Source organism: Streptomyces hygroscopicus (assembly GCF_026168105.1).
Classification (GTDB): Bacteria; Actinomycetota; Actinomycetes; order Streptomycetales; family Streptomycetaceae; genus Streptomyces; species Streptomyces hygroscopicus_D.
In genome coordinates, this window is sequence record NZ_LBMW01000053.1 from 1 (window position 1) to 51,097 (window position 51,097).

Sequence of the window (51,097 nt, forward strand, 5' to 3'; positions counted from 1 at the left end):
GGCAACCCGATCCGCATCGTCATCCGCCCCGAATCCACCGCATGACCGCAGGCCACCGCCGCGCCCCGCGGCGGTGCCGCACCCCACCCGCACCCACCCCCACCGCACCACCAGAACGGACTTTGCCCCCATGACCATCCGAGGCCAGGTCAGCACCGACGCGCTCGGCTCCGCGCTCCCCCTCAACCGCCCCGCGTACGGCTACGGCCGACCCGCCTGGACACAGACCGACATGCTCGCCTTCCGGTACGTCACCGACGCGCGCGCGGCTGCCGACGTGCTCCCCGAGCACCTGGAGCTGGACGACCACCCGCGCGCCGCGCTGGTCTTCTACAACTACGGCGTCAGCAGCGTCGGCCCCTACCGCGAGGCCATCCAGCAGATCGAGGTGACCCTGGACGGCCGCCGGGCCAACTGGATCCGGCACATCTACGTCACCAACGACAACGCCCTGGTCGGCGGGCGCGAGCTGATCGGCAACCCGAAGCTGCTCGGCGCGATCGACTTCGACCGCTCGCAGGAGACCGCGAACGGACTCTTCCAGGCCCGGCTGGAGCGCCCGTCCGGTGTGCCGCTGGCGTACGGCGTCTTCCAGCCGCAGGTCTTCGACGGCCCGGTCGAGGGTGTACGCGAGACCTGGCTCGGGCTGCGCCGCGTGCCCGCCCTGACGGGCGGCCCGGCTGCGCTGGACGAATACGTCCGCACCGAGGTGGAGGTCCGCGCCGAGGAGATGTGGCGCGGCACCGGGGCTCCGGCCTTCACCGGATACTCCGCGCTCGACCCACTGCACCAGATCCCGGTCGTCGAGCCGGTCGAAGCCGTTCTCGGCATCAACATGACGCTCACCCCGGTGGGCATGGAGTCCGTTTCCGTCACCGCGATAAATGACCACACGCGAGCAGCGACCGCACACAGTGGTGCCGCCAGTGGCGCCAGCAGGCAGATCTCATGACGCACACTCCCGGGGCCGCGCCCCGCCACACCGCCGACCAGGTCGACCGGGCAATGCGCGCGATGGAGGACCACACCGGCACCGTGCCGGGCCACCGTCGGGCACATCCGCGAGGCATCGGTTTCCGCGGCACGTTCACCGCCACCCCCGAGGCCGCCGCGCTCACCACCGCCGAGCACTTCCAGGGCACGCCCGTCGACACGGTCGTACGACTGTCGAACGCGACCGGCAGCCCGTACGCCCCGGACCGCGCCTCCGGCAGTCGCGGCGCCGTCCTCGGCCTCGCGGTCCGCTTCGCGCTGCCGTCCGGATCACACGCGACCTGGGGCGCGCCCAACATCTCCGCGTTCCCGGCGGGCACGGCCGAGGAGTTCATCGGCATCACGACGGCCCAGCGCCGTGGCAGACTCGCACTGCCCAACCCCGGCCGGCTGTTGAAGTACGTGGCGGGCCACCGCCACGCCGTTCCCGGGCTGAAGGCCATCGCCGGGCTGCCCGCCACCGAGAGCTTCGCGACCACGCCGTTCCACGGGCTCCACGCGTACTTCCTCGTCGACGCGGAAGGACGGCGGCGGGCGTTCCGCTACCGCTGGGTCCCGGAAGCCGGTGAGGCGGCGATCCGTCCCGAACACGACCGGCTGCTGCCGCCGCAGTACCTCATCAGCGAGATCAAGCAGCGCGTCGAACAGGCGCCGGCCGCCTGGCGGCTGGTCTTCCAGATGGCGGCCCCCGAAGACCCGACCGACGACGTCACCCGCCAGTGGCCCGACGACCGCGAAACGGTGACCGCGGGCCGCCTCGTCGTCGACCGGCTGCACGAGGACCAGGAACACGTCGAGGGGCTCGTCTTCGACCCCACCAACGTCCCACCGGGCATCGAACCCTCCAACGACCCCGTCCTGCACTTCCGTTCCCAGGTGTACGCGGAGTCCCACCGCCGCCGCAGTCAGGAGGACAAGCCGCGCATCAAGCCGGAGTGACCAGCCGCCGGGCGCGCACCGGCACGCAGGCCTCCATTGCCCCTCCGGGAAATCCCCGGCACTCCAGCAGATGTTCGTGTCCTGAGCCGGTCGTTGTTCCGGCATGGAGGGGATGACTGAAGCAGACTGTTGGCAGGCGGAGTTGGAGTCCGTGTCCGCTCGGGTGGCGGGCCGGCTCGCTCGGGCGGATCTGCGGTGGCGGATGCCGGACTATGCCCGTGGCTTGCTGGGCAGACGGCACGCAAGAACGGCCGGCAGCTCGCGGAATGGGCGGGTCGCCGCACTCCGGACGGCTTCTGCTTGATCAGGCTCGTTGTCCTGAGCCTGGGGCGGGATGGACGTGGTAACCCATCGGACGCCGAGTGGGAGCGGCTGCAGCCGCTTCTACCAGTGAGCAACGGCCGTTGTGGACGGACGGTGTCGCGATCAACGGCAATTGATCGACGGGATCCCGCACAGGGCCCGAACCGGGGTGCACTGACGTGACCTGCCGGAGCGGTTCGGGCCCTGGAAGCCTTCGCCGCAATCCCGGTTGCGCGCACGACATCAACCCGTGCGCGGACGGGCGACAGTTGCGGAAGGCGCGGGTGGTGGTGCGCTGGTCCGGCAGGTCACAGGGGCTGTGCATCGAGGCCGGCGTCGCGGGCCAGCAGAGCCGCCTGTACCCGGTTCTCGCATTCGAGCTTGGCCAGGATCCTGCTGACATAGGTCTTCACCGTCGCCTCGCTCGTGTGGAGGCGCGAGCCAAGGCCCGCGTTGGACAGCCCTTCTGCCAGCAGGGTGAGCACGTCGAGTTCGCGTTCCGTCAGGGTCTTGAGCCTGCGCCGGGCCTCCTCGCGGCGCTGGGAGGCAGGGCTGGTGGCGATGGTGTCCACCACGTGGCGGGCGGCAGCGGGGGAGAGGAACGCGTCGCCGCTGGCTGCGGCGCGCACTGCCTGGATCAGTTCGGTGGGGGCGGTGTCCTTGAGTAGGAAGCCGGCGCCACCTGTGCCGAGCGCGCGCAGAACATTTTCGCGCTCACCGAAGGTGGTCAGGATCAGCGCGTGCGCCGTGGGCACCGAATGCCGTAGCTCGCCCAGCGCCGTCAGGCCGTCCATCTCCGGCATCTGAATATCGAGCAGCACCACGTCGGGCCGGTGGGCACGGGCCAGATCGACGGCCTGTCGGCCGTCGGCCGCCTCGGCCACGACGTCGATGTCGTCCGCGGACGTGAGGATCATTCGGATACCGGCCCGAATGAGGGGCTCGTCGTCCGCGACAAGGACTCGGATCATCGATGGGGCTCCTTGCGGGGCAGGCCGCAGCGCGTTTCAAGGTCCCCTACCTTCCCACGCCGACTCGGCCCGATCCGTAACGGGGTGGCCTCTGCGCGGGTTGTCACAGCACCAGGAACAGCCCCATGGCAGTCAGTGCCGCGGCCGTCGCGCCCACCATGACAGCGAGAGTCCAGCCGTACGCGCGATGACGCGTGTACGAGAGGGGACGTGCGGAACCCGGTGGCCCGAGGTTGGCCGACGAGACGCCGTTGAGCCAGGCGTCGTCGTCGGGTTCCGCGGAACCGGTGGCCTCGTAGGGCAGGACGCCCGCCACCCGGAACCCGCCGTCTTCGGTGGGCCGGGCGCGGACCATCCCACCGACAAGCCGGGCCCGCTCGCGCAACCCTGCCAGGCCCTGGCTCCCGCTGACCGGAACGGCAGCGGCTGACGGCAGCGGCGGTGGCATGTTGACGACCTCGACCACCAGGGCATCGGGCTCATAGTGCAGCGCGACCTCGACCGCAGCGCCCGCCGCGTGCTTGTGGGCGTTCGTGAGCGCTTCCTGGACGACCCGGTAAGCGGCCTGGCCGGTCGCGGCGGACAGCGATCGCTCCTGGCCGGTGCGCCGGAACCCGACCCGGGTGCCGACCTGCCGGGTGGAGTCGACGAGTCGTTCGACGTCGCCGATGCCGCCTGAGCTCTCGGCACCGGAACCGTCGTGCAGGACTCCGACCACCTGGCGCAGTTCGCCCATCGCGGCGACCGCGGCCTGCCGCAGCAACCGGACCGCCGCGCGGTGGGTTTCCGCCAGACCGCGGTCCATCTCCAGGGCACCGGCCTGAACGGCTACCAACGTGAGCTGATGGCCCAGGCTGTCGTGCATGTCCTGGGCGATGCGGTGCCGCTCCCGCAACCGGGCCTGCCGAGCCACCATGATCCGTTCCCGCAGCAACTGGTCGTGGCGCTCTTGGAGGGTGACCAGCAACGTGCGGCGCTGCGCCTGGTACCGCCCGACCAGGGCCGGCAGCAGCACCAGGGTGAAAAAACACGTGACGTCGAGCAGGACCACCGTGTCCACGGCCCGCGGGTCCGGCCGGTTCCACCAGGACACGGCTGGCATGAAGGCGAGCGTCGTCGTGAACGCGACGATCAGGGACCGGGGTCGCTCCAGACGGCGCCCGGCTGACCAACTGGCGCACATCAGCAACGGCGCGCAGCCGGGCCAGACGGCGGTGCTCACCGCTGAGGCGACGAGCACGGCCCCGGGCAATCCGCGCCGCAGGACGTACAGAGCCGCCGCCAGCGCTCCGACGCCCACAGCCGCGGCGGTCCCAGCTGTCCAGGCGGCCTCCGGCCAGGCCGCCACCGCGCCGATGCCGAGCATCGCGGCGATTTCACTCACGTACGCCCGCACGTTCCACGGCCCAGGCAGCGCCTGGCGGACGAGCCTGCGCCATGCCCTTGCTGTCGCCTCCACCCGGTCGAGCATAAAGGGCTGCATCAGGGTCGTCCGGACACCGAAAGTCTCGACGGACAGCGACGAAAGTCGACACCCGCGGGTAAGGAGGCGCCCGGGGACCGACGTGCGGGAGCGGCACGCCCTCAGCGGCACGGCCCTGCCAGGGCCCGGATGCCCGCACGGTCCTATCGCCCCGCGACTTCCGTAGGAGCGGATCGCGACGAACGGCGACTTCGCAAGACCGTGCGCCGTGCCTAACGTCGTGGCTCGGAAGCGGGATGCGAAGGCACATGCGCGTCTCGCGCTCGCTGGCACACACACCTCTCCCGGATAGCCCTTCTTGGGGATCCGGAAGGAATTCACGGAATGATGGGGTAAGCATGTCCGCCACCAAGGTTCTGCTACTTGTTCTCGCCGGTGTGATGGGGGTGGTTGTAGTCTCCTTCCTGGCACTGACGTTGGCCTGGCACTGACGTTGGCCTGGCACCGGGCGTCCCAACTGCCGGTGGCGCCCGGAGGCGTGGCCACGCTGCTCGACCGCCCGCCTTCACCGGTTTCTTCGATACCAGTGGCCCGCCTGCCCGTTTACGGCGCAGGGCCCTCACCCCCTCCGCTGCGTGCCCGGATCGACTTCCCGGCCCGCGCCCCCCACCGAGGCCGCCGACCGGAGTTCCTTACCGCCCTCGCCGGGATCGATGCCTCCGACCGAGCTGATCAGGCAGTCAAGGACATCCGCTCGGCCCCGCACGTGCCTCGCCCCACCCCGTGGAAAGCCAAGAGTGCCGATCAGTAACTGCAGTACGCCGCGGCACAGGTGCAATTCATCAACGACTGGATGCAGACCCGGAAGCTTTGTGAGCAGGTGACCGATGCCGGTCCGAGAAGCGGCCCCAGTCCGGACATGCTGCGCCACCGGCCCGGCCTCTCGCCATCACGTCGACCGTGCCGAAGACGGCAGTCACGGACCTCGACGTCACGTCGTCGATCCCGTCGAACACGAGAGAGTCCCAGAACGATTCGTCGGCCTGCATGACCAGCATCGTCACCGGCCACAGCCGGCCACGGCACAGACAGCCGCAGATCTGACGGAGTGTCACTCCCGCCATCAGACGGCGAGGCGTACGCGGTCTCACGCGAACCCGGACCCTCACAAACGAACACTGCGGTAAAACCCTTCGCGACCGCTCCCCAAGACCTGCGCCAGAACCCGCTTCTCCCGTACGTAGCCACCGCGGCCGATGCGCGCGTTGGGAGCGGCGCGTGCGTCACGGCTGGGATGTACGGCGTGATCTGTGCAGGCCCTGCGTGTTGGAGTGGTTTGAGCTGATATGCGGCTCGGTCTGGATGGTGCTCATGTCTTGAGAGAGGCTAATGGCGTCAGCAAGGCATTAGGCTGCCCCCTTGTCCGCGCTCCTCCTTTTTGATCCCAAGACGCGCCGTCCTGCACCGTTTAGCTTCGCGCGCCTGGTGCATGCACCTGGCCAGACCGGCAGCCGCTCGGTACTTCAGGAGTCATGGCTGAGTATCGTCGTTCTCCGAGCGATCTGTCCGATGCCCGCTGGGAGTTGGTTGAGCCCATTTTGGCCGCGTGGCGGGCAGAACGCCGCGGCCCGGATCTGGACATCGGCCGGCCACCCGACCACGACCTGCACAGCCTCCTGGACGCCATCCTCTATGTGAACCGGACCGGGATCCCCTGCCCTTACCTCCCGGAGGGGTTGGGCCGATGAGCGGGCAGGCGCTCCTCCGACCGGCACGGGCGGTGGCGAGGTTCCTGCAAGGGAACGGCAACGCGCTTCTCCAGGAATCCGGCAACGCGCTTCTCCAGGAATCCGGCAGCCGCCTGCTGTTGGAGGCGGCAGTCGCTGCGGACCGCTCCTCCGGCCTCGGGCTCGGCGGCCTCCCGCCCGGCGAGCAGGGGGGCGGTCTGGATCGGACGGATCACTGCGGCGACGCCGCATGGGGCGGGCACCTGCTCCATCCGGGCGGCGGTGAGGCATTGCGAATACCTTCCAGTTTGCAGAGGGATTGAAATGCCGGATGCGCGTATCTCTGAGCTCGCCGAGTTGACCGCTCTCGCCGCCGACGACGAGTTCGTAGTCGTAGACAAGTCCGACACGCAGATGGCTCCGTCGGGGACCAACAAGCGGGTGAAGAGGTCCACGCTCGACGCGTTGTATCCCCAGAGGGCGCTCGACGAGACGATCACTGGCGACTGGAAGATCGCCGATGGCTCGCGGCTCGAGTTCGGCACCGGCGTGCTGCCGGACGGCTCGAAGGGAAGCCTCTACGGCAGCGGCTCGGGGATCGAGACGAACAACTCGTTCACGTTGCGGATGGACACAAGTCCAACATCGGCCCCGGAGTTGTTCTATCGCGCGGCAAACGGGGGGTGGGGCTCCGGCATCGACGTTTCGGCTGCCCAACCAGGACGTGATTTCGTGGTCGCTTTCAAGATCGACTATCCGGAGCCCGGAAACGTCAATGACCTGATCTATCTCTCGCACAACGGACCCGCTGATCCCACGGTCGGCATCGGTAAGTCACAGCCGGAATCTGCCTACCGGTGCTGGGTCATCGGCGCACATGTCACCGAGGAACCGGACATGGGGACGCTGAACGTGCAGGCCGGGAATGGTGCCGTGGCGCACATCCTCAACCTGATGGACTTCAGCGGTACTGATCAGATCTGGGTGGACCCAGTGGCGACTGGCCGTTGGAAACTGGTCATGCGGAATCCGGCAGGGATGTTCAGTCCAGCGATCCAACTTGTCGACACCGCGGATAACTCTGTGGAGCTTGAGATCTCGTCTGGGACCGGGTCGGGCGGTGGTGGTCAGCTCAGGTTTGGCGCGGACCCCAACGCCTGCCTGTACAGGCAACAACCTGGAGTACTTGCGGTTTCCAATGCCTTCGCAGCGACTGGATACATCAGCGCAGGTCGTGACGCCTTCTTACTGAACTACAACGGTATCCCCCAGTGGAACGCCGCCGCCAATGCTCAGACGACCGTCGGAGCCGCGGGCGGGGCGGCTCCGTTGCCGGCCACGCCAACAGAGTACCTGAAGGTCATGGACTCATCGGGAAACGTGCTTGTCATCCCGGCCTTCGCTGCCGCGTGAGATTGAGGGGTTCGATGTGGGACGTAACTCGGCACATGAATCGGCAATTCCGCGACTCCGTCTGGTGAAGGTGATCGTGCAGCCCGTGGTGGTGCTGGATGACGGGCACAATCTGCGCGAGGTGCAGACGCAGACGATCGAGGTCGTCCCCGCCGAGTGGCCGGACTTCCCCGCCAAGCTGGCTGAGCAGATGGCGAGGGCGGACATACATGAGGATGCTGGGGATGCGTCGGCCGATCCGGGTCTTCGAAGTTGAGCGGGTGCGCCACGAGGCGCTGGTGTCTCGAGTGGAGGCGAGAGACCTCCGCCGCTGTCCTGTCGCAGCAGGGCGGTGAAGCTGAGCAGCCTGATCCCGCTAGTGCCGGGAAGGGCGGGACCAGCCCTGACAGGGCAGGGTCGTGTCAGCACTGCCAGATGGGGCGGGCCTCGTGGAGCGCCGGTCTGACCAGGACGAAAGTCCCGGCACGTCGTGTCGAGGCAGGAAGCCCCGGAAGGGCGCGTCGAAGCAGGAAGCCCCGGAAGGGCCAGACGACCCAGGCCGGAATCCCTGGACTTTTAGGCCAGGGAACATGTCAAAGCAGCTCTCCGAGCGGCAGGATGCGCTCGGAGAGCTGTCCGCGCAGTCTTCCCCGGGCGATGTGGGCTTCGGTGAGCCGGTCAGCTGTGACCGGTGGTCCGGCGCGCTCGGCGACTTGGTCGGGAGACAGGGTGCAGAACGCGGCGGCCTGGTCCAGGGGGAGTCCGCCGTCGTCGGCGGTTCCGAGGCGGCCGTCGGGAGGGGTGCGGGCGGCGGGGTACAGGGCCAGGAGCCGGATTGTGGCGTGACGTTCCCGGTGCCGGCGCGTGCGGCACGCAGGGTGAGCATGAGCACCGCCAGGCGCACCTCGGCCTCCGGGTGCGGGGAGTGGGCGGCGATGTAGTCCAGCACGGCGCGGTGTCCACGGCCTGTTGCCGGGTCAGCAGCCGTTCCACCACCGGCTCGTCGCCGCCCGCCGTGTCGCCGACGTGCTGGCCTAGGCGGTTCGCGTGCATCTCGCGGGTGGTCTGCGCGGCCTTCTCGACGCGGTTCGCCTGCGTGACGCAGAGAGCCGTCGCCAGTGAGGTCGGCCCACAGACGGAAGGCGCGGGCCTTGCGCTCGTGGAGCTTGCCGAGGAGTGCGGGGTCGGGCTCGGTGCGCTGCTGGCAGGCGCGGAACGCGTCCCCGAGCTCGAGGAGCTCCACGCGCAGGACGTCGGGCTCAAGTTCGTGCGGCACCATCCGCTGGGGGATCTTCCCCCACCGCTTCGCCCGCCGGGACGCCCGCCTCACGGAGGCGGTGCGGGCGTGAGGGTGAGGGGCCACCCCGGCATCTGGAGAAGAGGAAACGTCGGTCACGGGGGAGTTGGGGGGAGGGGCTTCGGTCGGAGAGGACCGCCGCCACACCATCCCTGCCCGTGCCGCCTGAGGGCTCCCGCTGTGTGACCGGCTTCCCTGCCGCCTGGCCCGCCCCGGCCGGGGCGGTGCGAGCCGGGTTCCGCAACGCAGCCAACGCCTCGGGCCCGCGCCCGAGATGGACGCCCATGCTCGATGGTCCGGACCAGATCCTTCTGGAAGGTCGGCCCGAAGGCGACCGGTTCACCCTGCACGACCTGTGCCGGGCCGGCGCCGCACACCACTACGAGCGGAGCATGGACCTGCTCACCGTCCAGTAGCTGCCGGGCGACCGGCACATCGCCGCGACCATGGCCTACGTCCGCCCCAGTCTCACCTTCGTCGAGAACGCCTGGCTCGGCGCTACCGTCACCACTCCCACCGGCCTGGTCGGCTGACCTACCGGAGTCTTCATGACTCCGGTAGCTCTCCGCGCCGCTGAACCCACCGTCCCTCCGACCGAGCTGGAATGGAAGCTCCGGATGGCCGCGGCACAGCGCGGCATCTGGACGGGCACCGAACTGCGTCGACTGCTCGCCGAGCCGGCCGGCCTCGACCTGCCTGCGGCATCGGTCTCCGTACTCTTCACCAAGCAGCCTTCCCAGGTGAAGCTGTCCACGCCGGCCGCCCCGTGTGCCGCGCTCGACTGCAGCCCTGGCGACCTTCTGGCCCGGCGCGAGTCCGCTGCTCACTCCACATCCTCGACGCCTGCGCTGGCAGCGAGCTGCCGACTGGGTTCACTCGGATTGCTCGGACTGCGCCTCGTTGTGGGACGGTGTGGCGCTCTGCTCGGCGGCATCAGGGGCGGTGTAGTAGACGGAGGAGCCCTGCTTGACGCGCTGGGCCTGCTTCTTGGCTACGAGTCTTTCGAGGGTGTTGCGTACGACGGTGGTCTTGATGCCGTGCTCGGGGTGGGCGGCGCCGAGCGCGGTGGTGACGTCCGCTGCGGAGCGGGGTTCGCCTTGTTCGGCGAGGTGGCTGCGGACGAGTTCGACCAGTGTGGGCTGGCCTGCCGTGGTGGCTGCGGCCTTGTCTGCGGGCTTCTTGACTGTCGTGCGGCCTGGTGTGCCGGGGGTCTTCTTGGCTCGTGTCCGCTTGCCGGCGCCGAGCTCGCCAGGGGTCTTCCTGCGGGCAGCGGGCACGGTGGCGCCGTCCGGCGTACCCGTGAGCCGAGCCGGGGCGGACGTCATGCCGAGCGCCTGTTGCACGTTGACCAGGACCGAGTGGTCGTGCTGCAGGGCGGTCAGCTGCTCCTGCAGCGCGGTGATCTCCGCACCGATGCGTTCCTGCTCCGTGACGTTGCGCTCAAGGTCGCTGGTGACCTGGGCGGTGTACTGCGACGTCACCTCGCTGGTGGTAGTCGTGCTCTGCGACATGGCGTTGGCCTTTCCTCGGTTTCGTGGCCGGGTATGCAGCATCTTCGGCGCAGGCGGGAGAGCCAAGCGCATGTGTTCTCGGGCTGGTTTCCGAGGGCAGAAGAGGTAACTGCTGCGAGTAGCCCAGTGTAGAGATAGTACGGACGCGCAGAGTCTTATGTTCCTCTTGAGTGATGTCTGTTCCTCAACCTGAGCATCAGAGCTGCGATACGTGACACGGTCCGGGGCGTATTGCTGAGCCGGTGCGTGTAGAGCCGCGCGGGAGTTGCCAGAGGACTTCGCCGGTGTCTCGGTGATGGTGCCAGACGGTCGGAGTGCGCGCGGTTACCAGCCGGTCGAGCAACTCTGCGGTCTGGTCGGGAGAGTGCCCGCCCAGGCGGGCGAGCACGTCCATGTCGGTGCCATGACGGTCATGGGCGCAGTTGTGTGCGGCCGGCACGAGCGCGGTCTGCCGCAGTGGGGTCCCTGCGCTGGTCGTCAACGCTTGCTATCCCGACGCGGTCAACCCGTAGTGAGCTGGATCTGGTCGTTCTGAGGCGATGGACATTCCTTCGCTAACCTTTCCAGCAGGTGCTCCGCCGTGGACTCACCCCACATGCTCCGGCCCTCCCCCCTTGCCCCCTCAGGTGATACTTTCATTATTGCGCAACTGATGACTCTTCCCCGGGTTCCATCCCGCGCTTCGTCAGGTTGCGCCGTCGAAGCCGTCGGCCAAGTCCGGCTCGCTGTATGCCTGTTCGGGCAGTGCGCAATCGACCGTACGGTTCTGGCGCGCCGATGTCCTCCGGGGTGAGGCCGGACGCCTCGTCAGCTGGCCAGCCTGACCGGAGCAGTCAGGACATTGGCGGTGAGGGAGGCCTTCAGGGTGAGCGTGAAGCGTGCGAGGAGGCTTTTACGGGGATCAGCGCGCAGGTTGTTTTTGTGTACGCCGGTCCAGTTTCGACGAGCGACGAGCGACAGCCCAACCGAGGTGAAGAAATCGATGACGTCCTTGTAAGACGTGGACGGAGTGGCTGGTGGCGACGGACAGGACGGCTCTCGCAAGCTGGTTGCGCAGCTCGCCGCGGGTGGTCCGCGCGCGGCATCCGCCCCTCGGGACCCTTCACCGGCTTCTTGACCGTCTCGGGCACCCGTCTTCCCTGGTCGTGCGATCAACGTCAGGCTGCAGCGCCGGACGGCAACTTGCCCTGTGTCACCTGACGCCGCCTGCCAGGCCGACCCGAGTGGGCAGCCCGGCCATGCCCCTGGTGGCCTGAGCCTCGACGCCTGCACCGGATGCGCGTGCATAAGGCGACTGTGAAGCGGGCGTGAGGGGAGAGAACTGTGGCGGCTCACGCCGAGGTCAGTGGTGGCAATCGCCATAGACGCTCGCTCGGTTGCGCGATCTTGCAACTAACGTGGAGCCCAATGCGTCCCACCCGTCATCGACACATCACCGGATGAACCGACCGGACGGACTGGGAACATGCAAGAGCAGCAAGCCGGAGCGACGGGCAGCGGCGGGGTATGGCGACAAGGTCAGCAGCCCGCACGTCCCTCCTGGGGGGTGTCGTCGCCCGCCACAGCGTACCGAGCTTCTCCGGCGGAGATAGAAACCAGGCGCTCCGGCCGTCGAGGGTTTCTGGTGGGCCTGACCCTTGGAGCCATACTCGTAGTCACCGCCGCCCTCGGCGTCGTCTGGTGGCTGACCCGGCCGCCCGCACTGCCCACTATTCCCCATCAGTATCTGGCGACCGTTCAGTCGGCCACCAAGACCTGCCCGGAGCTGAGCGTTCCGATACTGGCCGCGCAACTCGACGCGGAGAGCCACTGGAACCCGCAGGCGGACTCTGGCCAAGCCCAGGGCATCGCGCAGTTCTCCCCGTCGACCTGGGCGCAGTGGGGCAAGGACTACACCGGCGACGGCAAGGCCGACATCTGGAACCCTGACGACGCCATCCCGGCCCAGAGCGCCTACATGTGCCACCTGTTCAAGGAGGTCAAGGGCATCCCCGGCGACCCCACCCAGCTCGCGCTCGCCGCGTACAACGCGGGCCCCGGCGCGGTGCTCAAGGCCCAGGGCATCCCACAGATCCCCGAGACGCAGAACTACGTCAACCGGATCGAGGCGCTGATCCCGAAGTACACCCAGACCTACGCCAAGCAGATCAGCGCGTCGCCCAGCCCTCCGGGCAACTGACGACCACACAGTAGCCTCCCCGTTTCGCTTCGGGTGGCTGAGCTGGTGTGAGGGCCGTGTAGTGGGGGTTCTGGTTGTTGGCTGCCGGGCGGGCACGGTCGAGGCCCGACGCGCAGGTCGGGCTCTCCACCCTTCCTCGGTCGTGGGTGTGCATGGACGGGGCCAAGGTTCAGGTGGCTAGCCGTGGCAGTGCCGCTAGGTGCGAATGTGCTGGTCAGCTCGTTTCGCCAGGGCCGGGTCGCGGCGATCCGCAGGTGCATGCGGCGCCCGCCGCGGGTGATGCGGGCGGCTGCGTGCAGCAGCCGATAGCGGAGCTTCTTCGTGTGCGGATTCCGCGCGAGCGGAGGCTGCGGATGTGGGCCGGGAACGCCTTGGCAGATGCGGCGTTGTCCGCGCGGATGAGGATCCTGGTGCCGTGGCGGTGGATGTCGGGGAACTGGGCGAGCACGGCGTCGAGCACGGTGATGTTCTGCCACGACCACGGAAGCCCGAGGAGCCGGTGTGCCCGCGCACCTTCGTGAACCATCGGGCTGCGTGCCGCGTCCTCCTGATGCGCGGCCCATGCTGGGCGGGCGCTGCGCGAGGGAGAGCAGGGGACGGATGACGGGTGAAACGATCGGTATCGGGCTGGCCGTATTGGCGGGCCTGGTGAGTCTGTGGGCCAGTGCCCGGGAGGCACGGCTGCAGATGCGGCTGAGCCGCTACGGGCTGCACGCCGAGGGGGTGGTGGTGGACCAGGAGCACACGTCGGCGGACGATTATTCGACGCCCGTCATCGAGTTCACCGACCGGCAGGGCCGACCCGTCAGGTTCCGGCCCCCCGCGACGGGGACGGGGCTGGCCCTCGGAACCAGTGTACCGGTCGCCTACCTGCCCGAAAGACCCAAAAGCGCACGGGTATTCACCCGGAAGTACCGCCTACATCGGATCGTCGGCCTGTTCTTCGGAGCCATGATCTTCCTCGGCGTCGCGGCTGGGTGCCTGCTCACGCGCTGAGCTTGCTCTCCCTCCTCGTTCTCACTAACGGATCCACCGCCAGACCCGTCACGGGACCCCTCGGACACGCCTAGGCGGGCAGGGCGTTTGTTCAGTTGGTTCCCGAAGCCGCAGGGAGACGGTGCTGCGCGATGTGTCATCCACGCTCGCCTGCTGTCGTGCCTGCGATCTGACGCCTTCTTACGCCACCCGCTGCTTCGTGGTGGGAGCTAGCGTTCGAATCGTCGTGGTGCGGGTTGCCGCTCGGCGTCGCGGATGGCGCGGGCGGCGTTGATGAGCCCGATGTGGCTGAAGGCTTGCGGAAAGTTGCCGAGGGCCTCTCCCGTGGTGGAGTCGGTCTCCTCGGCCATCAGGCCGACGTCGTTGGCGTGCGCGACGGCGGTTTGGAACACCCGCCGTGCGCGGGTGGTGTGTCCCACCAGGGCGAGGGCCTGGGCGAGCCAGAAGGTGCACAGCAGGAAGGCTCCCTCTCCTCCTTCGATCTCGTCGCCGAGGTAGCGGCGGATCAGACCGTTGCGGTCGGTGAGGTGGGTGGCGATCGCCAGCACGGTGGACTGGATGCGGGGGTCGTGCGGGGGAAGGAAGCCGACGATGGGCAGCATCAGCGCTGAGGCGTCCAGGTCGTCGCTGTCGAACGCCTGGGTGAAGGCGCCCAGGCGGGGGTTCCATCCGCGCTGTTCGACGGCTTGGCGGATCTGCTCCCGCTCGTGCCGCCAGTGGGGTACGCGTTCGTCGGCCTGAAGGGCGGGGGCCATCGCGATGGCCCGGTCCAAGGCAACCCAGCACATCAGTTTCGAGTGCAGGAAGTGTCTGTCCGACCCGCGTGTCTCCCAGATGCCCTGATCGGGTTCGGCCCAGCGACGGGTGGCTGTTTCGGCCGCTTGGAGCAGGAATGCGCGGGTGGGCGGGTCCAGGTGCTCGTTGGGCGGGAAGGTCTGGTAGGCGGCGTCGAGGAGTTCGCCGTAGACGTCGAGCTGGCGTTGGCGCCATGCTTCGTTGCCGCTGCGTACGGGGGTGCTGTCGCGCCAGCCGGCGAGGTGGGGCAGGATCCGCTCACTGAGGTCGCGTTCGCCACCGATGCCGTACATGATCTGCAGGTCCACGCCGCGGTGGAGCTGGGTTGCCGCGGCTCGGGCTAGGAAGCCGAAGAACTTGTCCTTCTCCTTCTCGCAGGCGGCGGTGGCCAGCGCCTGCAGAGTGAAGCTGGCGTCGCGGACCCAGGTGTAGCGGTAGTCCCAGTTGCGCGTGCCGCCCACACACTCGGGCAGAGAGGTGGTGGCCGCGGCGACAATTGCCCCCGTGGGCGCGAAGGTCAGTGCCCGCAGCACGCGTCCGCTGTGGCCCACCTCGTCCTGCCAGGGGCCGACGTAGCCGCGGTGCAGCCGCGACCATGAGCGCCAGCCTTCGACGGTGTCGTTCAAGCGCCGCCGGATACGCCCCGCTCGCCAGGGCATCGGCTCGGTTCCCCATGCCGGCCCGACCTGCAGTGCGAAGCCGAGGCGGTCCGACGCCCGGAGAGTGATCTGACCGTGCGCGGTGGAACCGCTCACCCTCAGGTCGATAGGGGTCGACAGCAACAGGACGTGGGCGCCTCCATACGCGACGAGCCCGCCCCGCACAGGTGCAAGGAGGGGGTGGACGAGTCCGAACTCCGGGCGTGGCGCACAGGTGATCTCGACGGGCACTCGTCCTTCGGTGCAGGTGATCTGCCTCAGAAGCATTCCGGGAGACGCGGTGCCGAGAGCGTGTCCGCGCTCTCGCCGTCCCAGGGCGAGTGCGTCGCGTAGGACCGCCGTTCCACCGGTGGTACGAAAGGTCGTCTCCAGTACGAGGGTCTCCTCGAGGTAGCGGCGGCTGACGTCGGCGGCGCCGGTGGGGCGGATGGACCAGTGGCCGGCGTCCTCGTCGAGGAGTCGGGCGAAGAGCGCCGGGCTGTCGAAGCGGGGAAGGCACAGCCAGTCCACTGAGCCGTCGGAGGTGACCAGGGCGGCCGAGCGGCAGTCGGACAGCAATGCATGGTCACCGATCGGTCGCCCGCTCATCGGCGGCAGTCCATCCGCCTCCGGCCCGCTGACGCGGCCTGGCCCGGACGGACTGAGCGGCCGCCCGCACCGTAGAGCGCTTCAGGCACCGGTGGGTCGTCCATCGCAGCCTCCCTGAGCGGCGGATTCATCTCACTCAAACAGCACCACCGGCGGATCGCACCTCCTGGCCGTCGGCGGTTGCCTTGACGGGGCGGCAGGTTCTGGCGCGTCTGACCCGCTCGACTTGTCGCTCGCACAGCTCCGTATCCTCACCGCGGCTGCACCCGGGGCGCGTGAGATGCGACGGCTGAGGAACGTGCGTCGTGACGACCGAGGGAGACAAAGCACCGTCGGCCACTGACCCACTGGTCGGTGACGCTGAGCCCGAGGCTTTCGGCGACCCGGCGGACGGCCGGCGTCCCAAGGCGCGCCCAGAGGAAGGCTGGGCCGCGGTTGCCATGGGTGTCCTCCACCCAAGCGGTGCAGCCCTCTTCGACATCACGCTGGTCGACTTCGACGAGCAGGAATCCCGTCGGGGCGATGAGTTGGGTACAGCGGCGGAGCAGGGCATGCGGGTCGCCGCCGATGCCGATGTTCCCGTCGACGAGCAGCAGGGTCTGCCAGCTTCCCTCAGCCGGCAGCGGGTCGAACACTGACCGGCACAGTGCGGCCCCGCCGCGGGTCTCCGTTCGGGCGACCGCGTGGGGAGCGACGTCGATACCAAGGGCGCAGACGCCCCGGTCCAGGAGCGCCCTGCACAGGCGGCCCGGTCCGCAGCCGATGTCGAGTACGGGGCCCCTGCAGCGCTCCAGCAGCGTCTCGTCGGCCCCGGTGGGCCGCGCGCCCCAGCGGCGTACCGGCAATCGGGTCCGGCGCCCGTCGGCGAACCTCAGGTACACCGGCCCGCGATCGGTTTGCAGGGCCAGTGCATAGGGGTCCTCGTGTGCGGCGGGCGACCTGTTCTCCTCAGGCGTCACGGCTCGGCATCGCGACCGGGTGGGGGCCGGTGCCCGTCGGCGGGGACGGCTCGCCGGACGCGGCGCAGTTTGAGAGCGAAGGCCAGTGCCGCCGCACCGAACAGCACGCAGGTGATCGCCAGCCACCGGCCGAGGTATACCCCTTCCGGCAAGCGGGTGTCGTCTCGGTAAGGGATCGCCAGATCGAGGATGAGGGGGAACCACACGAGCAGCAGCACACCGGACAGGAAGGTGGGTACGCGCAGGTAGTTGATCCATGCCACGGTCGGTACCCGGCCAGTGCGATGCCGCGGCACGGAGTGAGCCGACAGGTCGGCGAGCGAGTACAGAGGCAGCAGGATCAGGTCGTGAAGGATTGCCGCCCCCACGAACCAGATCGCCACCTCGAGCGGCCGAACGGCGAACAGGCGCACCATGGCGTAGGCCGTGAGGGCGAAGGAGCAGATCAGCACAAGCAGGTGCAGGGGCCCGGAGCCGTACCAGCGAACGAAGCGTGCCATGGTCATGTCCTGAAGGTGAGCCGGTGCACCCACTTGGTGTTGTTCACGCCGGGGTTGGCCGGGACGATGATCCGGGCCGGATAGCCGTGGTCGAGCGAGAGGTCCGCGCCGTTGACACGCAGGGCGAGCAGAGATCGCGGGTCGTGGATCTGGTTGCCGCGCAGCACCACCGAGCGGAAAGCACCGCGCGATTGGACGGATTCCACCAGGACGCTTCCGGCCCCGGGCAGCCCCGCCATGGCGGCCAGGTCGGTGAGCCTGAGGCCGCTCCAGTGCTGGTCCTCGGTGGACCATCCCTCCACGCAGGCGATCGGCAGGAGAGCGTCGTGCCGGCGCATCGCCAGGAGCTGCGCGCGCGTGAAGACCAGCATCGGTGCACGGCCGCGTACCTCCAGCCGCCACGCAGGACCCACATGTGCCGGGTTGATGCCGACGGCCGCGGCCGTCTTGTTGATCTGGAAGTCCATCGGGCCGCCGCCGGGGTTGCGGTTGTGCGGCGCGAACAAGGCGGTGTTCCGCAGCCGGCCCCCGATGCTCTGCCCGGCCGTGACTACCAGCAGGGTCAGCGAGCCCACCCCCACCAACCCCACGGCGCCACGCCGCGTCATCGTCGGCGCCGCCGGTGCGGTCGGCACCAGTCCGTCGGGGTCGGGCGGCTCGGGCACGGTGTGCGCGAGGTCGGTGCGCAGTTCCGTGGCCAGACTGCGTGAGCCCAGTGCGCGTGACATCCGGCCCAGTTTGAGGCACACATGAACGATGAACGCGGCGATGAACACCCACGCGCCGTAGAAGTGCAGGGTGTAGAACGAGCCGGGAAAGACGTAGTACAGCTGAATGTTGAGGATCCCGGTCACGAACTCGAAGATGACGCCGCCCACCAGCATCAGCAGGGACAGCTGCTCCAGACCGTGGGCGACACTCCGCACCGGCAGCCACTCGAACAGCTTCGGGATCACCGACCACAACTTGCCCAGCAGCACGGGCACGAGGACCACGCCCAGCGTGACGTGCACGCCCTGGGTCAGCCGGTACAGCCAGTAGGGGTGTGTAGGCCAGTCGAACAAATAGAAACCCAGCAGGCCCTTGTCGGGAGTCATGTCATTGTGCGGGCCGAGATCGGGGTTGTAGGCGGCGTAGGAGAGCGCGCCAGTGAGGAAGAGCACCGGAATGCCGACCAGCAGCACCAGGCCGAACACCGACGTCAGCCAGGGACCCCGGATCGGACTACGCCAGAACCCGGGCCGAAAAGGCCCCGGCGGCGCAGGCGTCTCCCCGATCCGCCGCGCGATGGCCCGGGCACGCGCGGCAGCCGCAGCGCCACCGGCAGCCACAGCGGCGCCGATCCGCCGGAGACGCCACCGCGCATGCGCGTCCTCCGGCATCGGGCGCTCCGGCCGCCCGGATGAACCGGGCTGTGACGGTCGTCCGCCGTTACCCGTCAGCCGTGTCCTCCATCCCAGAGCCCCGCCCTCAAGGGCGGCCGGTCCACCCGTCAGAACGTCTTCCAGAACACGACCGATGAGACCACTACAGAATGTCACTTCGCCGGTCGACCAACCCTTTGCGTCGTCGTCAAGGCACAGGCTGATACCCGAGTGGCCGGACCCCGTCAGCTGAACGGTGGAGTCCCTGCCTCCTGGCAGCAGCGACAGCGCACATGGTGCGTGAGACTGAGCACGATAGGTGTCGTCAATCGTCCTTCCCGACCTGGTCTTTCTTGAAGGGCTGAGCACGACATCTGTCAGAAGTCGTCCGCCGCACAGGCCTGGCACCCGGCGACCGCCCCGGCCTGCCCACCCGCCTGCCCATGAGTTTCCAGCACCACCTGGACGACGCCCACCTCACCGACTTCGCCCGCGCCCACCCACCTGGCGCCCGCCGAGGTCACCGACATGCTCCTCGCCCCGCTCGGACAGCGGTACGGGCCACTGAACCCCGCCTTCACCCCACGCATCACCCCAGCCCGGATGATCTACGACAACCCGTGGGTCCTGACCCGCTCCACGCGCTACTGCCCACCCTGCCTCACCGGCAACGGCACCCCGATCCAGGACCGCCACGGCGGCCCCTGGCAACGGCTGTGGCGCCTCCCCGTGATCTTCCTCTGCATCCAGCATCGGAGACTCCTCTCCCACCAGTGCTTCGGATGCGGCATGCCCGTGCAGTCCGCCCGCACGGCGAGCGCCCTCGCGCGCCTGTCGGACGACGCACTCAACCCCCGGCAGTGCCGTTCCGCGCAGGCTCGGTCGGCACCGACCGAGCAGCCCGCAACCGCCTGCGGAGCCGACCTGACCCAGCAGGGCCCCCCTGCACGAGGAGCCTGATCCGGTCACCATGAAGGTGCTCTTGCACGTCCAACGGCACCTTGCGAACTTGATCGTCGCAGGAGGCCCCGCGACCACGATGAGCGCAGGGGCGCCCGTCCCTGTCGCGCATTACTTCGCCGCCCTGCGAGCCGTGGTCGCCAGGATCTTCCGGACCTGGCCAGAGGCCCGCCCGTACTCCAGCACTCTCGCCCTGGCCGCCACGCTCGACGCGGAACACGCCTCCCGCACCGCGCAGGCCCAGCCCCTGCTCAAGACCGCCGGCAAGAAGAAGACGTCCAAGCCTTAGACCGCGCCGCCGCAGGACTCCCTGGCCATGGGCGCAGTCCTGGACATCGCGCCCCAGCTCCTCGCAGCAGCGGAGCCGGATGAAGCGCGAGAGCTCCTGGCCCCGCTCGTGCAGCGGTTGCGCGATGACGACCGCGCGCTCAGCATCTACTTGCGTCGCCCCGCCTGGATCTCGACGCCAATGAGGACCGCGGTCAGGGACGGCTGTCCTGCACGCGAGGAGCCCCGCACTCGCCGCGGGGGCGACAGCGGTCCTCAACACTGAGCCGTCCTGAACCCGAGCCCGCCAGAGGCGCTTGCGGGAGCGCGACGTCTCGGCGACGGCCGAGGATTGCTTCGGCCATCGGACCGGCGCTGTTTCCTACCGGTTGGCGCCCGGCTGCCAGAGGACGTCCCCTCGGGCGACGTTGGCCTGCCGGGCGAGGATGAAAAGCAGGTCGGAGAGCCGGTTCAGGTACTTCACCGTGGTGCTGTTCATGGTTTCCCCGTGCTCTTCCAGAGCGGCCCAGGTCGCGCGTTCGGCGCGGCGGACCACGGTTCGGGCCTGATGCAGGAAGGCGGCAGCGGGCGTTCCGCCGGGGAGAACGAAGCTGCGCAGCTTTTCAAGACCCTCGTTGAACCGGTCGCACTGCTCTTCCAGGAACTCTACGTACGAGTCCTCCACACGAAGCGAGGCCGTATCGCGCCCGGATTCCGACAGTGGCGTACAGAGATCCGCGCCTACGTCGAACAAGTCGTTCTGGATCCGCACCAAGAGGGTGGCGATCTCGTCCGGAAGGTCCCCCGCTGCGATAGCCACGCCGATCGTGGAGTTCGCCTCGTCCACGTCGGCGTAGGCCGCAAGCCTCTTGTCCAGCTTGCTCGTTCCGCTCATGTCGCCAAGAGCGGTCGTGCCGTCGTCTCCCGTCTTCGTGTAGATACGGGTGAGGTTCACCATGACGTACTCCAAGAGATTCGCAGCGAAATGAACTGTTACGCGTGACGTGCGCTCATCCTGAGCGCGAGTTCTCGTGCGTGGTCGGCTGCTGCCGGTCCACGGCTCGGGTCGGGCGCCTCGGAAAGGAAGACGAGAGCCAGCATCAGTGCGGCATCCAGGCGGCACACGTACAAGCACGGATCGCTGTCGGGCGGAACCGTTGCCGTCCTCGCGTATCCGCTGCGGATCGCTGCCATGTCGAGCTCGTTCTCTGGATACCGGGCGTACTCGACCAGGCGCCCGAACTCCAGCGAGGGGGATCCGAGCAGGGCGTTCGACCAGTCCAGCAGGGCGACGGCCCGTCCCTGCCGGCGCCGGATGTTGTCGCTACGGACATCGAGGTGGAGGAGCCTGTCCTCAGTGAGGCTGGTGAGCTGTTCGGCGATGAGGGACGCGTCCGGCGGTTTGGGCCAGTCATCGACAAGGTGGCCGATCTCGGCCCAACGGCGCCCGATGCGTGCGGTGATCGCGCTTGCCGTGGGCGCTCCCTCCGACGCGACGGGCCTCAGGCGCGGCTTCGGCACCTGATGAAGTCGTGCGAGGAGCTGCCCGAGCGCGAAGGAGTCGAGCTCCGACCCGTCATCGGGGACGTACGCGGACAGTAGTACGTCAGGGGATGCCGGCTCGTCGGCCAGGACGAGTTCCTTCGCCTCCGCGACCGGCAGACCATGGGCGGCCAGATGCCTCGCGATCTCGTACTCCTGAAGGAGCAGGGCCCGGGTGTCCACATGGGGGTCATTGGCGTTCGAGTCAAATCGCCGGTGCGCGAGACGCACCGCGACGGGCTGCCCGTCGCGCCCCTGCGCCCGGTAGACGGAGAATTCCAGACCCTTGCCGACCAGGTCCAGGCCGCTCAAGCCCCACCGTTCGGCCAGGCTGTCCAACTCGGCGAATCGCTCACTCATCGTGTGCACCTTCGGGGGTCTTGGGGGCGTCGGTGATTCTGCTGTCCTTCAGCAGGGTGAAAGCGATGGGCAGGCACATCACCAGTGTGACCGCGCCGCCGACCGCGAAGGCCGTCTGCGGTCCCTGTGGGGTGCCAATAGTGCCGTGCGCCTTGTGAGCTGGGCGTTCGCCTGCGCAGCCGGGATCTTTATCAGGCGGTGTCGCGGTACTCGCGAATCATTCCGCCGAGGATGTCGTGGCGCTGGATACGCAGGGCCGGGAACGGTATGACGTTCGGTTCGTCGGAAGGCGCCCGGAGATCCAGTGCCCGGTGTGGCCTTCCTGTGTTGTGGTGCGCCGCGTACTCGGCGAGGACGCGTCGGCTGTGTTGCTCGTTGTAGATCAGGATCCGGTCGGTGCACTCGGCGCGGACGCTGCGGATGAACCGCTCGACGTGGGCGTTCATCCTCGGCGCCTGCGGTGCGGTCTTGAGGATCTCGATGTTCTCGCTGGTGAACACGGCGTCGAAAGCCTGGGTGTAACGGCTGTCACGGTCGCGCAGCAGGTAACGGAAGCCGGAGACCCGATCGCCGAGATCGGCCAGGAGGTTTCTGGCGAGCTGGGTGGCCCAGGCCGATGTTGGGTGGGCGGTCACGCCGAGGACGTGCACGGTGCGGCTGCCGACCTCCATGACGGCGAAGGCGTAGAGCCTGGTCAAGCCCGCGGTATCGACGTGGAAGAAGTCGGCTGCGAGTAGGCCGGAGGCCTGCGCGCGCAGGAACTCGCGCCAGTTACGTAGGCCCGGTGGTGGGGCCGCGTCGTGGTGCTGACCCGAGTCTGGCGGAACGCAGGATGCGGCGGATGGTGGAGGCACCGACCCGGTGCCCGAGCCGACGCAGTTCGCCTTGGATGCGGGTTGAGCCCCAGGTCGGGTTCTCGCGTGCCAGGCGCAGGATCAGAGCGGTGACTTGCTCGGATATCGGCGGCCGCCCGGTCCGTGCGGGTTTCTGCCGCCACTTCCAGCGGATCAGGCGTCGGTGCCAGGACAGCAGTGTGCCGGGGGTGACCAGGGCGGTGTCGGCGGAGCCTGCCGGGCAGGTGCCGAGCGAGAGCGGCGAGGACCGCACGCTCCGGCCAGGTCAGCCGCGGTCGGACACCGAGCTGCCGGCGCAGTATCGCATTCTCATGGCGCAGCGCGAGCAGTTCTACGTCCCTCGCCCGGTCGGCACAGGAGAGGAGCAGGATCAGTCCGAGGAGCCGACTGAAGATCAGGTAGAGCATGCGCAACGCCATGCAGTCCGAGCCTGTCAGGACTGCCGCCCCTCGCAAAGTTCCTGGTCAGCAGCGATACGTGAGTTTCGGCACCCTACAGGCCTGCTCTGGGCGAGGTCGCCGGGAGGACGGCCGCCCCGCCGAACGCCCCACGCTGGTGCGTTACTCTCCGCGGGGCTGAGTCAGTGCCTGAAGTCGGCCGTCTGCCAGTCCGAGCTGGCCGGCCGCGCGGATCGCCAGCCAGACTTCGGTAAAGGCCTCGGTCGAGGACAGGTCACGTCCGGTCAGCGCGGCGAAGCGGCGCAGTCGGTAGGCGAGGGTATTGGGGTGGATGTGCAGCGCCGTGGCCGCGGCCTCGGTGCGGCGGTTGTGCTCCATCCAGGTGCGTACGGAGACGAGCAGTTGGGCGTCGTGGGCTGCGTCGTACCGCAGCGCGTCGCCGAGCACGTGCTCGACCAGCGCGCGCAGAACTGACGGATCGTCGGGAAGCCACCGTCCCGTGGTGTCCTTGCCGTAACGGACCAGGGACTGGCCCGACTCGACAGCTTTGGACACCGCCCACAGCGCTTCGCGCTGGGCAACGCGCAGTGACTCCCCGGGTGGGACGGGGCGGCTCATGCCGGCTGACAGGCCGGGGATGCCGGCGAGTGCTGCGCCCACCTCGGGCAGGCCAAGGAGGTAGCGCTCCTCTCCCCGGTTGAGCAGTAGGAACGGCAGTTCGTCCAGTGCCCGCAGCAGGTCGTCCTCGCGTACCGCGCGGACGACCACCAACACCATGTCGCCCTCGATGGACAGCCGGGCCAGCCGGCGCTTGGCGGTGGTCGGGTCCAGCACGTCCTGCAGCAGCTCAGCCAGAGTCTCGGCGCCTTCGCGGCGCAGCGTCTCGCGCTCATGCCGGAGCATGACCAGCTGCAGCGCCGCCACGGTGGCGATGTGCTGGACCACGGCGAGCCCAGCCGGGCGGGCCCCCTGCCGCGCGAAGGCGACCAGGAATCCGGCCGGACCGCCGGGCGCGAGCACGGGCAGCGCAAAGCCTCCGGGGATTGTTGGTGGGGCGTCCGCCGAGTCGGGCAGCACGGCGGGGTCAGGCACCGGAATGCCGGGCAGCAGCGGCCGGCCCTGCGGGGTGCACGCGAAGACCTGGTAGCCGGAGAGCGACTCCAGGCGGCGGAAGAGCACGGTCGTGTCGAGATTCTCCGTGGCCAGCCGGCGCAGCGCGCCGAAGACCTGGAGCTGGGCACCCAGGCGCTGCCGGGCGTCCTCCTGGACGGCCGCGGCGACCTCCTGGGCGACGGCGATGAAGGGGACCGCGAGGGGAATTTCGAGCACGGGAATCCCGCGTTCCTCCGCCGCTTGGAGGAAGGCTCGGTGCAGCGGCGGTACGTGCAGCTGCGCCGAGAGCGCCAGGGCGGAGACCCCGGCGTCGTCGAGGCGCTCCAGATAGGCCCGTTGCCGGGCCGCGGTACGGGGGAGGGCCAGCCCGGTCGTCATGATCAACTCGGCGCCGACCAGCCAGGGGGTGGGGTCCTCCAGCTCGCTCACATGAGCCCAGGACACCGACCGTGACAGCCCGGACCCACCCGCCAGGACGCGCAGCTGGAGAGCGGGAAAGGAGAGCAGGTCCTCGACGGTCAGCTTGTGGTTGGACACAAGAAGCACCCTAGTATCTTCATCCCAGAGACAATTGTTCGCTCAGTCACGGTCATCCCACACTGGGGCACACTCCAAGCACGACAGGAGAACCGGTGATGACTGAGCCCGTGGGACCCGTCGACTCCTCGCGCATTCCGCGCTTCGCCGAGCCCGCCACGTTCGCGCGGCTGCCCCGCCTCGATCGGGTGGGCCGGTGCGATGGCGCCGTGGTCGGCGTGCCCTTCGACAGCGGGGTGTCCTACCGGTCCGGCGTGCGATTCGCGTCGGCGGCGGTGCGCGAGGCCAGTCGGCTCCTGCGCCCGTACCACCCGGGACTTGACGTCTCCCTGTTCGCCGCGATGCAGGTGGCGGGCGCCGGTGACATCGCGGTCAACACGTTCGCCATGAACGAGGCGGTCGAGCACCCCGCGGGCGAGCTCAGCTACGACGGGACCCGGCCGGTCACCATCGACGGCGACCACACCATCGCGCTGCCGCTGCCGCGGGCTCTGTCGAAGCGGCACGGCTCGATCGCCGTACTCCACTTCGACACCCACCTGGATGCCTGGGACACCTACTTCGGGGCCGAGTACACCCACGGCACGCCGTTCCGCCGTGCGATGGAGAAGGGGGTCCTCGACACCGAGGCGCTCAGCCACGTCGGCACGTGCGGCTCCCCCTACGGCAAGAAGGACCTCGAGGAGGACCGTCGGCTCGGCTTCGGCATCGTCACCGCAGGCGACGTCCTGCGCCGTGGCGTGTCCGAGGTGGCGGACGCGCTGCGGCAGCGGATCGGCGACCGCCCGCTCTACGTCTCCGTCGACATCGACGTGCTGGACCCGGCCCATGCGCCCGGAACCGGCATCCCCGAGGCCGGCGGCCTGACCAGCCGCGGGCTGCTGGAGATCCTTCGCGGCCTGGCCGGCGCCAACCTGGTCGGCGCCGACGTGGTGGAGGTGGCCCCCGCCTACGCCCACGCCGAGATCACTTCCGTGGCCGCCTCCCACGTCCCCTACGACCTGGTCAGCCTGCTCGCCCTGGGAGGCAGGCTATGAGCCCCACCGCGGCTGCCGTGGACGTCCAGGCCACCGCCGAGGTACAGGCCGCTGCCGACGCCCTGGTGGCCGCCTTCGCCTCGATGCGACTCGACGACTACTTCGCCTGCTTCACGCCGGACGCGACCTTCCTCTTCCCCACCACGCCGCAGCGGCTCGTCCCGACCGCCGAGTACCGGGAGCTGTGGCGCAGCTGGGTCGAGCAGAACGGCTTCTCCGTCCTGACTTGCCGCTCCACCCAGCCGCTGGTCCAGATCCTCGGAGACACGGCCGTCTTCGGCCACCACGTCGAGACCTGCCTGACCACCCACTTGGGCGAAGAGGTCATCCACGCGCGGGAGACCATCGTCTTCCACCGCCAAGCCGGCCGCTGGCTCGCCGTGCACGAACACCTGTCCACAGCGGCCTGACGACGTACGCAGCGCAGCCCACAGTGTTGACCAACCGGAGGACCCGACCATGGCGGAAGCAACCAGCATCGTGACGCACGCACCTGACAGACCCGGCATCACCCTGGGCGTCGAGACCCGGTCCATCGACTGGGTCCCTGACGCGGAGCGGCACGGCAAGGTCTGGCACCAGGGGCCGCTCTGGTTCCTGGGCAACCTCCAGTACTTCACCATCGCACTGGGCTTCGTCGGCCCGTCGCTGGGGCTGCCCTTGGGACAGACGGTCCTCGCCGGAGTCCTCGGCATCGCCGTGGGCACACTCTTCATGGCGTTCCACGCCTCGCAGGGACCGGTCCTCGGGCTGCCGCAGATGATCCAGTCTCGTGCCCAGTTCGGTTACCGCGGCGTGGTCCTGGTCCTGATCGGTACCCTCTTCACCTACCTGGGCTTCAACGTCGCCGACCAGGTGCTGCTCTCCCAGGGGCTGAGCGGCGTCTTCGGCTGGAGTCCCGGCTGGGTGGCCGGCGGCACGGCGGTGCTCGCGATCCTGCTCGCGGTCTACGGCCACGACTGGGTGCACCGGGCCTTCCGTTGGCTGCTCTACCTCTCGCTGCCGCTGATGCTGCTGGTCACCGCCGGAGTGCTGTCCGGCCACGCCGGCGGTCACCCCCCGAGCCAGCACCTGGCCTTCACCTGGACGGCCTTCTTCGCCCAGTTCTCCGCGGCCGCCGCGTACAACATCACCTATGCGCCCTACGTCTCGGACTACTCGCGCTACCTTCCGCGGACCACCTCCGCCCGCTCGCTGATCGCGTCCGTCTTCTTCGGAGCTTCCGGCTCCGCGGTCTGGCTGATCGCCCTGGGCGCATGGCTTGCGATTCGGCTCGGTGCGAGCGACGGCCTGGTCGGGCTGCGCGACGCTGGCGACCACTTCATCCCGGGGCTGGGAGCGGCCGCCGCCGTGCTCTCCGCACTCAGCCTGATCGCCACCATGGGCATGAACGCCTACGGCGGAATGCTGACCGTGCTCACCGGCATCGACTCCTTCCGCAGCGTCAAACCCACCCGCGCGGCGCGGATCGTCACCATCCTGGGCCTGGCCGGACTGTGGTTCACGATCGCCTCGCTGATCTCTGCGAACGCGGTGAGCACCGTTTTCACCGCGCTCACCCTGATGCTGTACCTGCTGGTCCCCTGGACGGCGACCAACCTCGTGGACTTCTTCTGGGTCCGCCGCGGCCATTACGCGATCGCCGACCTGTTCACCCCGGCCGGCGTCTACGGCGCCTGGTCTCGGCGCGGGCTCTCCGCCTACGTGATCGGCTTTGCGGCCGAGATTCCGTTTATGGTGCTCCCCGATCTCGGCGGCTGGACCTACACCGGCCCCGGAGCTCAGCAACTGGGCGGAACCGACATCGCCTGGGTCGTCGGCCTCGTCGTGGCGGCTCTCGCCTACCTGGTGGCCTCCCGCACACTGGACCGCTCTGCGGAGAGCAGGGCGATGACCCTCAGCGAGCAACAACTGGGCGCCGGCCAAACGCGGAGTCGGCGCGCACGATGATCTCTGCCGCTGCGCCCATCGCGCGCACCGCCCCCACGGCCTCGGCGATCAGACGCGCGGCCCCCTTGCCGGAGCCGGCTGGCCCCTTGCGCAGCCGAGAGGCGACGACCATGGGCGCGGCATTCGGTCTGGAAGCGGTCACGATCCGGGAGTGCAGCCCGCGTTGTCTGGTGTAGCCGAACGCGGCGCCCTGCTTGGCGTAGCCGTGGACGGGCTTCACCCTCGTTGAGGCTCAACCTCGGGAGTGGACACCGGGTTTCATGCGACGAGCGACAGCGTACGTGATGAGATCAGCTGTTGCTCGAACTCGACTGGCGTGAGGTAGCCGAGGGCGGAGTGGCGGTGGCGCCGGTTGTAGTAGGCGAGCCAGCGGAACAGCTCCAGCCGTGTCTGCGCCTTCGAGGTGAGGCGTCGCCCGTGGAGCAGCTCCCGTTTCAGGCCCTGGAAGAACGACTCGGCCAGGGCATTGTCGTAAGAGGCTGTTGTCGTTCCGATCTTGAGAGATGCGTTTCGAACGGGAGTCTCGATCGGGTGGTCGCGGACCGCTGGGCGCATAGGAGTGGGGCCTCCTGAACAACTCGTTGGTGTCTAATCACCGAGCAACATCAGGAGGCCCCGGTGCCGCAGTCTTCCGTGCCGATGCCCTGGCAGTCCACTTCGGTCACCTGGGAGTGTGACTGTCTGGCTCACCGGTCCGGAAACGCCGCCGACAACGGGGTGCGCGAGCGCCGCTATCCGACCGACATGACCGACGGGGAGTGGGCCAAGGTCCGGCCACTGCTGCCGGTGCCGGGCTGGATGCGAGGCCGTGGCGGGCAGCCGGAGGCGTACTGCCACCGGGCGATACTGGACGCGATCCGCTACCTCGTGGACAACGGCATCAAGTGGCGCGCCATGCCGGTGGACTTCCCGCCGTGGGACCGGGTGTATGATGCGCAGCCGGCGCCTGGCCCGCGACTACGAGCGGCGCACGGCCAGTGCCGAGGCGATGATCTACTGGTCGATGACCATGGTCATGAGCCGCCGCCTGGCTGGACCACACCGCGGGCGGCCGTGAACCGGCCCGCAGCCGGCTCGGCCAGCCAGCCGCGCGCGACCAGGCGTTTCGCCTTCGACCGCAGTGCCTCCACACGGGCCGGCACCACGTCCATGCCGAAGGCGGCGGCCATCTCCCGGCAGGTCACCGGCCCCTGCCCGAGCCGGGCCCGGTCCGCCCCCAACTGCAGGATGCGCTGATAGTCCACCGACAGCGCCGACCAGGCCAGCCCCTCGCGCCACATAGGCACCCGCGACCTCGGCTTCGCCTCCTCCGCCGACTGCGGGGCCGTTCCCAGCTGTCCTTCGGCGGCCGGCGCACTCTCGTCGGCCCGGGCACGGTCGAGCCCGTTCTCCTCCTCCGGAGCCAGCACCTCGCCGACCTTCGAGCGGGCAATCGTCCACTCCCGCCATTCCCGCTCGGCCACGGCCAGTTCGGCCTGGATACGGTCTGCTTCCTCCCGCAGCGCGTCCACCCGACGGCGAGCACCCAACTCGCGCTGTTCCAGCAGTCCGACCACCGACGGCATCCACGACCCCCACAACAGCGACGACACGACAAACCGTCACTCCCACGAGATCGCCGAACCTACGCTCCACCAGCGAAAACAACACAGTTCTCACGCCCGGAACAACAACAGCTTCTAAGCGTTTGCTGTGGAGTATGGCTCACAGTTTGCGCTGTGCACCGTCGAGATGCTCGTGGACGTGTCGGTCGGGGTGGCCGAGGAGGAAGCAGATCCCGCCGACGACCGCCACCGCGGCCATCACCAGCAGCGTGATCCAGTCGAGGTTGAAGTATCCGCGCGGGCTGGTAAGCCCCGTCGGCGCCACCACGTTGACCAGCATCGCCACCAGGTACAAGGTGGCCAGATGGATAACCTCAGGGAGAAAGCGGCATGGATCGCCCACACAGCGGATCGAGGCTGCAAGGTGGGGGATGACTGTAGGGCGTCAACGTTCGATCATGAAGTAGACAGAACGTCGTTTCTTCAGCCGCGATTGGACGAAACGTCGCCACCGCTCCGCGCAGCACCGCAGGGGTTTGCCGGCAGCAGGTGGACGGATGCAGGCCGGCGCGTGCCCGCTCACCTGCGGCGCCCCAAATACGGCCAGTTTGCCCCGATGACGAGGCAGGTGGCGGGGGGCAGACCCTTTGCTCTTGGGAGTGAGACGCGTCTTGTCTTCGAGGGGCCGCTTCCAGCCCGCGGCCTGCACGGCTTCGGCTGTGTGCGGCACTGAGCCGGTCTGGGCGGGCACGGCGCCCGGGTGTGTGCCGAGACTGCGGTGGCTGACGCAGATACGGGTGAAGCCGACGCCCCGGCCGAGATGGCGCGGGGATCGGCTTCACCCGGCGCGTGACCGCTTTCGGGTCGTCTGTCCCTGCCGCCGTCCCTGGGGTATACGGGCCATCGAGCGCCGTCGTTCGATGGATACGGCGGTCGGGCCCGATGCGGCTGTCGTCCGGCTGGGACACCTTGCCTTGCGGGCTTACCGGTGGATACGCCACGGCCCGAAGGGAAACCCAGCGTCGTGCGGGTTCCGGACCGCTTGCCCGTCGTTCACCTGGGTGGTTGCAGGAAGGACCCTCGACGTGTCTGATCCCGTCGTCCTCATCACGGGCGCGCTCACCGGTATCGGCCGCGCCACCGCGTTGGCTTACGCACGTCAAGGCGCGAACCTTGTGGTCTCCGGCCGCCACGCGGACGTGGGTGAGCAGTTCGCCAGGGAGCTGACCGACCTCGGCGCCCCGGCGCAGTTCGCGCGTGCCGACGTCGGCTTCGACGCCGATGTGAAGGACCTCGTCGACCGTGCGGTCGCGCGGTTCGGGCGGATCGATGTCGCCGTCAACAACGCCGGCACGGAGGGAACACCCGGCCCTGTCACCGAGGTGACCGACGAGGCTTACCAGGCCACCTTCGATACCAACGTCAAGGGAACGCTGCTGTGTCTGAAGCACGAGTTCCGGGTCATGAGGGAACAGGGCGGCGGCAGCATCGTCAACTCGCGAGCATCTGGACTTTCTGGAGACCGCTCGCCAGTTGGAGATCCGTTTGTCACGTTGTCATCTCACGAACCGAATCTCCGTCAGCGCTGATCTTGCCGCTGCACGAGAAGAGCGCGGAATGATCATCTTTGACTGGCTAGTGTGACCGGGAAGGTTCACCGGGTCTGGTCGTAGAGTCTGGTCTGTGTCAGTTGACCAGGAGCAAAGTCCGCGACCCATCGACCGGTGCCGGGACGTCCAAGACGTCCTGGACCAGATCCGGCTGCGTCCCTCCATGTGGGTTCGCCAGGGGTGTCTGCGGGACTTGCAAAACATCTTGATCGGCTATGCCACGGCTTTGTCCGTTCACGGGGCCGACAAGCCTTTCACCCTGTCGCCCGGTGGCCCGTTCGCCGAGTGGCTGCGCGCTCGTCGAGGCTGGTCGATGTCTTGTGGCTGGGCTGATGCCATCGAGCGGCATGCCGATGGAGAAGACCCGCTGACGGTGTTCTTCCATCTCCTGGACGAGTACCGGTCTGTCTGCGGGTCTGAGCCCTAATCGTCCGCTATGGGCGCCGGCCGGCTGCAGTATCACGCTGCGGTTGCCCTGGCCTGTCCGCGCCAGCGGATGCCCTTCTCTCTGCGGATGCGAGCACGTTCCTTGCGCTGGGCGGCGAGCACGTCGGGGTGACGGGCGTTGGCGTTGCGCCAGCGCAGGTAGCGGTGCAGGGCCCGGGTCTGCGCGGGATGGCTGCGATGGTTCGAATTCGCCAGGGTGAACTGACGCAGTGGGCCGAAGTGCGCCTCGATCGGGTTGGCCCAGGAGGCGTAGGTCGGGGTAAAGCACAGCTCGACCTTGTTCTTCTTCGCCCAGCGGCGGATGTCCGCACCGGTATGAGCGGAGAGGTTGTCCAAGATGATGTAGATCGGCGCGCCGTCGGGCCGGGCCGCGCGGATCGACTTCAGCGCGGCCAGGCTGTTGGCGGTGCCCTTACGGCGGCAGTTGACGCCCCACAGCCGATCGTCACCGACGGAGTAGCAGCCGTGGAAGTAGGTGACACCGTGGGTGCGGCGGTAGGTCGCCGGCAGCCGGTTGGGCTTGCTCTGCTCGGCCCAGCAGGAGCCCGGGGTGGGTCGGATCCCCAGGGGCCCGAACTCGTCGAAGGCGAAGACCCGGTCCGGAAAGCGGTCCAGCACCTGCTCAAGGCGGTCGAGCTTGGTATCGCGTTCGGGGTCGGGCGACTCCTTCCAGGTCTTGGTGCGCTGGAAGGTGACGCCGCGGCGCAGCAGCAGACACCGTAAGGATTCGCGGCCGATGCGGATGACGCGGCCGTGCACGCGGCGCAGATAGGCGGCGAGTTTGCGGATCGACCAGCGGGTGAAGGGCTGGCCGAGCTTGGTGGGGCGGGTGGTGGCCGTCTTGATGACGAAGTCCTCGTCGTCATCGCTGAGCAGGCGGGGACGGCCTCCCGCCCATTGAGGGTCCAGGCAGGCCAGGCCGATCTCGTTGAACCGGTGGATCACGCCGTTTGTCGTAGCACGTCGCGACGGCCTCGTATGCCTTGAGTTTCTTGATGGCACGGCCGCGGTCGTCCTGTCTACTGGCACGACGAGAGAGGCTGCCTGATTTGGATATCGGCCGCCCAGCCCGGCCGGACTCTCGACAACACCGCCGCCCGCCACAACCACCTCCTGGCCCACCTGCCCGCCGCGCACGTCCTGACGATTCGAAGTCAACCGCTGACAGACGATCTACTCCGCAGACTGCTGCCCACGACCAGCGTGAGCACCCCGAGAGCCGGTCACACCAGCCACTTGACCTGCGGTTTCAAGTTGGCGGAGGCTCACTGCAATGCGTCGTCCGCTCATCACGGATGCAGCGAGGCCCACGACCAGCCGGCGGGTCCCGCGGGCCCGTGTCCGCCGGTGAGGATCTGCGGGGAGCGGTAGGTGGTCCGCACGTCCTGCGGGGTGTTCATCCCCTGCGGGCCCGAGACGTTGTGCTGGGTCAGTGCCTGTCCCCAGACCGTCCAGAGCACCCACGGGGTGATGTCCAGCGTCCGCCGCTGGTAGGCGTTGAGCGGTACGTGGAAGGACTCGGCGATGACCCGGGGCTTGCCGTAGCCGGCGAGCCCGTCGTACCACCTCTTCGTCCACGGACCGCTGCCGAAGGGCCGGTCCGGGCCTCCGCTGTAGTCATCGACGCCGACCACGTCGACGTAATCGGTCCCCGGGTAGTACGCCCACGGTTTGCTGCCGTGGACGCCGTCCCAGGCGGCCGGGGACCAGACGAAGATCAGATTGTGCAGGCCGCGCGAGCCGACCAGATACGCGTACAGGGTCCGCCACAGCGCCTGGTAGCGCTCAGGTGGCAGCCCGGACCACCAGAAACCGGGTCTGCCGCCCGCCGGGTTCATCTCATGGTACGGGCGCAGCAGCACCGGGACGTCGTGCTCGGCGAGATAGCCCAGGTGGTCGGCGAGGAAGGACAGGTCGAGGATGAGCGCCTGGTGCTCTGTAGTGCCGGGGCTCAGAACACGCTCGATCCAGCCGGGATCGGTGGCGGCCGGTGAGTTCCCGTGGAGGGTTTCCCGGTAGCCCTTGACCGGACTGCCCGGCCACGGCTGGTGGAAGGACATGCCGACCAGCCCCGCCGGTCCGCCGCCGTTGTCTGGCAAAACGTCCCCGCTGCCGTCGTGCCTTCCTTGCCGCCCGTCGGCGTTGTATGTGCCGACGGACTCGCGCGGCAGCCCGAACCACACCCCGGTGGCCAGGTCCACGGCGTCGTCGGTGTACGACCAGGCGGTACGTCCACTGGGCCAGGTGGCCAGTGAGTAGCTCCGAGGACGGCCGACCGCCCAGCCTGGCTGCTCATAGCCGGGTCCGAGGTCGACTTCCAGGAAACCGGGGAGTCTTCCGCTGATGTCGCGGGCTTTCCGGTAGTAGTAGCCCGGCGCTTTGGTGCCATGGCGGTCGCCGTAGTCGGGGTTGTAGAGCTCGTTGTGCAACTCGACATGCTGACCGATGACCGTCCGCCCCGGCCTCCCGTCGCGAGCCGCGTTCTCCAGGGCGACCAGCATCCGGTAGACCGAGCGGGCGGCGGGCGAGGCCCTGGGATCGCGGAGGGCCAGGGGGTTCTCCTGGGCAGGTGAACCCCCTGTGGAGGCGGGCGACTTGAGGGCTTCGGCGGCCAGTGCGAAACCGCCTATCACCGCGGTACCGCCACCGATGATCGCGGTGCGACGCTTCATGGCAGGGCCTCACCTCCTCGTTGCCGGTCCGCATTCGACCTGATGACGTCAAATTCTCAACGAATAGGAAGGGACTTCGTACAGGATTTACGCATCGGTAACGTCGGGCGCTCGCAGTGTCCAAGGGTAACTTGATAGATACGTGGAGGCATGTTCATGCCAGTCGCCCATCCACCACTATAAAGCATCTGCAGCAGGAGCACTGTGACTCTCCCTCAGAAAGAATCCGCCCCGTTATCGCGAGGCGGCATAGCCCACGTCAGTCGGCACTCCGCATGGCTTCCCGGAATTGTGCCGATCCTTCTGGCGTACGGTGGCGTACTGGCCCTCTCCCTCTGGCTCTTCCGGCCCGGCGCGGGCCTCACCGGATGGGCGGTGACCGTATTGTGGACGCTGCCCACGATGAGTTCCGCGGTCGGAATCACCGGCGTCGTGCTGACGCGGCGTCGGCTGAGAAGACAGCGCCACCGGAAACCGGCCCAACCGGTGTCCACCGACAAGCTCGTGGTGGTCGTCCCCACGATCGGCCGGACCGACACCTTTCCGGCGTTGAGGCGTTCCGTTCTCACCTACGGTGAGTTCCTCCCGAGGTATTTCCCCCGAATGCGGGTGGACATCGTCACCGAGGAAGGATGCGAGGCGCAGGATTCCATCGACGCGCTGGCCGCCGGCAATCCTCTGCTGCGCGTGGTGGCCGTGCCCCGCGCGTATGAAACACCGCGCGGCACGCGATTCAAGGCGCGCGCCAACCACTACGCCCACGAAATACGCCTCGGCGAAGCCGAAGCCACCGACAACGTGTGGGTTCTCCATATGGACGACGACACCGGTGTCGGCCCCGACACCGCAGAACAGCTCGCGAACTTCATCCATGAGCAGGGCGAAACCGGCCCGGAGGCCAAACACCTGGCCCAGGGCATCCTCACCTATCCGCGAGACCACGCCGTCAACAAGCTGACCTGGCTGGCCGACGCCGTCCGTCCGGCCGACGACGTCACCCGCTTCGCCGTCCTCACCGGCGGCGGCACCCCGCGCGTCGGGCTCCACGGCGAACTGCTGCTGATCCGGGCCAGCGTCGAAGCCAGCATCGGCTGGGATTTCGGGCCCCAGGCCATCGTCGAGGACGCCCAACTCGCGCTGAACTTCTGCAGCCGATATCGCGGGCGCAGCGCCTGGATCTCCGGCCGGTGCTACGGGGCCTCGCCTGCCACCGTCCGCGACTTCGTCAGACAACGCGAGCGCTGGGCCTGGGGATTGATCCAGCTAGCCCTCAACCGTGAGATCCCGCTGCGTAATCGCCTCCTGCTCGGCTACTGCGTGAGCACCTGGGTGCTCGGCCCGTTGCAGCATGTCGCCGTCGTCCTGCTCGGCGGGGCACTTCTGGACGACCTCAACACCTCCCCCGCGAGCGTCTGGGTCCTCCCGCTGTGGGCGCTGAACATGGCCTACGTGGTGTGGATGTACTGGGAGGGCCTGCGGATCAACGCCAAGGCGTCGTCGGACGGCCGACGCAGACTCTGGGAATCCGTCGCCGTGGTGCTGCTGATCCCGGTCTTCTCGCTCTGGGAGGGCATGGGCGGCTTCCGCGGGCTGCTGCGGTTCCTGCGCGGCCAGGACAACGCGTTCGTGGTCATCGCGAAACCGGCCTGACCGGCCGTCTCCTCCCTGCACGCCTGCGCACGACCTCTCACCTCTCCCCCCACAAGGAACATCACCGTGTCCAAGACGACGTTACCCGTCAGCACCGACACACCGCCTGACCGGACCCGAACCGGGAACCCGATCCCGGAACCGCGCCTCGTCGGTCCGCGCAACCGGCATTTCCCCGCGGTCGACGGGCTGCGCGGTATCGCGATCCTCTCCGTGCTGCTGTACCACTCCGACTGGTTCGCACGCGGACTCTTCGGCGTGGACGCCTTCTTCGTCCTCTCCGGCTTCCTCGTCACACTGCTGCTGATGCGCGAGGCGCAGCAGACCGGTCGTATCCGTATCGGCCGGTTCTACCGGCGCCGCTACAAGCGGCTGATGCCCGGCCTGATGGCCGTTCTCGCCGTCGTCATCACCTTCGGCTATCTGCTGGACTCGCTGCAACAGGCGCGCGACATCCGTGCGCAGGCCGCTGCCGCGCTGTTCCAGGTCGCCAACTGGGCGCAGATCGCGCGCAATCAGGGGTACTGGGACCAGTTCGGGCAGATCCAGCCGCTCGGAGCGATGTGGTCGCTCAGCATCACTGAACAGTTCTACCTGGTGTGGCCGCTGATCCTGGCCCTGCTGTGGCGGGTCTTCCGGCGGCGCAGGGGCCCGGTGGCGGTGAGCGTGCTGGTGCTCTTCGCCGGCTCTGCCGCCGCCGCACCCGTGCTCTTCAACGGGACCAACTCCGATGCCCTCTATCTGGGCACCCACACCCGGGCCGTGGGCTTCCTCGCCGGTGCGGCTGCCGCGTGCCTGGTGCATCTGGCACACCAGCGCCGCTCGTCCCACCGCCGCACACCGCTTCCGGAGCGTGTGCGGCGCGCACTGCCCACCGCGGTGGGCCTGGTTTCCTTGACGGCTGTCCTGACGGCGAGCGTCCTGGTCACCAGCTACCACCAACCGGTGCTGTATCAAGGCGGGTTCGCGGTGGTCGCCGCCCTCGTCGCAGTGCTGACGGCCACGCTCTGCCGCGACCGGGGCCTGCTGGTCAAGGCGCTGTCCGTCAAGCCGCTGGCCGAGATAGGCCGCATGTCGTACAGCATGTACCTGCTGCATCTCCCGGTTTTCTGGCTGCTCCAGAACGCCGAGCCGCAGACCGAGCCGTACGCCTTGCTGATCGTGGGCGGCGGCACGACCTGGTTCTGCTCGCTGTTCCTGCACTACGCGTTCACCGAGAGGCTGCGGCGGCGCAACTGGCATGCCGGGCGCGCAGTTCCGTTGTCCGCACTGACCTGCACCGCGATCGTGGTGTCGGCCCACTATCTGCCGATCACCGTCGAGCACAGCATGCATCGCGACGGTGAACCGACGGTGCTCACACTCGGCGACTCGCTCGCCAACGACCTCGCCACGGCGCTCGCCCGGCACGGCGGCCGTTTCAGCGTGGTCGACGGAGGCATGGCGGGCTGCGGCATTATGAGCCCGGACGAGACCAAAGACCGTATGGACAAGGTTGTCGGGAACTGGGACGCGTGCCGCCAGTGGCCGCGCACCTGGCAGCGGCTCATCAACAACAACGCGCCGGACGCCATTGTGGTTCACCTGGGCTGGGATGCGGTCCTGCAACGCGTTGAAGGCCACTGGTTGTCGCCCTGCGATGGCCAGTACCGCACCCGCTACCTCGACCGACTGCACACCGCAGCAGCCATCTGGGCCAGGGCCGCACCGCACGCTCCCGTTCTGCTGATGACCGAACGAACCCAGACTGGTGCCGGAATCGCCGCCTGGGGCCGGTGCTACGACAGACTGATCACCTCCTTCGTCCGCTCGGCGGGCCCGCAGGTCCGGCTGCTCGACCTGGGCGGCTTCCTGTGCCCGCACGGCAGGGAGTGCATCCAGTACACGCCCGACGGCAAGCAGCTCTATCCGACGGGTGACGGCGTCCACTTCACCGCGGCGGGCATGGACTATGTCACCCCATGGCTGGAGCGCCGGATCGCCGCGCAACTGCCGCCCGGTGGCCAAGCCCCAGCTTCGGGACCCCGGCAAGGCTGACGGCGTCACGGCATCCACGACCTGTGTCGTGGATACCGCGACTACCAGTGCTACCGCGACTGAGCAACTCCGTTCCGCGCGCCGCCCCGGTTCCGTCGGGTGTGTCCAGCCAGTGGCTCTGTTGCGTAGGGCCTGTCCGGCGGATCATGTGACTTCTCGCGCTACGGCACATTGGCATGTTCATGGGGCGGGGAGATCTTACGAACGAAGAATGGGCCGCCCGGCTGAAGCCGCATCTGCCCAAGACAGGTCAGCGTGGCGGGCGTTGGGCCAGCCACCGCAGGATCATCAACGGGGTCCTGTACCGGAACCGGACTGGGGTGCCGTGGCGGGATCTGCCTGCGCGGTTCGGCAAGTGGAAGACCGTGTACGAGAGGCACAGACGCTGGTCGGCGGACGGCACCTGGGACAAGATCTATGCGGCCGTCCTGGCTGACGCGGATGCCCAGGGCCGCATCGACTGGTCCATGGTGAGCGTGGACTCCACCACCTGCCGGACCCACCAGCACGCCGCCGGAGCACGCAAGAAACCACCGCGGGTGCCGGGAAAAGACGCACGCCCCGGCAGCACCGCCCCGACGAGGGACTCGGATGCTCCCGGGGCGGCCTCACCTGCAAGATTCACCTCGCCGGAGAAGGTGGACGCCGCCCACTGGCCTTGCTGATCACCCCAGGCCAGTGGGGCGACGCCCGGCAGCTCATCCTCGTCATGGAACGCATCCGCGTCGGCCGGCTCAGTGGTGGGCGCCCCCGCACCCGGCCTGACCACCTCGGCGGCGACAAGGCCTACTCCTCACGGCGTAACCGCCGATACCTGCGCAGACGGCAGATCAAGCACACCATCCCCGAGCCGAAGAACCAGCGGGCCAACCGCCAACGCCGCGGCAACAAGGGCGGACGGCCCACCGGCTTCGACAAAACGATCTACAAGCGCAGAAACGAAGTCGAGCGCACGATCAACGCCCTCAAGAACTTCCGGGCTGTTGCCACGAGGTTCGACAAGCGTGTCTACGTCTTCCAGGGCACCGTGACCGTCGCAGCGATCCGGCTCTGGCTCCGGGGGTAGATCCATTATCCCGGTGCGGTGAGGCGCCTGTCACCGTTCTCCGGAATGATCTTTACATCCGATTTACACCTCTAGGCTTGCGGGCGGACACAAGCACGGATTGACCTGGGAGTTGAGAGTGGTGCACGACGTTGCCGCGCTGATAGCGGAACTCACGGATATGGCTGCGGCCGATCACCAGTTGGCAGTCCGCGCGAACAGCGACGACCCCGCTGAGCAGCTGGCCTGGCGGCGGCTAACCGCCCGGCACGGTGACCGGCTCGGCGAGATCATGGACGAGTACGGCTGGCCGACGGCGGAACTGGTCGGCGAGGAGGCCGCACGCGCGGCGTGGCTCATCGCTCAGCACGCCGACCGGCAGCTCGACGTTCAGCGTCGCGCCCTCCAGCTGATGCAGCAGGCGGTGTCGGCAGGCTCGGCCAGCCCGCGCGAGCTGGCCTTCCTGCGCGACCGCACGCTGGTCAATGAGGGCCGCAAGCAGGTCTACGGAACTCAGATCGCCGGCGTGAAGGACGGGGCGCCGGTTCCATGGCCCTGTGAAGAGCCCGAGCGCATGGACGAACTTCGTGCGGAAGTCGGCATCGAGCCCTTCGACGAGTACGTCGCCCAGTTTTCCATGTCCTGACGCCCACTTCCCGACCGCGTCCGGTGGATTACTGCCCGGGCTCACCTGCCGCGGGCAATGATCCGCCGGACAGGCCCTAGTCGGTGGTGACGGTGCGTTCTCCTTATTGCAGGAGGATGCGGTGACGGAGGAGGTCGAATCCTGCTCGGCCATGCATCTGCCGCATGATCTTCTTGGTTCGGGTATTGACGCCCTCGGTCCGGCCGTTGTGGTGGGGCGGGTGAGGCCGGCGTTCACGGCGGCGCGGTCGAGTTCGAGGCCGTTGCAGAAGCTGTGCAGGTGGGGCAGGCCAGCGGTGCGGACTGTGGCGATCCACTGGGTGAGCTTGTCGTCGTTGGCCTGGGCCGGGGTCAGGAGCGCGGCGAACTCGCCGGTGAGTCGGGCAAGTTCGGTCATCTCCGGGCACGCCGCGGTGAGGAGGCCGAGCAGGTCGGTGTCCCTGGTCCACAGGTGCTCGGGGTGGGTGAGTAGGAGTCGGGCGACGCGGCGGGGGGTTGTCACGGGGCGGTCGCCTTCGGCGCGGCGATGCGGTCCGCGGGCGGTTCAGGGATGCGGGCGTAGCGCTTGACGGTATTCAGGGCGAGGTTCAGTCTGCGGGAGCAGTCGAGCAGGCCGACGCCGGAGTCGAGGAGGGCGTGGACTTTGTGCCAGCGCTCGCGGGTGGTCTGCTCACGGACGCCGCCGGGCCGGGGCGGGTTGACGGTGGCCCAGCAGGGGGCGTGGGCGCGGATCTCGGCCAGAACTTTGTCGCACAGGTTCCGCCACAGATGCCAGCGGTCGCTGACCTGCACCGCGTCGGGCAGGGCCCGGCGGATCGCCTCTGCGTAGGTGGCCGAGCCGTCCCGGCACACGACTTCGATCCGTTTCTTCCCGCGCAGCCATGCCTCCAATGTGGCGGCTTCGCGGTCGGGCAGGATATCGACGCGTTCCCCGGTCTCGGCATCGATGATGATTGTGGCGTAGCGGTGACGGCGTCGCAGGGCGAAGTCATCGACCCCGATCACTCTCGGGATCCGCACCGTTGGCGGAGGAATTCCCCGCAGCACCCGCAGGGCGGTGGCGACCGATACGGGCACGGCCAGTGACCGGGTGAGCCGGGCAGCCGCCCGGCCGCATAACTCCTCGACCACCCCCGAGACCTGGCTGGTCAGACGCGTGGTGCGGCGCTGAAGTCGCTCGATTAGCCCAGGGACTTGCTCGCGGAAGGTCTGCCGCCGACAGCCCAGGACCGGGCGGACCAGACGTCGTACCCGGACGTTGACCACGACCCGGCGGCCATCGAGCGGCACATCCGTAACGGTCCGGACGTGGTATCCGTGCACCTTCCCCGTCGGGACCCCGCACATCGGGCAGGGAAAGGGAAGATCCCGGGTCCTGGCCAAGACCCGGATCATCCTGCCGTCGTCCGCCACATCCTCGATGACCAGCGCCGAGAGCCCTGAAAACACCGTTGTCACAAGGGAGTTGGCATCTCGCATACAACGTCAACGACGCCCGTCACCCGCCGTCACCACCGACTACGGAACAGAGCCGAACGATTTACAGTCCCGGCCCCTGACAGGGGCCCGTTCCATCCGACGGCGCTGGCCGGATGCCGGACGTGGGCAAGGTGTGTCCACGCCGGACTCGGGCGTGTCTGCGGGGTGGCTGGCTCCTTTGGCGTCGGCCGCGTGCTGGCTGTACGGCCGGGCCGCTTGGTCCGGGTTGGGGCTGGCCGGTGCGTGGTGGCGAGCAGCAGCCTGGCCGTCAGGCCTGGGGGAAGTGCGGATCCGCCGGTCCGGGCGAGGCCGCTGCTGGTCACCGTGGTGGTTGGGCGGGGTGGCCGGCCGGTGCGGGGCGTGGTGGCGGGGGGAGGGGAACAGGCGTGTCCGGCGACGCCGGTGATGGTCCGGGCCGGGTTCAGAATGGCTCGTCCGGGACCTGGATGACTGTCGTGCGGTTGTGGGCGGTGTGGGCGAGGAGGCCGATGCCGCTGGTCGCGGGGAGGTCGGTCCCAACTCCGGTCGGAGCAACGGATATTGGCTGGTGACCTGTCTCGGCGAAAGTAGTCGGCCGGAAGCCGGTGACCTGGGCGGGCTGGGTTGGTTGAGCCGTGACACGGCAGTTGGAACTTGGCCACGAGGACTGGAACCGCACGCGACTGCATCCTTTGGACTACTGCGTTTTGGGCCCTGTGGAGGACGATCTTGCGGCACTGCCGCGAGAGGGTTGATCCGTGCGAACCACCATCGGATACACCGCCGAAAGCATCGGCTACGTCGTAGGAGCCCAGGGGCTTGTCAGCTTCGCTTCGCAGACCCTCTTCGGTACGGAGTGGGGCTGGATGCACAACGTGGTCGACCTTCCGTCCACCGGTTACCTCGGCATCGTCGCCGTGGGGCTGGCGCTCATCGTCGGCGGGGTGAAGGTGCGCAAGACGCCCCGGCGCGAGAAGGTCGCCTGACCGGCGGGCCTTTCAGCCCACGACGAGCGACAGGCCGCACTGGCGCCACATCCTCGAACCCGGCCGTCACACAGTCCGGCAACGGACACCGCTGTCGCTCGCGTACAGCGTCCACGTACGACAGCTCGACGTACAGCCCCTCAAGATCCACCCCCATCCCGTACAGCCTTCCAGCGCCCCAGTGCGACCAGCCGGGTTGGTCTGCGCGCTACTGATTCGGCGCTCGATTACCGCCAGTGACGCCACCTCCGTGGAGGGGGACGGGCGACATGCGTTTTCAGTGGTGGTCGGTCAGGAACACCGAACGCAACTTGAGCCGGTCCGTGGCAGGTGGGGAGTGGACGACATCGTGCGGGAGTGCGACATCACCGGGGACGATGCCGTGCAGTCACCCGAGGCGCGCCCGCTGCGTTTCTCCTTGACCACGGCCCGTGTCAAGGAGAAATGCGACGCCTCCAACCGGGCCGCCGTATCGGCCTCATCCGATGCGCACTCTGGTCTGTGCGGGAATAGAGCGTCCGGACGGGCCAAGGTCATGCTGCAGTGTCGTGGAGTTCTACTGTCTGGCCTCTTCTGGTTCTGCGCTGGTCTCGTCCTCGATCAGTCCGTAGAGAGGCTGGTCCTCGTTTCGGCTGTAGCGGACCACCACGCTGCCTTCCGCGAGTAGCGGCGGGCTGTTGTCGACGATGATGAGCTGCGCCTTGGCACCTCGGTCTGCCAGCCAGACGGAGAGGTGGTGGTAGAAGTCGTCGATAGCGACGGCATCGGCGATCACCGCGTCCAGCGTGCCGACGCCGTGACCGAGGTTCTTCTGCGGGCTGTCGATCATGAGGAAGCCAGGGTGTGCGGTGCCGGTTTCGACGGCGATCTCGAAGACAGCCAGCTGCCAGGCCAGCGTCAGGAGTGTGCGGGCGCCGGAGGACGCCTCCTGGTAGGGCTCCCCGCGGACGAAAGGTGTGAGGTCGGGCTTGATGAAGGGCTGGCTGAGCCTGGGGTAGCGCCACTCACGCAGGAGGCCGCCGTAGCGGTTGCTCACCTGGGCGATGATGCGGTCACGGTCGTACGTCGCGTCACCGAGCTGCTCGAGTTCCTCCTTCAAGCGGGCGATCTGTGCCTCGTGCCGCTCCACCGCGGCGGCGCGCTTGGCGAGTCCCTCTTGGAGTCTTGCGGTGCCTTCCGCCTGGTCGATGAGGCGGAGTACCTGCTCTCGCCGGCGGTGGAGTGCCGCGGGGGCAGCGTGATCCAGGGTGCGGCACAGGCGTTCACCGGGGCGGCCGCCCAGGAGCGTTGCGATGGCCTGCATCCATCGCCGCAGCCCGACGCTGCGGCGCCGGTAGCGTTCGCTCAGGTCCGGGACCTGCTCGGCGAACGTGCGCCGTGGGCAGGAAGCCCGTTCGCAGAAGAAGCGGCGAACCCTCAGCGAGACCACCGAACTCAGGGGGAGCAGTCAAAAGTCCCCACCGGGACGCTGACCGTCGATGGTGCTGCTGACCCACGCGTTGCGGCTCATTGCTGCCGTGGGGGGCTGTCCCAGACCGCCGACTGGGCCAAGGCGCCTTCGGAGGACTGAAGGACCGTTCGCACCACGTCGTGGTGGAAGCGACGGATGTGGAACTCGACCAGGCCGCCGGCGCGTTCGGCGTCCCCGACCGCGATGGCGTCGTGGATGGCGTGGTGTTCCGCGCGCAGGCGGTCTCGTTCGTCCTCCCAGTCCTCCATCCGGTGGAAGGCCGTCAAGAGGGTGTGCCGCACCGCGTTGCGCACCGCGACGGTCAGATCGGTGACCAGGCGGTTGCCCCCGGCCTCGGCAATGGCGACATGGAAGCGGGTGTCGTGGTCGTTGAACTCCTCGCGGGAGACGTCGGGGGCGTCCATGTGCGCCAGGCATTCGGCCATTCGGGCCAGGTCCGCCTCGGTGGCCTGGTCGGCGGCGAGGCGGGCGCTCGACCGCTCCAGCGCGGCGCGGGCCTCCACGACGTCCTTGACGGGGAAGTTCGCCAGCGCGATGTGCAGCCGCAGCAGCTGGGTCAGGCCCGCGCTGGGCATGGCGGCGATGACGCTGCCGGAGTCGGGACCGGTGCCCACCCGGGCCCGCAGCACCCCCTGGGCCTCCAGCACTCGCAATGCCTCGCGGATCGCGGCGCGGCTGACCCCGAGCAGCTCGACGAGCTCGCGTTCGGGCGGCAGCCGATCCCCGACGCGCAGCTTGCCGGCCAGGATCTGCTCCTCGATCCGCGCGAGGACCAGCTCGTAGGTGCGCGAGCGCGGCACAGGTTCCCAGATCGTCGGCTCAGCCATGAAAGCCCTTCTCGTCAAGGTGGGGGTTCGCCCGCCAGCTCGATAATAGCCCGATGTATGCCCATTGCTTGGTCAGACCAAACAAGAAATTCGCGTCACGCTCTAGACCGGAACCGAGTAGCGGACCTAACTTTGGAGTTGTCCAGGCTATGGTCTGACCAAGCTAATGAGGGTCCGCTATGTATCAGCCTCACCTCTCCCCGGTCGCAGGCAGCCTCGCGTTGTCCGCTCTCGTGGCCGCTCTTCCCTTGCTCACCTTGTTCGTGCTGCTCGGCGGCGCGCGGCTGCGCGCCCACTGGGCCGGGCTCGCCTCCCTCGCCGTGGCGGTCGTCGTCGCGGTCGCGGGCTACCACATGCCCGCCCGACTCGCGCTACTGTCCGCCGGCGAGGGCGCCGGGTTCGGCCTCTTCCCGATCGTGTGGATCCTGGTCACCGCTATCTGGCTGTACCAGCTGACCGTCGTCACCGGGCGCTTCGAGGATCTGCGCCAGGCATTTCACCTGATCAGCGATGATCCTCGGGTCCAGGCGGTGATCATCGCCTTCTGCTTCGGCGGCCTGCTGGAGGCGCTCGCCGGGTTCGGCGCCCCGGTGGCGATCACCGGCGTGATGCTCATGGCCGTCGGCTTGGCGCCGTTCCGCGCCGCGGTCACCGTCCTGGTGGCCAACACCGCCCCCGTCGCCTTCGGCGCCATCGGCATACCGATCATCACCGCCGGCGGTCTGACGAAGATCCCCTACACCGAGATCGGTGCGTACGTGGGACGGCAGACACCGCTGCTCGCGCTTTTCGTGCCGCTGCTGCTGGTCGCGCTGGTCGACGGCCGGCGCGGCGTCCGCCAGACCTGGCCGGTGGCCCTGGTGTGCGGGGCGGTCTTCGCGCTGGCCCAGTTCACCAGCTCCAACTTCCTCTCGGTCGAACTCACCGACATCATCGCCTCACTCGCCGCCCTGGCCGCCGTCGTCGTCTTCCTGCGTCTGTGGCAGCCGCGCGGCGGCGAGCAGGCCCGCGCCGAACTGAGCGCCGCCCACCCGCAGGCTCCCGACGGTCCGGCAGGCTCCGCCCCAGCCCCCGGCCCCGCCGCCGCGGTGGGCATCCGGACCCGGCCGGCGGCGTCCGGCACCACGCAGGCGCCGCGGGAGGCGATCGCCGGCCCCCGCCTGTTCATGGCGTTCCTGCCGTACCTGGTGGTGATCGCCGTCTTCTCGGTCGCCAACCTGGTCAAGCCGGTGGAGCAGGCGCTGGCCGCAACGACCGCCGACATCCCTTGGCCCGGTCTCGACGGGCAGGTCCTCACGGTGGCCGGCAAGGTCAGCTCGACCACCGTCTACCACCTTTCCTGGCTGTCCTCCCCGGGCACCCTGCTGCTCCTGTCCGGCCTGCTCGTCACCGCCGCCTACCGCATCAGCCCGGCCACGGCCGCCCGCGAGTTCGGCGCCACGCTCGTCAAACTGCGCTGGGCCGTACTCACCATCGCCGCGGTGCTCGCCCTGGCCTACGTGATGAACCTCTCCGGCCAGACCATCACCATCGGATCCTGGATCGCCGGCACCGGCGCCGCCTTCGCGTTCCTCTCCCCGGTACTGGGCTGGCTGGGCACCGCCGTCACTGGGTCGGACACCTCCGCCAACGCGCTCTTCGCCACCCTGCAGCAGACTGCCGCAGCCAAGGCCGGCCTGTCGCCCACGCTACTGGTCGCCGCCAACACCTCCGGGGGCGTCCTCGGCAAGATGATCAGCCCGCAGAACCTCACCATCGCGGCCACCGCCGTGGGCCTGGCCGGCCGTGAGTCGGACCTGCTGCGCGGAGCGGTCAGATGGAGCCTGGGCCTGCTGCTGGCGCTGTGCGCGCTGGTCTACCTGCAGTCCGGCGTCCTGGCGGGGATGCTCCCGTGAACTTCCGTACCGGAGAGACCATGCGCACCGCGTTGTTCGTCACCTGCTTCAACGACACCCTCTTCCCCGGCACCGGCCGGGCGATGGTCAGGCTGCTGGAACGGCTGGGCTGCACGGTGGACTTCCCGCTGAGGCAGACCTGCTGCGGCCAGATGCACTTCAACACCGGCTACCAGCGCGAATGCGTGCCGCTGGTCCGCCGCTTCACGGAGGTCTTCGACGGCTACGACGCCGTCGTGACCCCCTCCGGCTCGTGCGCCGCGATGGTCCGCGAGTACCACGGGCGGGTGGCCGAGGTGGCCGGTGACACCCGGCTGGCGGCTGCGGTGCGCCACACCCCACCGGTCTACGAGCTTTCTGAGTTCCTGGTCGACGTTCTCGGCGTGGTGGACGTCGGTGCGTACTTCCCTCACCGGGTCACCTACCACCCCACCTGCCACACGCTGCGGATGCTCAAGGCGGTCCGCCAACCTCTGGCGCTGCTGCGGGCCGTACACGGCATCGACCTGGTGGAGCTGCCGTCGGCCACGGAGTGCTGCGGCTTCGGCGGCACCTTCGCGCTGAAGAACGCCGACACCTCGGTGGCCATGTGCGCGGACAAGGTCCGGCACGTCCTTGGCACCGGAGCCGAGGTGCTGTGCGCCACGGACAACTCCTGCCTGATGCACATCGGCGGCGCCCTGACCCGGCTGCGCACCGGTGTGCGCACCCTCCACCTCGCCGAGATCCTGGCGTCCACCGAGGACGAGCCGGCGTCCGCGCCCCGTACCGCAGAAGGGGTGGCCCACCGGTGAACGGCACGACGTTCCTCGGCATGCCGGCGTTCCCCCGGGCGGCGCGGGACGCCCTCGGCGACGCACAACTGCGCCGCAACCTCGCCGAGGCGACCCGCACCATCCGCGACAAGCGCGACGAGGCGGTCGGCGAGCTGCCTGACTGGGAGGAGCTGCGCGAGGCCGGACGCGCACTCAAGGAGCACACCCTGCTCCACCTGGACCGCTACCTCCTGCAGTTCGAAGAGCAGGTCACCGCCGCGGGAGGCACGGTGCACTGGGCCCGCGACTCGGCGGAGGCCAACCGCATCGTGGCGGACCTGGTAAAGCGGACCGGGCGGAACGAGGTGGTCAAGGTCAAGTCGATGGCCACCCAGGAGACCGGCCTCAACACCGCCCTGGAGCAGGCCGGTATCCGGGCCTACGAGACGGACCTGGCCGAACTCATCGTGCAGCTCGGCCAGGACCGGCCCTCACACATCCTGGTGCCCGCCATCCACCGCAACCGCGCGGAGATCCGGGAGATCTTCCGCCGCGAGATGGGCACGCGCGCAGCCGGCGACGGCCTTGGCGATGCCGGCGCCCTCGGCGACGACCCGCAGGAGCTCGCGGAGGCGGCCCGGCGGCATCTGCGGGAGAAGTTTCTGCGCGCCGAGGTGGGCATCTGCGGCGCCAACTTCCTGGTCGCAGAGACCGGGACGGTCGTCGTGGCCGAGTCGGAGGGCAACGGGCGCATGTGCCTGAGCCTCCCGCAGACCCTGATCTGCCTGGCCGGCATCGAGAAGGTCGTCCCGCGCTGGCAGGACCTGGAGGTCTTCCTCCAACTGCTGCCCCGCTCCTCCACGGGCGAGCGGATGAACCCCTACACCTCGACCTGGACCGGGACGGCCGACCAAGACGGGCCCCGGGAGTTCCACGTCGTTCTCCTCGACGGCGGGCGCACCGCAACCCTGGCCGACCCGATCGGCCGGCAGGCGCTCAACTGCATCCGCTGCTCGGCCTGCCTCAACGTCTGTCCGGTCTATGAGCGGGTGGGCGGTCACGCCTACGGGTCTGTCTACCCCGGCCCGATCGGCGCGATCCTCGGCCCCCAGCTGCGCGGCACCGCCTCCCCGGTGGACCGCTCGCTGCCCTACGCCTCGACGCTGTGCGGTGCCTGCTACGAGGTCTGCCCCGTCAAGATCAACATTCCCGAGGTCCTGGTCCACCTGCGCGCCCGCGTGGTGGACGGCAAGCGTCGGCGCCCGCTCCCGGGACCGGAACGGCTGGCGATGGCGGCGGCACGCTGGACGCTGTCCTCCCCCCGACGGCTGGCCGGGGCGCAGCGCATGGCGGCCGCCGCGGCCCGGCTGGTGCGCCACAACGGGCGGATCCGCCGAATGCCCGGGCCCCTCGCGGGGTGGACCGACGCGCGCGACCTGCCGGCTCCCGCCCCGGAGAGCTTTCGTACCTGGTGGAGGAGGACGCACCCGTGACGGCTTCATTTCCTTCGGCCGCGCGCGAGGAGGTACTGGCCCGCATCCGGCGCGCGGTAGGCGACTCGTCCGCGGTCGAGCAGAGGTACGCGCAGGTGCCGCGGGGCTACCGCAACGCGGGCGGCGCGCAACGCCCGGGGGAGGCCTGCTCCCCACAGACGGTCGCGCTCTTCCTGGAACGCCTCGCCGACTACGGCGCGTCGGCACGCCTGGTTGACGCAACCGCCGCGCCCTCCGCGATCGCCGAGGCGCTCACCGGGCGGGGCGCCGACACGGTGGTGGTTCCGCACGGGTTCCCCGAGCCCTGGCGCGCCGGCCTGGCCGGGGTTCGGGTGCTCGGCGACGACCCGCCCGTCGGCCTGGACGCGCTGGACGCCGTCGACGGTGTGCTCACCACCGCGGCCACCGGCGTCGCTGCCACCGGCACGTTTGTCCTCGACGGCGGCCCGGGCCAGGGGCGCCGGGCGCTGACCCTGGTGCCCGACTACCACCTGTGCGTGATCCCGGCCGACCGGATCGTGCGCTCGGTGCCCGATGCCATGGCCCTCCTCGATCCGGTCCGGCCGCTGACCTTCGTCTCCGGCCCGTCGGCCACCAGCGACATCGAGATGAAGCGGGTGGAGGGCGTACACGGCCCGCGCACCCTCGAGGTCCTGGTCGTCGCCACCGAACCGCCGCTCGCAGACCACCGGCCGATCGACGACCCCGCGGAGTCGTGATGTCCATCCGTCATCCTGTGCGTCACCTCGGACCGGTTGTGGCCCGGCCCGAGCCGATCTCACGAGCCGAGCCGGCCTCCCGGCCGGACCGGCCATCGCCCAGACGGCGACGCAGGTTCCGCGGCGATCCGCCCCCGCGCAGCGTGGCAGTGTGCGCGATGCGGGTCGAGTGCCGCGCGGCCGCGCTGGCCCGGTCGTTCACCACCGCCCAGCTCAGCCGGTGGCACGTGGGGGACGAGATGGCCGACGCCGCCCGCATTGTGGTCTCCGAACTGGTCACCAACGCTGTGCTGCACAGCGGCGCGACCGGGGTGACCCTACGCCTGGACTGTACCGCGGAGAAGATCGTGATCCGTGTCCAGGACGACGGGATCTGGCGGGAGCGGACCACCGCATACCACTACGACCCGGCCGGGCAACTCGCCGAGAGCGGCCGAGGCCTGTACCTGGTGCATGCGCACGCCACCGACTGCGGCGTGCAGCGCACCCCAGTGGGCTCCTGCGCCTGGGCATGCCTGCCCCGGCCGGGGAGGGAGCGATGAACCCGCAAATGCCTGGCAGGCCCCCTTTCAACCCCGGCGCAGCGCACCGGACGCGCTTACTGCTGCGCATGCACCCCGCACAGGTGGCAGCCGTGATGGGAGCCGCCTACGGCCTGCACGTGTCGCCGCTGACCGTGACGCGCTGGGAATCAGGCCAGGAGGCGCCGACCGAGGAGGAACTAACCGCCCTGGCAGGGGCACTGTGGTGTTCGATCGGCGATCTGATGGCCGCGCCACGCACCGCACGCGAGCACCGGCTGGCCGCCGGGAACCCAGCCGCCGACGTCGCGCTGCGGCTCGGCATCACGTCGGCGGCCTACGAGGAGATGGAACGAAGCGGCCGCTGGCAACTGACTCGGTCTCAGGCCGCCTTGCTCACCGAGATGCTGGCGCTGCCGCTTGCGGCCCACCTCGAAGTGACCGGCCAGGCCGGACGACTGGCCGAGCTGCTGCGCCGTGCGGTCACCACCCGCTGGCAGGGCTACGTGCGTCCGGTCCACCGCCTGGTGCCCCGCCCGCGCCCCCGCATCGAAGGCGCCCTTCACCACCTGCACGCCGACTACCAGTCCCTCACCGGCACCCTCGACTGGGGCGCCGGCACGATCACACTGAACCCCGGCGAGGAGGCCCGGGCCTTCTTGGAGGGGATCGTCGAGGTGTTCTGTCGAAGACTGGAGGCCCGGGGGACGGCGTAGGCGCCGTGGCAGAGCGGTCCACTGCCCTGCATCAATACCTTGGCCAGCCGCGGGGACGTTGGCGGAGGTCTTAGACGGTGTCCTATGTGGTGATCGCTCGTTGGGCTGTCTATGGGGCGGGGTACGTGGAGTTGAATTGTTCCGGACGGGCTGTGGGAGATCGCGAAGCCGTTGATCCCACCGTCGAAGGTGCGGCCTCAGGGCGGCGGAACGCAGGACACGCCTGATGAGACGCTGTTCGCGGCGATCATCTACGTGCTGGTCAGCGGCTGCGCCTGGCGGGCTCTGCCGCCGTGCTTCGGGATATCGAAGTCGACCGCGCACCGTCGGTTCCTGATCTGGTCGCGGGCCGGCGTGTGGGGTCGGCTGCACGAGGCGGTGCTGCACCGACTCGATGACGCCGGCCTCATCGACGTCTCGCGCGTGGTCCTCGACTCCGCTCACGTGCGGGCTAAAAAGGGGGCGAACTCACAGGCCCGAGCCCTGTGGACCGGGGTAAGCCGGGTTTCAAGATGCACGTCCTGTCGGCCGCGAACGGGCTGTTCCTTCTCGTCGGCCTCTCGGCCGCCAACACCCACGACAGCGGAGCGCCGAAGCCCATGGTCGAGGGTCACCAAACGAGACACGACCCCCACCGCGGCCGCCACTTCAAGCCCCAGCGCCTGCACGCCGACAAGGCCTACGACATACCCCACCTGCGGAAATGGTTACGCGGCAAGCGCATCGGCGTGCGCATCGCCCGTAAAGGCATCGAGTCCAGCGAACGGTTGGGGTGCCGCAGGTGGGTGATCGAGCGGACGATCTCGTGGCTGTCCGGCTACCGACGACTCAGCCCCCGCTACGAACGCCACTCCCGGAACTACCTAATTCCTTTCCAAGGATCCCCGAGGCGTCGGATCGAGGCATCGGGGTGTTCGAGCGGGGAGGGCCGTGACGCCTGTGAAGAGGTGGGCTTATGAAGCCTCTCGTTAGAGCGTGCGGGCGGTCCTCTT

The 51,097-nt window shown here is 68.8% G+C and carries 46 protein-coding genes and 7 pseudogenes; 30 read left to right on the forward strand and 23 right to left on the reverse strand.

What is annotated here, in order from left to right:
• Positions 1-130: 130 nt before the first annotated feature.
• Positions 131-952: an acetoacetate decarboxylase family protein gene (locus tag AAW14_RS33045; RefSeq protein ID WP_265568120.1), complete on the forward strand. Its 822-nt coding sequence runs from the start codon at positions 131-133 to the stop codon at positions 950-952.
• Positions 949-1,932 carry a catalase family peroxidase gene (locus tag AAW14_RS33050; RefSeq protein WP_265568121.1) on the forward strand — a complete coding sequence of 328 codons (984 nt, stop codon included), beginning with the start codon at positions 949-951 and terminating at the stop codon, positions 1,930-1,932. The genes AAW14_RS33045 and AAW14_RS33050 overlap by 4 nt, the downstream gene beginning before the upstream one ends.
• 611 nt (positions 1,933-2,543) lie before the next feature.
• On the opposite strand, the gene AAW14_RS33055 is transcribed toward AAW14_RS33050, so the two are convergent.
• On the reverse strand, positions 2,544-3,206 hold the full coding sequence (locus AAW14_RS33055) for a response regulator (protein WP_265568122.1): 663 nt from the start codon (positions 3,204-3,206) through the stop codon (positions 2,544-2,546).
• Positions 3,207-3,309: 103 nt separating this feature from the next.
• Complete coding sequence (locus tag AAW14_RS33060; RefSeq protein ID WP_265568123.1) at positions 3,310-4,665, reverse strand: sensor histidine kinase; 1,356 nt, start codon at positions 4,663-4,665, stop codon at positions 3,310-3,312.
• A gap of 1,496 nt (positions 4,666-6,161) precedes the next feature.
• Here AAW14_RS33060 and AAW14_RS33065 point away from each other — a divergent pair.
• From AAW14_RS33065 to AAW14_RS33095, 7 genes and pseudogenes are all read left to right on the forward strand, one after another.
• Positions 6,162-6,359 (forward strand): annotated as a pseudogene (locus AAW14_RS33065) (transposase); the annotation flags it as partial.
• 14 nt (positions 6,360-6,373) lie between these two features.
• Positions 6,374-6,679 carry a hypothetical protein gene (locus tag AAW14_RS33070; protein ID WP_265568124.1) on the forward strand — a complete coding sequence of 102 codons (306 nt, stop codon included), beginning with the start codon at positions 6,374-6,376 and terminating at the stop codon, positions 6,677-6,679.
• A 1-nt stretch (position 6,680) separates the two neighbouring features.
• On the forward strand, positions 6,681-7,769 hold the full coding sequence (locus tag AAW14_RS33075; protein WP_265568125.1) for a hypothetical protein: 1,089 nt from the start codon (positions 6,681-6,683) through the stop codon (positions 7,767-7,769).
• A gap of 64 nt (positions 7,770-7,833) precedes the next feature.
• Positions 7,834-8,025 (forward strand): hypothetical protein, encoded by a 192-nt coding sequence (locus AAW14_RS33080; protein WP_265568126.1) that lies wholly within the window; start codon positions 7,834-7,836, stop codon positions 8,023-8,025.
• Positions 8,026-8,338: 313 nt separating this feature from the next.
• Positions 8,339-8,689, forward strand: a complete 351-nt coding sequence (locus AAW14_RS33085) for a hypothetical protein (protein WP_265568127.1) — start codon at positions 8,339-8,341, stop codon at positions 8,687-8,689.
• A 640-nt stretch (positions 8,690-9,329) separates the two neighbouring features.
• On the forward strand, positions 9,330-9,461 hold the full coding sequence (locus tag AAW14_RS33090; RefSeq protein WP_265568128.1) for a hypothetical protein: 132 nt from the start codon (positions 9,330-9,332) through the stop codon (positions 9,459-9,461).
• Between the two features lie 201 nt (positions 9,462-9,662).
• Positions 9,663-9,839: pseudogene (locus AAW14_RS33095) on the forward strand (helix-turn-helix domain-containing protein); the annotation flags it as partial.
• Positions 9,840-9,917: 78 nt separating this feature from the next.
• Here the strand turns inward: AAW14_RS33095 and AAW14_RS33100 are convergent.
• A complete protein-coding gene (locus AAW14_RS33100; protein WP_265568129.1) occupies positions 9,918-10,556 on the reverse strand; it encodes a hypothetical protein in 639 nt (212 codons plus the stop codon).
• Between the two features lie 1,624 nt (positions 10,557-12,180).
• On the opposite strand from AAW14_RS33100, the gene AAW14_RS33105 reads away from it, so the two are divergent.
• Positions 12,181-12,735: a lytic transglycosylase domain-containing protein gene (locus AAW14_RS33105; RefSeq protein ID WP_265568130.1), complete on the forward strand. Its 555-nt coding sequence runs from the start codon at positions 12,181-12,183 to the stop codon at positions 12,733-12,735.
• Positions 12,736-12,904: 169 nt separating this feature from the next.
• On the opposite strand, the pseudogene AAW14_RS39910 reads toward AAW14_RS33105, so the two are convergent.
• Positions 12,905-13,055, reverse strand: a pseudogene (locus tag AAW14_RS39910) (IS1380 family transposase); the annotation flags it as partial.
• Between the two features lie 280 nt (positions 13,056-13,335).
• Here AAW14_RS39910 and AAW14_RS33110 point away from each other — a divergent pair.
• On the forward strand, positions 13,336-13,731 hold the full coding sequence (locus AAW14_RS33110; protein WP_265568131.1) for a DUF3592 domain-containing protein: 396 nt from the start codon (positions 13,336-13,338) through the stop codon (positions 13,729-13,731).
• A gap of 209 nt (positions 13,732-13,940) precedes the next feature.
• Here AAW14_RS33110 and AAW14_RS33115 read toward each other — a convergent pair whose 3' ends face one another.
• The 5 genes from AAW14_RS33115 to AAW14_RS33135 form a co-directional block, all read right to left on the reverse strand.
• Entirely contained in the window at positions 13,941-15,773 is a 1,833-nt protein-coding gene (locus tag AAW14_RS33115) for a glycoside hydrolase family 15 protein (protein WP_265568132.1), read from the reverse strand.
• A gap of 251 nt (positions 15,774-16,024) precedes the next feature.
• A complete protein-coding gene (locus AAW14_RS33120) occupies positions 16,025-16,732 on the reverse strand; it encodes a class I SAM-dependent methyltransferase (RefSeq protein ID WP_265568133.1) in 708 nt (235 codons plus the stop codon).
• The gene (locus AAW14_RS33125; RefSeq protein WP_265568134.1) at positions 16,729-17,232 is read right to left on the reverse strand and encodes a hypothetical protein; all 504 of its coding nucleotides are present in this window, start codon (positions 17,230-17,232) and stop codon (positions 16,729-16,731) included. The genes AAW14_RS33120 and AAW14_RS33125 overlap by 4 nt, the downstream gene beginning before the upstream one ends.
• A 2-nt stretch (positions 17,233-17,234) precedes the next feature.
• On the reverse strand, positions 17,235-18,575 hold the full coding sequence (locus AAW14_RS33130) for a molybdopterin-dependent oxidoreductase (protein WP_416223414.1): 1,341 nt from the start codon (positions 18,573-18,575) through the stop codon (positions 17,235-17,237).
• A gap of 398 nt (positions 18,576-18,973) precedes the next feature.
• Positions 18,974-19,120, reverse strand: a complete 147-nt coding sequence (locus tag AAW14_RS33135; RefSeq protein WP_265568135.1) for a hypothetical protein — start codon at positions 19,118-19,120, stop codon at positions 18,974-18,976.
• Positions 19,121-19,124: 4 nt separating this feature from the next.
• Here AAW14_RS33135 and AAW14_RS33140 point away from each other — a divergent pair, with 4 nt between their 5' ends.
• Both AAW14_RS33140 and AAW14_RS33145 read left to right on the forward strand, forming a co-directional pair.
• Complete coding sequence (locus tag AAW14_RS33140) at positions 19,125-19,556, forward strand: TniQ family protein (RefSeq protein ID WP_265568136.1); 432 nt, start codon at positions 19,125-19,127, stop codon at positions 19,554-19,556.
• Between the two features lie 49 nt (positions 19,557-19,605).
• Positions 19,606-19,845, forward strand: a complete 240-nt coding sequence (locus tag AAW14_RS33145; protein ID WP_265568137.1) for a hypothetical protein — start codon at positions 19,606-19,608, stop codon at positions 19,843-19,845.
• Between the two features lie 360 nt (positions 19,846-20,205).
• On the opposite strand, the gene AAW14_RS33150 is transcribed toward AAW14_RS33145, so the two are convergent.
• From AAW14_RS33150 to AAW14_RS33165, 5 genes are all read right to left on the reverse strand, one after another.
• A complete protein-coding gene (locus tag AAW14_RS33150; RefSeq protein WP_265568138.1) occupies positions 20,206-20,781 on the reverse strand; it encodes a cob(I)yrinic acid a,c-diamide adenosyltransferase in 576 nt (191 codons plus the stop codon).
• A gap of 35 nt (positions 20,782-20,816) precedes the next feature.
• Entirely contained in the window at positions 20,817-21,725 is a 909-nt protein-coding gene (locus AAW14_RS33155; RefSeq protein WP_265568139.1) for a phosphotransferase family protein, read from the reverse strand.
• Positions 21,726-21,916: 191 nt separating this feature from the next.
• Entirely contained in the window at positions 21,917-22,423 is a 507-nt protein-coding gene (locus AAW14_RS39540) for an integrase core domain-containing protein (protein WP_322741146.1), read from the reverse strand.
• A 73-nt stretch (positions 22,424-22,496) separates the two neighbouring features.
• Positions 22,497-22,832, reverse strand: a complete 336-nt coding sequence (locus AAW14_RS39545; RefSeq protein WP_322741147.1) for a helix-turn-helix domain-containing protein — start codon at positions 22,830-22,832, stop codon at positions 22,497-22,499.
• 307 nt (positions 22,833-23,139) lie between these two features.
• Entirely contained in the window at positions 23,140-24,627 is a 1,488-nt protein-coding gene (locus AAW14_RS33165; protein ID WP_265568140.1) for a PucR family transcriptional regulator, read from the reverse strand.
• A 98-nt stretch (positions 24,628-24,725) separates the two neighbouring features.
• Here AAW14_RS33165 and speB point away from each other — a divergent pair, with 98 nt between their 5' ends.
• Genes speB through AAW14_RS33180 form a run of 3 tightly spaced genes read left to right on the forward strand, consistent with a single transcriptional unit; the run spans position 24,726 to position 27,614 of the window.
• A complete protein-coding gene (gene speB, locus AAW14_RS33170; protein WP_265568141.1) occupies positions 24,726-25,664 on the forward strand; it encodes an agmatinase in 939 nt (312 codons plus the stop codon).
• On the forward strand, positions 25,661-26,074 hold the full coding sequence (locus tag AAW14_RS33175; RefSeq protein WP_265568142.1) for a YybH family protein: 414 nt from the start codon (positions 25,661-25,663) through the stop codon (positions 26,072-26,074). The genes speB and AAW14_RS33175 overlap by 4 nt, the downstream gene beginning before the upstream one ends.
• A gap of 49 nt (positions 26,075-26,123) precedes the next feature.
• On the forward strand, positions 26,124-27,614 hold the full coding sequence (locus AAW14_RS33180; protein ID WP_265568143.1) for a purine-cytosine permease family protein: 1,491 nt from the start codon (positions 26,124-26,126) through the stop codon (positions 27,612-27,614).
• Here the strand turns inward: AAW14_RS33180 and AAW14_RS33185 are convergent.
• Together AAW14_RS33185 and AAW14_RS33190 are read right to left on the reverse strand one after the other, a co-directional pair.
• A pseudogene (locus tag AAW14_RS33185) lies at positions 27,568-27,840 on the reverse strand (IS1380 family transposase); the annotation flags it as partial. The gene AAW14_RS33180 and the pseudogene AAW14_RS33185 overlap by 47 nt on opposite strands.
• Positions 27,841-27,872: 32 nt before the next feature.
• Positions 27,873-28,106: pseudogene (locus tag AAW14_RS33190) on the reverse strand (integrase core domain-containing protein); the annotation flags it as partial.
• Positions 28,107-28,331: 225 nt separating this feature from the next.
• Between AAW14_RS33190 and AAW14_RS33195 the strand changes: the two are divergent.
• Positions 28,332-28,544: pseudogene (locus AAW14_RS33195) on the forward strand (transposase); the annotation flags it as partial.
• Positions 28,545-28,627: 83 nt separating this feature from the next.
• On the opposite strand, the gene AAW14_RS33200 reads toward AAW14_RS33195, so the two are convergent.
• Both AAW14_RS33200 and AAW14_RS33205 read right to left on the reverse strand, forming a co-directional pair.
• A complete protein-coding gene (locus tag AAW14_RS33200) occupies positions 28,628-29,179 on the reverse strand; it encodes a hypothetical protein (RefSeq protein ID WP_265568163.1) in 552 nt (183 codons plus the stop codon).
• Positions 29,180-29,318: 139 nt separating this feature from the next.
• Complete coding sequence (locus AAW14_RS33205; protein ID WP_265568146.1) at positions 29,319-29,504, reverse strand: hypothetical protein; 186 nt, start codon at positions 29,502-29,504, stop codon at positions 29,319-29,321.
• Between the two features lie 739 nt (positions 29,505-30,243).
• Here AAW14_RS33205 and AAW14_RS33210 point away from each other — a divergent pair.
• Positions 30,244-30,747 (forward strand): SDR family NAD(P)-dependent oxidoreductase, encoded by a 504-nt coding sequence (locus AAW14_RS33210; RefSeq protein WP_265568147.1) that lies wholly within the window; start codon positions 30,244-30,246, stop codon positions 30,745-30,747.
• 480 nt (positions 30,748-31,227) lie between these two features.
• Here AAW14_RS33210 and AAW14_RS33215 read toward each other — a convergent pair whose 3' ends face one another.
• The gene (locus AAW14_RS33215; protein ID WP_416223413.1) at positions 31,228-32,217 is read right to left on the reverse strand and encodes an IS630 family transposase; all 990 of its coding nucleotides are present in this window, start codon (positions 32,215-32,217) and stop codon (positions 31,228-31,230) included.
• A gap of 287 nt (positions 32,218-32,504) precedes the next feature.
• Positions 32,505-33,887, reverse strand: a complete 1,383-nt coding sequence (locus tag AAW14_RS33220) for a glycosyl hydrolase (protein WP_265568149.1) — start codon at positions 33,885-33,887, stop codon at positions 32,505-32,507.
• Positions 33,888-34,178: 291 nt separating this feature from the next.
• On the opposite strand from AAW14_RS33220, the gene AAW14_RS33225 reads away from it, so the two are divergent.
• The 4 genes from AAW14_RS33225 to AAW14_RS33240 all read left to right on the forward strand — a co-directional run bounded on the left by AAW14_RS33225 (position 34,179) and on the right by AAW14_RS33240 (position 39,265).
• The gene (locus AAW14_RS33225) at positions 34,179-35,537 is read left to right on the forward strand and encodes a glycosyltransferase family 2 protein (protein ID WP_265568150.1); all 1,359 of its coding nucleotides are present in this window, start codon (positions 34,179-34,181) and stop codon (positions 35,535-35,537) included.
• Between the two features lie 66 nt (positions 35,538-35,603).
• Positions 35,604-37,574, forward strand: a complete 1,971-nt coding sequence (locus AAW14_RS33230) for an acyltransferase family protein (protein ID WP_265568151.1) — start codon at positions 35,604-35,606, stop codon at positions 37,572-37,574.
• Positions 37,575-37,756: 182 nt separating this feature from the next.
• A protein-coding gene (locus AAW14_RS33235) for an IS5 family transposase (protein WP_265568152.1) occupies positions 37,757-38,640 on the forward strand; the annotation gives its coding sequence in 2 pieces (ribosomal slippage) (positions 37,757-38,120 and positions 38,120-38,640; 885 coding nt in all).
• A 118-nt stretch (positions 38,641-38,758) separates the two neighbouring features.
• Positions 38,759-39,265: a DUF6624 domain-containing protein gene (locus AAW14_RS33240; protein WP_265568153.1), complete on the forward strand. Its 507-nt coding sequence runs from the start codon at positions 38,759-38,761 to the stop codon at positions 39,263-39,265.
• A 103-nt stretch (positions 39,266-39,368) separates the two neighbouring features.
• Here the strand turns inward: AAW14_RS33240 and AAW14_RS33245 are convergent.
• Positions 39,369-40,713, reverse strand: a pseudogene (locus AAW14_RS33245) (ISL3 family transposase).
• Positions 40,714-41,480: 767 nt separating this feature from the next.
• Between AAW14_RS33245 and AAW14_RS33250 the strand changes: the two are divergent.
• The gene (locus AAW14_RS33250) at positions 41,481-41,708 is read left to right on the forward strand and encodes a hypothetical protein (protein WP_265568154.1); all 228 of its coding nucleotides are present in this window, start codon (positions 41,481-41,483) and stop codon (positions 41,706-41,708) included.
• A gap of 556 nt (positions 41,709-42,264) precedes the next feature.
• Here the strand turns inward: AAW14_RS33250 and AAW14_RS33255 are convergent.
• Positions 42,265-43,137, reverse strand: a complete 873-nt coding sequence (locus tag AAW14_RS33255; RefSeq protein ID WP_265568155.1) for a hypothetical protein — start codon at positions 43,135-43,137, stop codon at positions 42,265-42,267.
• A gap of 77 nt (positions 43,138-43,214) precedes the next feature.
• Positions 43,215-44,006 carry a FadR/GntR family transcriptional regulator gene (locus AAW14_RS33260; protein ID WP_265568156.1) on the reverse strand — a complete coding sequence of 264 codons (792 nt, stop codon included), beginning with the start codon at positions 44,004-44,006 and terminating at the stop codon, positions 43,215-43,217.
• Positions 44,007-44,185: 179 nt separating this feature from the next.
• Here AAW14_RS33260 and AAW14_RS33265 point away from each other — a divergent pair, with 179 nt between their 5' ends.
• The 7 genes from AAW14_RS33265 (at position 44,186) to AAW14_RS33295 (ending at position 51,064) form a co-directional block, all read left to right on the forward strand.
• Positions 44,186-45,901 (forward strand): L-lactate permease, encoded by a 1,716-nt coding sequence (locus AAW14_RS33265; RefSeq protein WP_265568157.1) that lies wholly within the window; start codon positions 44,186-44,188, stop codon positions 45,899-45,901.
• A 20-nt stretch (positions 45,902-45,921) separates the two neighbouring features.
• Complete coding sequence (locus AAW14_RS33270) at positions 45,922-46,695, forward strand: (Fe-S)-binding protein (RefSeq protein ID WP_265568164.1); 774 nt, start codon at positions 45,922-45,924, stop codon at positions 46,693-46,695.
• Positions 46,696-46,715: 20 nt separating this feature from the next.
• Positions 46,716-48,149, forward strand: coding sequence for a LutB/LldF family L-lactate oxidation iron-sulfur protein (locus AAW14_RS33275; RefSeq protein WP_416223415.1), 1,434 nt, complete (start codon positions 46,716-46,718; stop codon positions 48,147-48,149).
• Positions 48,146-48,868, forward strand: a complete 723-nt coding sequence (locus AAW14_RS33280; RefSeq protein ID WP_265568159.1) for a LutC/YkgG family protein — start codon at positions 48,146-48,148, stop codon at positions 48,866-48,868. The genes AAW14_RS33275 and AAW14_RS33280 overlap by 4 nt, the downstream gene beginning before the upstream one ends.
• 158 nt (positions 48,869-49,026) lie before the next feature.
• On the forward strand, positions 49,027-49,410 hold the full coding sequence (locus AAW14_RS33285) for an ATP-binding protein (RefSeq protein ID WP_265568160.1): 384 nt from the start codon (positions 49,027-49,029) through the stop codon (positions 49,408-49,410).
• Positions 49,411-49,478: 68 nt separating this feature from the next.
• Positions 49,479-50,105 carry an XRE family transcriptional regulator gene (locus AAW14_RS33290; protein WP_265568161.1) on the forward strand — a complete coding sequence of 209 codons (627 nt, stop codon included), beginning with the start codon at positions 49,479-49,481 and terminating at the stop codon, positions 50,103-50,105.
• A gap of 135 nt (positions 50,106-50,240) precedes the next feature.
• Positions 50,241-51,064 (forward strand): IS5 family transposase gene (locus tag AAW14_RS33295; protein ID WP_265568165.1). Its coding sequence is split into 2 segments (ribosomal slippage): positions 50,241-50,559 and positions 50,559-51,064, totalling 825 coding nucleotides; the frame shifts between segments, so codons are not numbered across the junction.
• Positions 51,065-51,097 lie beyond the last annotated feature (33 nt).

Bases quoted from the DNA above. Each gene is read 5' to 3' on its own strand.
- AAW14_RS33220 (WP_265568149.1), bottom strand. From the start codon at position 33,887: ATGAAGCGTCGCACCGCGATCATCGGTGGCGGTACCGCGGTGATAGGC.
- AAW14_RS33100 (WP_265568129.1), bottom strand. From the start codon at position 10,556: ATGTCGCAGAGCACGACTACCACCAGCGAGGTGACGTCGCAGTACACC.
- AAW14_RS33270 (WP_265568164.1), top strand. From the start codon at position 45,922: ATGCGCACCGCGTTGTTCGTCACCTGCTTCAACGACACCCTCTTCCCC.
- AAW14_RS33050 (WP_265568121.1), top strand. From the start codon at position 949: ATGACGCACACTCCCGGGGCCGCGCCCCGCCACACCGCCGACCAGGTC.
- AAW14_RS33285 (WP_265568160.1), top strand. From the start codon at position 49,027: ATGCGGGTCGAGTGCCGCGCGGCCGCGCTGGCCCGGTCGTTCACCACC.
- AAW14_RS33175 (WP_265568142.1), top strand. From the start codon at position 25,661: ATGAGCCCCACCGCGGCTGCCGTGGACGTCCAGGCCACCGCCGAGGTA.
- AAW14_RS33290 (WP_265568161.1), top strand. From the start codon at position 49,479: ATGCACCCCGCACAGGTGGCAGCCGTGATGGGAGCCGCCTACGGCCTG.
- AAW14_RS33055 (WP_265568122.1), bottom strand. From the start codon at position 3,206: ATGATCCGAGTCCTTGTCGCGGACGACGAGCCCCTCATTCGGGCCGGT.
- AAW14_RS33200 (WP_265568163.1), bottom strand. From the start codon at position 29,179: ATGCCGTCGGTGGTCGGACTGCTGGAACAGCGCGAGTTGGGTGCTCGC.
- AAW14_RS33090 (WP_265568128.1), top strand. From the start codon at position 9,330: ATGCTCGATGGTCCGGACCAGATCCTTCTGGAAGGTCGGCCCGAAGGC.
- AAW14_RS33085 (WP_265568127.1), top strand. From the start codon at position 8,339: ATGTCAAAGCAGCTCTCCGAGCGGCAGGATGCGCTCGGAGAGCTGTCC.
- AAW14_RS33275 (WP_416223415.1), top strand. From the start codon at position 46,716: ATGCCGGCGTTCCCCCGGGCGGCGCGGGACGCCCTCGGCGACGCACAA.
- AAW14_RS33110 (WP_265568131.1), top strand. From the start codon at position 13,336: ATGACGGGTGAAACGATCGGTATCGGGCTGGCCGTATTGGCGGGCCTG.
- AAW14_RS33140 (WP_265568136.1), top strand. From the start codon at position 19,125: ATGCTCCTCGCCCCGCTCGGACAGCGGTACGGGCCACTGAACCCCGCC.
- AAW14_RS33115 (WP_265568132.1), bottom strand. From the start codon at position 15,773: ATGAGCGGGCGACCGATCGGTGACCATGCATTGCTGTCCGACTGCCGC.
- AAW14_RS33075 (WP_265568125.1), top strand. From the start codon at position 6,681: ATGCCGGATGCGCGTATCTCTGAGCTCGCCGAGTTGACCGCTCTCGCC.
- AAW14_RS33260 (WP_265568156.1), bottom strand. From the start codon at position 44,006: ATGGCTGAGCCGACGATCTGGGAACCTGTGCCGCGCTCGCGCACCTAC.
- speB (WP_265568141.1), top strand. From the start codon at position 24,726: ATGACTGAGCCCGTGGGACCCGTCGACTCCTCGCGCATTCCGCGCTTC.
- AAW14_RS33070 (WP_265568124.1), top strand. From the start codon at position 6,374: ATGAGCGGGCAGGCGCTCCTCCGACCGGCACGGGCGGTGGCGAGGTTC.
- AAW14_RS33125 (WP_265568134.1), bottom strand. From the start codon at position 17,232: ATGGCACGCTTCGTTCGCTGGTACGGCTCCGGGCCCCTGCACCTGCTT.
- AAW14_RS33150 (WP_265568138.1), bottom strand. From the start codon at position 20,781: ATGGTGAACCTCACCCGTATCTACACGAAGACGGGAGACGACGGCACG.
- AAW14_RS33045 (WP_265568120.1), top strand. From the start codon at position 131: ATGACCATCCGAGGCCAGGTCAGCACCGACGCGCTCGGCTCCGCGCTC.
- AAW14_RS33180 (WP_265568143.1), top strand. From the start codon at position 26,124: ATGGCGGAAGCAACCAGCATCGTGACGCACGCACCTGACAGACCCGGC.
- AAW14_RS33155 (WP_265568139.1), bottom strand. From the start codon at position 21,725: ATGAGTGAGCGATTCGCCGAGTTGGACAGCCTGGCCGAACGGTGGGGC.
- AAW14_RS33265 (WP_265568157.1), top strand. From the start codon at position 44,186: ATGTATCAGCCTCACCTCTCCCCGGTCGCAGGCAGCCTCGCGTTGTCC.